General features: G+C 49.1%; 54 protein-coding genes (2 of these 54 cut by a window edge). 17 read left to right on the top strand and 37 right to left on the bottom strand.

Features of this window, described 5'->3' with window-relative positions; all coding sequences use genetic code 11:
* From shyA to AC6R10_RS13780, 3 genes are all read right to left on the bottom strand, one after another.
* A protein-coding gene (gene shyA / locus AC6R10_RS13770) for a peptidoglycan DD-endopeptidase ShyA (RefSeq protein WP_500672573.1) crosses the window boundary here: on the bottom strand, positions 1-628 show its 5' portion. Its footprint begins 677 nt before the window's first position; only the first 628 of its 1,305 coding nucleotides appear in the window; the start codon lies at positions 626-628; the stop codon falls past the left edge of the window.
* 142 nt (positions 629-770) lie between these two features.
* A complete protein-coding gene (locus AC6R10_RS13775; RefSeq protein WP_334553297.1) occupies positions 771-1,070 on the bottom strand; it encodes an isoamylase early set domain-containing protein in 300 nt (99 codons plus the stop codon).
* Positions 1,071-1,171: 101 nt separating this feature from the next.
* Positions 1,172-1,783 carry a hypothetical protein gene (locus AC6R10_RS13780; RefSeq protein WP_500672574.1) on the bottom strand — a complete coding sequence of 204 codons (612 nt, stop codon included), beginning with the start codon at positions 1,781-1,783 and terminating at the stop codon, positions 1,172-1,174.
* Positions 1,784-2,031: 248 nt separating this feature from the next.
* Here AC6R10_RS13780 and AC6R10_RS13785 point away from each other — a divergent pair, with 248 nt between their 5' ends.
* The 5 genes from AC6R10_RS13785 to AC6R10_RS13805 all read left to right on the top strand — a co-directional run bounded on the left by AC6R10_RS13785 (position 2,032) and on the right by AC6R10_RS13805 (position 6,933).
* Entirely contained in the window at positions 2,032-2,691 is a 660-nt protein-coding gene (locus AC6R10_RS13785; protein ID WP_500625480.1) for a YoaK family protein, read from the top strand.
* A 235-nt stretch (positions 2,692-2,926) separates the two neighbouring features.
* Positions 2,927-4,297 (top strand): YjiH family protein, encoded by a 1,371-nt coding sequence (locus tag AC6R10_RS13790; protein ID WP_500672575.1) that lies wholly within the window; start codon positions 2,927-2,929, stop codon positions 4,295-4,297.
* Positions 4,298-4,491: 194 nt separating this feature from the next.
* A complete protein-coding gene (locus tag AC6R10_RS13795) occupies positions 4,492-4,974 on the top strand; it encodes a putative pterin-binding protein (protein WP_500672576.1) in 483 nt (160 codons plus the stop codon).
* The gene (locus tag AC6R10_RS13800; RefSeq protein WP_500672577.1) at positions 4,955-6,052 is read left to right on the top strand and encodes a GGDEF domain-containing protein; all 1,098 of its coding nucleotides are present in this window, start codon (positions 4,955-4,957) and stop codon (positions 6,050-6,052) included. Before AC6R10_RS13795 ends, AC6R10_RS13800 begins: the two co-directional genes overlap by 20 nt.
* A 65-nt stretch (positions 6,053-6,117) precedes the next feature.
* A complete protein-coding gene (locus AC6R10_RS13805; protein ID WP_500672578.1) occupies positions 6,118-6,933 on the top strand; it encodes a Cof-type HAD-IIB family hydrolase in 816 nt (271 codons plus the stop codon).
* 316 nt (positions 6,934-7,249) lie between these two features.
* Here the strand turns inward: AC6R10_RS13805 and gatY are convergent, their stop codons facing one another.
* From gatY to gatA, 5 genes are all read right to left on the bottom strand, one after another.
* Positions 7,250-8,107: a tagatose-bisphosphate aldolase subunit GatY gene (gatY, locus tag AC6R10_RS13810; RefSeq protein WP_500672579.1), complete on the bottom strand. Its 858-nt coding sequence runs from the start codon at positions 8,105-8,107 to the stop codon at positions 7,250-7,252.
* Positions 8,100-9,173 carry an alcohol dehydrogenase catalytic domain-containing protein gene (locus AC6R10_RS13815; RefSeq protein WP_500672580.1) on the bottom strand — a complete coding sequence of 358 codons (1,074 nt, stop codon included), beginning with the start codon at positions 9,171-9,173 and terminating at the stop codon, positions 8,100-8,102. The genes gatY and AC6R10_RS13815 overlap by 8 nt, the downstream gene beginning before the upstream one ends.
* Before the next feature lie 81 nt (positions 9,174-9,254).
* Positions 9,255-10,619 (bottom strand): PTS galactitol transporter subunit IIC, encoded by a 1,365-nt coding sequence (locus AC6R10_RS13820; protein ID WP_500672581.1) that lies wholly within the window; start codon positions 10,617-10,619, stop codon positions 9,255-9,257.
* Between the two features lie 60 nt (positions 10,620-10,679).
* Positions 10,680-10,961, bottom strand: coding sequence for a PTS galactitol transporter subunit IIB (gatB, locus tag AC6R10_RS13825; protein ID WP_500672582.1), 282 nt, complete (start codon positions 10,959-10,961; stop codon positions 10,680-10,682).
* Entirely contained in the window at positions 10,958-11,428 is a 471-nt protein-coding gene (gene gatA, locus AC6R10_RS13830; protein WP_500672583.1) for a PTS galactitol transporter subunit IIA, read from the bottom strand. Before gatA ends, gatB begins: the two co-directional genes overlap by 4 nt.
* A 198-nt stretch (positions 11,429-11,626) precedes the next feature.
* Between gatA and gatZ the strand changes: the two genes are divergently transcribed.
* Genes gatZ through AC6R10_RS13845 form a run of 3 tightly spaced genes read left to right on the top strand, consistent with a single transcriptional unit; the run spans position 11,627 to position 14,393 of the window.
* A complete protein-coding gene (gene gatZ, locus AC6R10_RS13835; RefSeq protein ID WP_500672584.1) occupies positions 11,627-12,886 on the top strand; it encodes a tagatose-bisphosphate aldolase subunit GatZ in 1,260 nt (419 codons plus the stop codon).
* 53 nt (positions 12,887-12,939) lie between these two features.
* Positions 12,940-13,743: a DeoR/GlpR family DNA-binding transcription regulator gene (locus tag AC6R10_RS13840; protein ID WP_500672585.1), complete on the top strand. Its 804-nt coding sequence runs from the start codon at positions 12,940-12,942 to the stop codon at positions 13,741-13,743.
* Positions 13,734-14,393 (top strand): HAD-IA family hydrolase, encoded by a 660-nt coding sequence (locus AC6R10_RS13845; protein ID WP_500672586.1) that lies wholly within the window; start codon positions 13,734-13,736, stop codon positions 14,391-14,393. Before AC6R10_RS13840 ends, AC6R10_RS13845 begins: the two co-directional genes overlap by 10 nt.
* Here the strand turns inward: AC6R10_RS13845 and AC6R10_RS13850 are convergent.
* A complete protein-coding gene (locus AC6R10_RS13850; RefSeq protein WP_500672587.1) occupies positions 14,390-15,163 on the bottom strand; it encodes a DeoR/GlpR family DNA-binding transcription regulator in 774 nt (257 codons plus the stop codon). The two genes, AC6R10_RS13845 and AC6R10_RS13850, sit on opposite strands and share 4 nt — an antisense overlap.
* 158 nt (positions 15,164-15,321) lie before the next feature.
* Between AC6R10_RS13850 and xylB the strand changes: the two genes are divergently transcribed.
* Together xylB and AC6R10_RS13860 are read left to right on the top strand one after the other, a co-directional pair.
* Positions 15,322-16,794 carry a xylulokinase gene (gene xylB, locus AC6R10_RS13855; RefSeq protein WP_500672588.1) on the top strand — a complete coding sequence of 491 codons (1,473 nt, stop codon included), beginning with the start codon at positions 15,322-15,324 and terminating at the stop codon, positions 16,792-16,794.
* Between the two features lie 83 nt (positions 16,795-16,877).
* The gene (locus tag AC6R10_RS13860) at positions 16,878-18,212 is read left to right on the top strand and encodes a ferredoxin reductase family protein (RefSeq protein ID WP_500672589.1); all 1,335 of its coding nucleotides are present in this window, start codon (positions 16,878-16,880) and stop codon (positions 18,210-18,212) included.
* Here AC6R10_RS13860 and AC6R10_RS13865 read toward each other — a convergent pair.
* From AC6R10_RS13865 to ectA, 9 genes are all read right to left on the bottom strand, one after another.
* Entirely contained in the window at positions 18,209-19,468 is a 1,260-nt protein-coding gene (locus AC6R10_RS13865; RefSeq protein WP_500672590.1) for a sensor histidine kinase, read from the bottom strand. The two genes, AC6R10_RS13860 and AC6R10_RS13865, sit on opposite strands and share 4 nt — an antisense overlap.
* Complete coding sequence (locus tag AC6R10_RS13870; RefSeq protein ID WP_500672591.1) at positions 19,459-20,154, bottom strand: response regulator transcription factor; 696 nt, start codon at positions 20,152-20,154, stop codon at positions 19,459-19,461. Before AC6R10_RS13870 ends, AC6R10_RS13865 begins: the two co-directional genes overlap by 10 nt.
* A gap of 64 nt (positions 20,155-20,218) precedes the next feature.
* Positions 20,219-23,368, bottom strand: a complete 3,150-nt coding sequence (locus AC6R10_RS13875) for an efflux RND transporter permease subunit (protein ID WP_500672592.1) — start codon at positions 23,366-23,368, stop codon at positions 20,219-20,221.
* Positions 23,365-24,561: an efflux RND transporter periplasmic adaptor subunit gene (locus AC6R10_RS13880; RefSeq protein ID WP_500672593.1), complete on the bottom strand. Its 1,197-nt coding sequence runs from the start codon at positions 24,559-24,561 to the stop codon at positions 23,365-23,367. The genes AC6R10_RS13875 and AC6R10_RS13880 overlap by 4 nt, the downstream gene beginning before the upstream one ends.
* Positions 24,561-25,934 carry a TolC family protein gene (locus AC6R10_RS13885; protein WP_500672594.1) on the bottom strand — a complete coding sequence of 458 codons (1,374 nt, stop codon included), beginning with the start codon at positions 25,932-25,934 and terminating at the stop codon, positions 24,561-24,563. Before AC6R10_RS13885 ends, AC6R10_RS13880 begins: the two co-directional genes overlap by 1 nt.
* Positions 25,935-26,048: 114 nt before the next feature.
* On the bottom strand, positions 26,049-27,485 hold the full coding sequence (locus tag AC6R10_RS13890) for an aspartate kinase (RefSeq protein WP_334553273.1): 1,437 nt from the start codon (positions 27,483-27,485) through the stop codon (positions 26,049-26,051).
* Between the two features lie 61 nt (positions 27,486-27,546).
* The gene (locus AC6R10_RS13895) at positions 27,547-27,933 is read right to left on the bottom strand and encodes an ectoine synthase (protein ID WP_334553271.1); all 387 of its coding nucleotides are present in this window, start codon (positions 27,931-27,933) and stop codon (positions 27,547-27,549) included.
* Positions 27,934-27,998: 65 nt separating this feature from the next.
* Entirely contained in the window at positions 27,999-29,264 is a 1,266-nt protein-coding gene (ectB, locus tag AC6R10_RS13900) for a diaminobutyrate--2-oxoglutarate transaminase (protein WP_500672595.1), read from the bottom strand.
* Positions 29,265-29,292: 28 nt separating this feature from the next.
* Entirely contained in the window at positions 29,293-29,850 is a 558-nt protein-coding gene (gene ectA / locus AC6R10_RS13905) for a diaminobutyrate acetyltransferase (RefSeq protein ID WP_487902758.1), read from the bottom strand.
* 272 nt (positions 29,851-30,122) lie between these two features.
* On the opposite strand from ectA, the gene AC6R10_RS13910 reads away from it, so the two are divergent.
* Complete coding sequence (locus AC6R10_RS13910; protein WP_420378219.1) at positions 30,123-30,944, top strand: tetratricopeptide repeat protein; 822 nt, start codon at positions 30,123-30,125, stop codon at positions 30,942-30,944.
* Here AC6R10_RS13910 and gloA2 read toward each other — a convergent pair.
* Positions 30,941-31,327 carry an SMU1112c/YaeR family gloxylase I-like metalloprotein gene (gloA2, locus tag AC6R10_RS13915; protein ID WP_487902759.1) on the bottom strand — a complete coding sequence of 129 codons (387 nt, stop codon included), beginning with the start codon at positions 31,325-31,327 and terminating at the stop codon, positions 30,941-30,943. The genes AC6R10_RS13910 and gloA2 overlap by 4 nt on opposite strands.
* Positions 31,328-31,560: 233 nt before the next feature.
* Here gloA2 and AC6R10_RS13920 point away from each other — a divergent pair, with 233 nt between their 5' ends.
* Together AC6R10_RS13920 and AC6R10_RS13925 are read left to right on the top strand one after the other, a co-directional pair.
* Positions 31,561-32,217, top strand: coding sequence for a nitroreductase family protein (locus AC6R10_RS13920; protein ID WP_500628203.1), 657 nt, complete (start codon positions 31,561-31,563; stop codon positions 32,215-32,217).
* A 9-nt stretch (positions 32,218-32,226) separates the two neighbouring features.
* On the top strand, positions 32,227-32,523 hold the full coding sequence (locus AC6R10_RS13925) for a putative quinol monooxygenase (protein WP_487902761.1): 297 nt from the start codon (positions 32,227-32,229) through the stop codon (positions 32,521-32,523).
* A 97-nt stretch (positions 32,524-32,620) separates the two neighbouring features.
* On the opposite strand, the gene AC6R10_RS13930 is transcribed toward AC6R10_RS13925, so the two are convergent.
* Positions 32,621-34,327 (bottom strand): solute:sodium symporter family transporter, encoded by a 1,707-nt coding sequence (locus tag AC6R10_RS13930; protein ID WP_500672596.1) that lies wholly within the window; start codon positions 34,325-34,327, stop codon positions 32,621-32,623.
* A gap of 142 nt (positions 34,328-34,469) precedes the next feature.
* A complete protein-coding gene (locus tag AC6R10_RS13935; protein ID WP_500672597.1) occupies positions 34,470-36,575 on the bottom strand; it encodes an alpha-galactosidase in 2,106 nt (701 codons plus the stop codon).
* 200 nt (positions 36,576-36,775) lie between these two features.
* Here AC6R10_RS13935 and AC6R10_RS13940 point away from each other — a divergent pair, with 200 nt between their 5' ends.
* Positions 36,776-37,837, top strand: a complete 1,062-nt coding sequence (locus AC6R10_RS13940) for a LacI family DNA-binding transcriptional regulator (RefSeq protein ID WP_500672598.1) — start codon at positions 36,776-36,778, stop codon at positions 37,835-37,837.
* Positions 37,838-38,004: 167 nt separating this feature from the next.
* On the opposite strand, the gene manA is transcribed toward AC6R10_RS13940, so the two are convergent.
* From manA to mngA, 3 genes are all read right to left on the bottom strand, one after another.
* On the bottom strand, positions 38,005-39,192 hold the full coding sequence (gene manA, locus AC6R10_RS13945) for a mannose-6-phosphate isomerase, class I (protein ID WP_500672599.1): 1,188 nt from the start codon (positions 39,190-39,192) through the stop codon (positions 38,005-38,007).
* A 65-nt stretch (positions 39,193-39,257) separates the two neighbouring features.
* Positions 39,258-41,903 carry a mannosylglycerate hydrolase gene (mngB, locus tag AC6R10_RS13950; protein ID WP_500672600.1) on the bottom strand — a complete coding sequence of 882 codons (2,646 nt, stop codon included), beginning with the start codon at positions 41,901-41,903 and terminating at the stop codon, positions 39,258-39,260.
* Positions 41,904-42,028: 125 nt separating this feature from the next.
* Entirely contained in the window at positions 42,029-43,957 is a 1,929-nt protein-coding gene (mngA, locus tag AC6R10_RS13955) for a PTS 2-O-a-mannosyl-D-glycerate transporter subunit IIABC (protein WP_500672601.1), read from the bottom strand.
* Positions 43,958-44,220: 263 nt separating this feature from the next.
* On the opposite strand from mngA, the gene AC6R10_RS13960 reads away from it, so the two are divergent.
* Both AC6R10_RS13960 and AC6R10_RS13965 read left to right on the top strand, forming a co-directional pair.
* Positions 44,221-44,940, top strand: a complete 720-nt coding sequence (locus AC6R10_RS13960; protein ID WP_487902768.1) for a GntR family transcriptional regulator — start codon at positions 44,221-44,223, stop codon at positions 44,938-44,940.
* 75 nt (positions 44,941-45,015) lie between these two features.
* On the top strand, positions 45,016-45,267 hold the full coding sequence (locus AC6R10_RS13965) for a TIGR03643 family protein (protein WP_334553244.1): 252 nt from the start codon (positions 45,016-45,018) through the stop codon (positions 45,265-45,267).
* 103 nt (positions 45,268-45,370) lie between these two features.
* Here the strand turns inward: AC6R10_RS13965 and AC6R10_RS13970 are convergent, their stop codons facing one another.
* The 4 genes from AC6R10_RS13970 to AC6R10_RS13985 form a co-directional block, all read right to left on the bottom strand.
* Positions 45,371-45,862, bottom strand: coding sequence for a VOC family protein (locus tag AC6R10_RS13970; RefSeq protein ID WP_500628194.1), 492 nt, complete (start codon positions 45,860-45,862; stop codon positions 45,371-45,373).
* A gap of 391 nt (positions 45,863-46,253) precedes the next feature.
* The gene (locus AC6R10_RS13975) at positions 46,254-46,523 is read right to left on the bottom strand and encodes a Txe/YoeB family addiction module toxin (protein ID WP_130271370.1); all 270 of its coding nucleotides are present in this window, start codon (positions 46,521-46,523) and stop codon (positions 46,254-46,256) included.
* A complete protein-coding gene (locus tag AC6R10_RS13980; RefSeq protein WP_500672602.1) occupies positions 46,516-46,770 on the bottom strand; it encodes a type II toxin-antitoxin system Phd/YefM family antitoxin in 255 nt (84 codons plus the stop codon). Before AC6R10_RS13980 ends, AC6R10_RS13975 begins: the two co-directional genes overlap by 8 nt.
* A 295-nt stretch (positions 46,771-47,065) precedes the next feature.
* Positions 47,066-47,404, bottom strand: coding sequence for a cytosolic protein (locus tag AC6R10_RS13985; protein ID WP_500672603.1), 339 nt, complete (start codon positions 47,402-47,404; stop codon positions 47,066-47,068).
* 402 nt (positions 47,405-47,806) lie between these two features.
* Here AC6R10_RS13985 and AC6R10_RS13990 point away from each other — a divergent pair, with 402 nt between their 5' ends.
* Positions 47,807-48,799, top strand: a complete 993-nt coding sequence (locus tag AC6R10_RS13990; protein WP_500672604.1) for a hypothetical protein — start codon at positions 47,807-47,809, stop codon at positions 48,797-48,799.
* Between the two features lie 263 nt (positions 48,800-49,062).
* On the opposite strand, the gene AC6R10_RS13995 is transcribed toward AC6R10_RS13990, so the two are convergent.
* The 9 genes from AC6R10_RS13995 to araG form a co-directional block, all read right to left on the bottom strand.
* The gene (locus AC6R10_RS13995) at positions 49,063-49,917 is read right to left on the bottom strand and encodes a DMT family transporter (protein WP_500672605.1); all 855 of its coding nucleotides are present in this window, start codon (positions 49,915-49,917) and stop codon (positions 49,063-49,065) included.
* A 120-nt stretch (positions 49,918-50,037) separates the two neighbouring features.
* The gene (locus AC6R10_RS14000) at positions 50,038-51,795 is read right to left on the bottom strand and encodes a bifunctional lysophospholipid acyltransferase family protein/GNAT family N-acetyltransferase (RefSeq protein ID WP_500672606.1); all 1,758 of its coding nucleotides are present in this window, start codon (positions 51,793-51,795) and stop codon (positions 50,038-50,040) included.
* A gap of 49 nt (positions 51,796-51,844) precedes the next feature.
* Positions 51,845-52,285 (bottom strand): YHS domain-containing (seleno)protein, encoded by a 441-nt coding sequence (locus AC6R10_RS14005; RefSeq protein WP_500672607.1) that lies wholly within the window; start codon positions 52,283-52,285, stop codon positions 51,845-51,847.
* Position 52,286: 1 nt separating this feature from the next.
* Positions 52,287-53,045 (bottom strand): NRDE family protein, encoded by a 759-nt coding sequence (locus AC6R10_RS14010; protein WP_500672608.1) that lies wholly within the window; start codon positions 53,043-53,045, stop codon positions 52,287-52,289.
* A 1-nt stretch (position 53,046) separates the two neighbouring features.
* Positions 53,047-53,655 carry a hypothetical protein gene (locus AC6R10_RS14015; RefSeq protein WP_500672689.1) on the bottom strand — a complete coding sequence of 203 codons (609 nt, stop codon included), beginning with the start codon at positions 53,653-53,655 and terminating at the stop codon, positions 53,047-53,049.
* A gap of 14 nt (positions 53,656-53,669) precedes the next feature.
* Positions 53,670-54,797: a D-alanine--D-alanine ligase gene (locus AC6R10_RS14020; RefSeq protein WP_500672609.1), complete on the bottom strand. Its 1,128-nt coding sequence runs from the start codon at positions 54,795-54,797 to the stop codon at positions 53,670-53,672.
* Positions 54,784-55,380 carry a DedA family protein gene (locus AC6R10_RS14025; RefSeq protein ID WP_500672610.1) on the bottom strand — a complete coding sequence of 199 codons (597 nt, stop codon included), beginning with the start codon at positions 55,378-55,380 and terminating at the stop codon, positions 54,784-54,786. The genes AC6R10_RS14020 and AC6R10_RS14025 overlap by 14 nt, the downstream gene beginning before the upstream one ends.
* A gap of 243 nt (positions 55,381-55,623) precedes the next feature.
* Positions 55,624-56,613: an L-arabinose ABC transporter permease AraH gene (gene araH / locus AC6R10_RS14030; RefSeq protein WP_500672611.1), complete on the bottom strand. Its 990-nt coding sequence runs from the start codon at positions 56,611-56,613 to the stop codon at positions 55,624-55,626.
* Between the two features lie 15 nt (positions 56,614-56,628).
* Positions 56,629-57,671 carry the 3' portion of an L-arabinose ABC transporter ATP-binding protein AraG gene (gene araG / locus AC6R10_RS14035; RefSeq protein WP_500672612.1) on the bottom strand. It continues 472 nt past the right edge of the window, so only the last 1,043 of its 1,515 coding nucleotides appear in the window; its start codon lies beyond the right edge, outside the window; the stop codon is at positions 56,629-56,631.

Genomic DNA, 57,671 nt, shown 5'->3' on the forward strand with positions numbered 1-57,671 from the left:
GATCGCCCGCTCGCAAGTCACGAGCAAAATTGATCTTATCTTTCAGTAAGCTGACAATCTGGTCGACTTCGCTGCTGCCAAGGCCAAGCGCGTAGCCAGATTGCGAGAAGGTGCCGTTGATTTCGCCCACCATTGGAAAGGCTTTCCATTCTCCTGGAATTTTGACGTCGCTGTACTCATAGTTGCCATCATCCAACCGCGTGTAAACTGCACGCTCGACCAAGCTAAACTCAAGCTCCATCTTCGCCAGTTTACGGTTTTCATCACGCCAAAAACGCAAGGTATTACCGGGGCGCAGTGTATCTAGAGCGAGATAGTTTAAATCCGTCTCCATGATCTGCATCAGCTCGCTATAACCAAAGCCCAATTGATTAAAAATGGTGCTTAGGTTATCGCCTGATTGGATCACGTATTCGTAATCTGGGATGTCCACCGTCTCGTCGTGTTCAGCGAGCCAGTCATTCATCAGCGTGGATTCTGGGAGAGAAAGCTCAATAGTGCGATGATAGCGGCCTGAATTCGGCGCAGACGACAAAGCCACAGCGATAAAAATCGGTAAACTTAATACGGCCATCTTTTTACGCTTAGAGAGCTCTTTAAAGCGTAATGTCAGACTTTTCGCTTGCACAATGCTACCTATAGAGAGAAATAACGAAGCCGTAAGATTACGAATTTATCCACTAAAAGTCATCTTTTCTAATGTAAAGATTGGATCGAAAAAGGCGCTTACGCGCCTTTTTGCAGTCGATGTCGCTAAAACCCTAAAAGTTCTATTGATAGGTCGATAGTAGGCCGTTGTCATCACCAAAGCCATTCGGCTTGTATTGGTCTGCATTGGCATCATTGACCCACTTGTTGTTGTCGACCAAATAACGAAATTCGAAGTGTTGGTCTTTGGGTAGTCGGGTTTTGAATTTGAAGCTTTTCGACTTCGCCACTTTCTTCATTTCGACCGGTTGCCAATCAAGAAAATCCGCGACGAGTGCCACCGATTGGTCAGCGTTTGCTGCATCCAACTCGAAGGTGACTTCGACTTCATCTTTGGTTTTGAAAAAACGTTTGTTGATCATAGTTTACTCCGTTAACGACGTTAAAATGTCCATCTCATCCTTGTTAGCTTACAAATATGCGCAACAGTTTGCATCAAAAACAATGTAAAACCCTATTAATATTATGGTCGAATTGCCCAACTATTTTGTTCGGTCACAGTCATCATTATAGTGCGCGTTACTTTGGGTTCCTCACTCATAGGTTGATCTTCCTCACGAGTTCGCAGTGTAACGGCGATCACATCCTGATTGCGCTCTACCGCTTCCACCACGATTCGATCACCCAGCAGCACTGCATCACGCGAGATCATTCTCTGGCGGGTGGAATCATATTCAAACAGGGCTAGATAGTAAAAAAGACCACTACCTTGATTGGATACGATGAGCGGCGCGGCGTAGCGGCCCTCTCCTAGTTCGATCAATTGATGCGTGTCGACCCAAATATCACCGCGTACTTCACCGTCTTGATATTGGCCTATTGCTCTTGAGTCTTGACGTCGGGTAAGCAAGCTGTAGGCGGTGGTTTCTGGAACTTTAATCGTCCAGGGATTGGGCGTCGCAATGCCAAAGACCTGTTGCATGAGAGCATCTTGCGTCGGTGTAGGCTGAGGAAACTTCGCTCGAATCTCCTCATCAGACAAACTGAAGCGGTAAAGACCGGCTGCGGCAACGACCACCAGCAGGACAATCGGAATCAATAAAATAAGGGGAATGGGAAGTCGGCGCTTTTTCATGATGATCACTTCACAACAGAGTTCTTCAAAGAGGGTGATTTTCAAACACATAGTATTTTCAAACATATAGTAACAGGCGGGTCAGTGAGGCAAAACGCCTATCCACGATTAATTTCGCCTACGGCTCTGTGCCACCACGAAATCACCATGCGCGTTCTGCTAAGAAGACAGATAAGGAGGCCACATAAGTCAGCTGCAACTTTTGGGCTGACGCGTATAATGTCCTGCGTAACAAAAGGGGGATCACGGTGATTTCAAAACTACCACGCTGGGTGGAGCACGGCGCATTTTTATTGGCACTACTGGCCGGAACCGTCAATGCGATTGGCTTGTTGGGTTTCCAGCACCAGTCCGTGTCTCATATCTCAGGTACCGTGACACTACTGGGCACCAGCCTCTACCTCTTCGATCAACAGACGCTGCACCTCTTATGGGTGGTACTCAGCTTTCTGCTCGGCGCGATACTCAGTGGCGTCTTTATCGAAAGCACCGCGCTGAAATTGGGCCGCCGCTACGGGGTGGCACTCTGCTTTGAAAGTGGGCTACTTTTGCTCGCTTACCTGCTGCTTAAGGAGGGACACACCAGTGGTCAATATCTCGCGTCTGCTGCTTGTGGGCTGCAAAACGCCATGTTAACCACCTTCAGCGGCGCGGTTGTGCGCACCACCCACATGACGGGTATCGTCACTGATTTGGGCATTATGATCGGTGCACGCTTGCGCGGGGAAAAGTTCGATTATCGTAAAGCCAAACTCTTCTCCTTTATCTTCGCCGGATTCTTGCTCGGCGGCACTGCCGGAGCGGGTTTATATGCACAGCTAAGCATTGCAGCACTGCTTGCGCCCGTTACCCTTGCCTTGTGTCTCGCGCTCAGCTATTGGCTCTACCTCTATATTTCACCCAAATAAACCCGCTTAGTTGCAACACAATCCCAAACAATTTAACATTTACAATACAAATTACTGCATTGCCAAGCTAATATCGAGTTTATGTCTGAATATTTAGGGATAATTATTGAATAGTATTGCACGGCATGACAAAAGGCAGTAATCTTGCGCCCCATGACTAAATAGGGATGTTTAGTGAATATGTATGCCAAGGGATACGGCAATACTATTGACCAGATGTAACACGAGATTTGTAATGCAAGAAAACGCTCAATCTATCAATCAGCCAAAAGGGAAGAAGAACTTCTGGATGTTCTTTATTCCGTCTTTGTTGGGTCTGCTTGTCTTTATGGCGCCGATCACGTTTGACGGCGACATCACTATCCCTGTGGCCGTATTGGCGAAATCGATTCAGGCACTGTTCGGTGATGCTCTGGTCGGCATGGTGACGTCCATCATTAGCTTCATGGCGGTTGCCTCGCTACTTTGTCGTATTAAAACGCCGGCTTTTATTGCCAACAGCGACTTCTTAAACGGCCTGTTTAACCCATCACCACTTTGGCTTGCTGTGCGTGTGATCGGTGGTCTTGCGGTTGCGATGACCTACTTCCAACTGGGCCCTGAGGCAATTTGGGAAGAAAACACTGGTGGCCTAGTGCTGGAAGGTTTGTTACCAACTCTTTTCTCTGTGTTCATTTTCGCTGGCTTGCTGCTTCCTTTACTGCTCAACTTTGGCTTGCTGGAACTGTTTGGTACCTTACTCAGCAAAGTCATGCGCCCCGTATTCAATCTTCCTGGACGCAGTGCGATTGACTGTATGGCTTCTTGGCTAGGCGATGGTTCCGTCGGTATCCTGCTGACCAGTAAGCAGTACGAAAACAAGTTCTACACGCAGCGCGAAGCGGCGGTCGTCGGTACGACCTTCTCTGCCGTCTCCATTACGTTTAGTTTGGTGGTATTGGCCCAAGTCGAACTTGAGCACCTATTCCTACCTTTTTACGGCGCTATCTGTTTAGCCGGTGTGGTTGCCGCGATCATCATTCCAAGACTGCCACCCCTAAGCTACAAGAAAGACACCTTCATCGACGGTACTAAACCGGATGCCGAAGCGGACGCTCTGCCAGCTGGACATAACAGCTTCACTTGGGGTCTAGAGTTGGCCTTGAAGAAAGCCTCACAAGTGACGTCATTAAAAGGCGTGTTTGGTGAAGGTGTGCGTAACGCTGTCGACATGGTGTTTGGCGTACTGCCAGTGGTTATGGGTCTGGGTACGATTGCACTTGTGATTGCTGAGTACACCTCGGTGTTTGCCTTCTTAGGCCAGCCGTTTATCCCATTCCTAGAGCTGCTACAAATCCCAGAAGCCGCAGCGGCGTCGCAAACCATGGTGGTCGGTTTTGCGGACATGTTTATCCCTGCCATCCTTGCAGCTTCTATCGACAACGAAATGACGCGCTTTGTCATCGCTGCGATGTCTGTGACCCAGCTAATCTACATGTCTGAAGTTGGTGCACTGCTGCTTGGGAGCCGCATTCCGGTCAATATTTTTGAGCTGTTCGCCATCTTTATCTTGCGTACGCTCATCACCTTACCTGTGATTGCGGGTGTCGCGCATCTGATCTTCTAATGCGCGCCTCTGGTGACGATTGACGCAAAGCCCCGCTATGGATTTCATAGCGGGGCTTTGCGGTTTCTGTGCGTTGTCTATACTCAATAAATAAGAATCAATATTGATAAAAGGTTTTGCTCACCTGCAAAACAATCATATAATCAATAATTATATTAAAAAGACGTTATTGTCCGGACCTTTGGGGAGAGATCATGAGAAGAGTGCTTGTGCTGTTCGCTGCGTTGTATGTTTTTAGTGCTTCAGCCTCTAGCTTAGTGATTCGCATCACCGATCGCGATCCTATCACCCTCTCTCATGAAGACATCGTAGCGAATTTCGAACCCACTACCTTCTCTACGACCCTACCTTGGTTCGACGGCAAAAAAACCTTCACCGGCTTCAAAGTCTCATCGTTAGTTGATTACTACCGCGCGAACAATACCTTCTCCGTCTCTTTTGTCGCCCTAAATGATTACGCGGCGAGCTCAAGAATCGAAGATATTCTTAAGTACGATCCTATCGTGGCGTACGAAATGGATGGAGAAAAAATGAAAGTGCGAAATAAAGGCCCCTATTGGCTGGTCTTTAACTTAAGTCAGTTCCCTGAAATAGATAATGCTGCATTTCGTTCACAAATGGTGTGGCAGATCGATGAGATATTAGTGCATACCGCCGATGATGAGTCCAAAGAGTAAAGACGACCACTTACACGCCATTCTTGCCAAAGCGAAAGTACTGTTAATCGTGCTTTCGGCAACCCTGTTCATCATTAATCTCTATTTTCTTACCTCAACACGCCAGTTAGCGGCCTCCTACAATGAACAGCAAAACCAAGCCACATGGTTTTTGTTTCAGTTGAACAAAGAGTTTTCTGAACTCAGAGCGATTACACCGTTCGCAGCGGACAGTGAAGAGTACTACGATCGCACCCTACTCAAATATGAGTTGACCTGGAGCCGTTTCGACATACTTCTCAGTAGCAAAGAGGCGGACAACCTGATTACCCTTCCCGGTGCCGCCTCATTCTTTAGTGACTTGTTCAGTCAGTTTAAGCAGCTAGAACCCGAGATCATAGCGCTCAACTCACCGGATCAGGCCAAAGCGCTGTGCGATGATATTGACGCGCTCTACATGTCGATGATTCAGTACGTCAACACCAATTTTAGAATTAAAAGTCCGCTCTACCTGTCACAAATGAGCCAAGCGCAAAGTTTAACTCAGGCGCAATTTGTCTTGATGGTATTGCTGTTTGTCTGCGCGTGTTTAGTCGGCTACATCATTCACAAAGAGGCCATTTACCACAAGCAATTGGCGCTCACCGATTCTCTCACCGGAGTGTCCAATCGGTTGGCCATGTTCAACGATATGGCCGAGTGGGTGGAACAAGGCCAGTCATTCAACCTCTACCTTTTAGACTTAAACGGCTTTAAGGAAGTGAATGATCGTCATGGTCACCAAGCGGGCGATGAAGTGCTCGCCACGGTTGCCCATCGCCTTAATAGACTGGAAGCCTACTGCTATCGAATCGGCGGCGACGAGTTTGCTTTAGTCTACCTTGGGGATACGCATCCACAGCATCACTGGAAGCAGATTGAAAGCTGCTTTAGAAAGACTATTGCTATCCGCGCGGGTACCCAAGTCTCCCTATCGACCAGTATTGGTACTGCGCACTACCCGCATGATGGTGCATCACTGAGCCGACTCATCTCTATTGCCGATGCCAATATGTACGAAATGAAGTTTGCCAAGCTTGAACAGAAATCCATTGGCTAACGCCTGTTTTGACGATCAATCAATGTTATCATGGCCGAAAATCCACTTCGTCAATGATTAACCTTATGCCTCAACACCCGATCAAATTCATTGCTGCCGACATGGACGGTACGCTGCTCGATGAAAACAGCCAGCTGAATCCGGAATTTTTCGAACTCTATCCACAACTCGAAGCGAAAGAGATCATTTTCGCGGCGGCCTCAGGCAGACAGTACTACAGCCTGATGGATACCTTCTCCCCAATAAAAGATCGTATGATGTTCATTGCCGAAAACGGCACGCTGGTGATGCATCAAGGTCAAGAGCTCTACCGCTGTGAAATCGACAAGCAAGATATTGCCGATATTATTCGAGAGGCGAGACGCATAGACGGCGCCTACATCGTTCTGTGTGGTACTCAATCGGCATACATCGAAACCCAAGCAGAAGAAGCGCTCAACGAGTTCAAAAAGTATTATCATCGCTGTCAGTATGTCGAGGATCTTCTCGACGTCGACGATGACTTTATCAAAGTCGCCATTTTGCATTTCGGTGGCAGCGAAGCGCTGGTTTACCCAAGTGTGTCCTCGCAGTTTGGCGATTCTCACCAAGTGGTGGTGAGCGCAAAAATCTGGCTCGACATTATGAACAAACACGCCTCCAAAGGCGCGGCGATCGAGCATCTACAATCCACACTGGGTTTCTCTTTCGAACAGACGATGAGCTTTGGCGACTACCTCAATGACCTAGAAATGCTCAAAGTGAGCTACCACTCCTACGCGATGGATAACGCGCATCCTAAAGTGAAAGAGGTCGCCCGTTTTCTTGCGCCGAGCAATAAAGAGGCAGGGGTGTTTAAGGTGATAAGAGAGACATTTAACCTTCAATTGCCCCGTACTTAAGGTAATACTGCAAGCCAGAATCAGTGAGAGAGATGTACTCTCCAACCCATTGAATATAATCATTCTGGCTGCAATACATCATCAACTTACGTATATCGTTGGATATATCTAAACACAATGCTTTTCTTACCTCTCGGATATGCATAGTGCCTGCGGGTCGGTACATCAATTCATGCAGCAATGCATAGCTGTCCTCAAGCAAACAAGAGGGGGACGACAGTCTGAGTCTAAAGGGCATATCATACCTCGCACAATAAAAAAATGAGGCTACCACGTAGCCTCATGCTTCAGGAGTCAACCGCGGGGGACGGTTTAACTAAATTCGGCCTTCACTTCGGCACATTAGAATCTTTTCTTTAACGACATTAGCCATCGCCTCTTTCGGTGCTTGGTTATACACTCTGGGATCATTCGCATTGGGTTGCTGTGCAAAGGCTTCTTTCAGGGCATCTGAATACGCAATCTTGAGCTCTGTGGCCACATTGACTTTGGTAATGCCTAAATCGATACAACGCTGCACATCTTGAGTGGGAACACCTGAAGCGCCGTGTAAAACCAAAGGCACGTCGACGATATCAGCGATCTTTTCCAATCGCTCAAAGTCTAGCTTAGGCTCTTCTTTATACATACCATGAGCCGTACCAATGGCGATCGCCAATGAGTCTACATTGGTAGACTCAACCAACCGCCTCGCTTCTTCGGGATGGGTGTAAGGGTCATTGACTGACTCCACAATGAGGTCGTCTTCTTGACCAACAAGTTGACCGATTTCAGCCTCTACTGAACAACCATAAGCATGACAAATTTGTACAGCCTCTCGTGTAAGGGCAATGTTCTCTTCAAGAGGTAACGCACTACCATCAATCATTGCTGAACGAATACCTAGCTGCACCTTTTGACGAATATCATTAAGGTCATGGTGATGATCAAGATGCACGACAACCTGCATGTTACGTTCTTTCGCCGCTGCATTGACCATATGAAGTAATTCTCGTGAACCGCCGTATCCATATGTCCCCGGAGTGCCAGCTAGAATGACGGGGGACTGGAGTTCTTTTGCTGTATCCAGAATCACTTGAACGGTTTCTAGATTATGGAAATTGAATGCAGGGATGGCATAACCGCCAAGGCGTGCGGACTTTAGCCAATAATTGCTGTTAATAATATTATTCATTGTCTTGCCCCCAAGTTAAAAGCACTTTTCCAGACATAGGTTTATTCGGTAAGTCCAACACTCGTTCGATATACTGTTCGGGTGGGTAAACACCATCTAATAATGCTTGGGTGTTAATTTTATTTTCGGAAAATAGTCGGCACGCAATATCCCATTCCTCACCTGGGTAGGGATAGGAATAATTCATCCAACTACCAACCACTGATAGTTCTTTTCTTAGTATTTTTTCGTATTCTTTGTACTCAAGAGAAAAATTCTTATGAATAGTGCCCACTAAATAGATGGCGCTTCGTGGGCCAGCTATATCTAGGCTCAGCTTAAACGTTTCAGGCACACCGGCAATTTCAATGATGACTTGATTTAACATCGTTTCAGACAATTGTTTAAACGCGTCGACTTGCTCTTTGTCCAGTGAGTTGATCGTGCGATCCGCCCCAAGTGATTCTGCCAATATCAGTTTTTCATCACTGATATCGATGACTGAAACCGATGCCGCACCCAACGCTTTGGCCACTTGCAGAGTGAGAAGACCAATTGTACCAGCACCAATGATCGTAACGTGCTTGTCTTGACACCCACCATTCATCACAATCGGGTGTAGACCAACGGTCACAGGTTCGAAGAATGCCCCTTCAACCAAGGAGACCGTCTCAGGGAGTTTGAAGCAGGAGACTTCAGGTACAGCAACATACTGAGCATTTCCACCTTGGCGTCGAGAACCAACGAAGGAGTAATTCTTGCACAGTGAATAGAGGCCTTTTTCGCAGACTTCACATTCTTGACACGGTACCAAGGGTGCGCAGCAAACACGATCTCCGGCTGAAAAGCGGTCAGTATTTTTTCCGACTGATACTACTTTTCCTGAAAATTCATGACCAAGAGTCACCGGATAAAAATGTGCACCATTATCAAAAACACGCGGAATATCTGAACCACAGAGTCCTGAGTAATACACCTCTACCAGAACTTCATTTTCTTTTATTTCAATATTTTCATAAGACGTCAGTTGCAACTTATTATTACTGACTACTTCAATGTGATTATTAACAATCATAATTTCACTCACCACGACACCCACATAACGATGTGTAACAATAAAAAATAACAGGCAATGGGATAGAAATGGCAGCCTACGCTGCCATCCGTTTTACGCTTCTGCTAGCGTTTTCTCTTCTGCTACGCTCTTTTCGTAACGTCTCGCTCGAGCCCATGTCATGTAAACAGCGACCGAATACACGCCACCAATCACTAACAGTCCGCCTAGGTTTTCCATACTGAACAACTCAATCAGAATATAAGTGATAGGAGCACCGCCTTGGTCCATTGAACCGATCAGGTTGCTGCCAGTAACGTGTCCCGTCATTTGACCAAGCTTGGTCAAGAATGGGATCGTTTGTGTTGCAATCCAAAGGGTGCCTGCCATGACGATTGAACCTGAAATGATGGTTCTAAATAAGTTGCCTCCGTGGACCGCCACGCCCATCGCAACGAAGAAGCCGATTGTCGCGAGATCCCCAAATGGTAGGATTGCATTTCCTGGTAAGAGCACAGCGATAAAAATGGTAAGAGGGATGAACAACAGGCTTGCTGAGACAACATTTGTTTGACCAAGAAGCAGTGCGGGATCAAGGCCAATGAGATAATCTTCACCGCCAAACTTACTTTGTAGACGTTTTCTGGCGTGTTTTGCAATTGGATTCAATCCGTCCATGATAGGTTTGATGACACGAGGCATCAACAGCATAACCGCTGCGGTTTTTACCGCTAACTGGAGCACATCTTTGAGTTCATATCCAGCCAGTAGACCAATACCGATACCCATTAGAAAGCCAACCACAACCGGCTCACCAAAAGCGCCAAACTTCTTCTGAATACCGTCTGTCGAAAAATGAATGTTGCGTAGACCCGGGATTTTATCAATGACAGCATCGACCAAAACAGCAATGGGACCACAGTAGGCAGAGGTACCGTGTGGAACTGCAATACCATCTAAGCCAAAGTATTGTTTGGTATCTTTCGCAAACCAGTCACCCAGTTTGTAGGCAAAGGCAGCATGCACGATAACGCCAACAATACCTAACATATAACTGTCTGTCGCCATATGAACCATGGCACCAGTAAACGTCATATGCCAAATATTCCATATATCCACATTCACCACACGCGTCATCTTCGCTACTAGCATAAGAATATTGACAGCAATTGCGATAGGGATGGCAATAAGTGCCATTTCACTGGCCCAGGTAATGGGTGCCGTTCCCGGCCAACCTAAGTCCACTACGCCCAACTCAATGCCAAAGTTGGCCGTCATTTCTTGCGCGGCAGGACCAATCGAATCCAGCATCAATCCGATCACTAAACCAATGCCAACAAAGCCAATACCAATGTGTAGACCAGCTTTGAATGCATCGCCTAGTTTCATTCCAAATGCCATAGAGAACAGCATAATGACAATGGGGAGCATAACGGTGGGTCCTAGATCTAGGACATATCTAATTATTTCATTCAACATAGTAGGGTATTCCTTGTTTCGTCATGCCACGCTCAGGAAGAACGTGGCGATTTCCTCGAATTACGCCATGACTGCAAGCATTTTTTCTTTTAGTTCGTCTGCGCCTACTCCCGAGATAAATGGCATACCGTGAAACAGCGGAATGTCGCCGAATTCACGGTCCACTTTCGCTGTGGTACATACAAATGAGATGTCATCAGACAGATAGGTATCTATCTCGTTCACTCGGCATTGAACAATCTCAATCTCAATGTTGTTTTCCTCACACAGTTCTTTGATTTCTTCTGCTGCCATGGTTGAAGTGGCAACGGCACCACCACAAGCTACGATTACTTTTTTCATGCTGCTTCCTCAGATGTACTTAAAATTCTTGAGCTAAAAACGTCTCTCAATTGGTTTGTTGTTTCCGCGTTTCTCAAAGCGTTAAAAAAGCCTTCATCTTGCAAAGCGCTGAATAAAGCTCTTAGCAATTGCATCTGTTCAGCAGGATCGGTGACGACCAATGCAATGATGAGTGCAACATCGCTATTCCCTTCTCCATCCGCTCTTTCAAATGTCACTGGCGAAGAAGGTTTAATGAGGTAAACGCAAGGTTTGTTTGCATGTGTGGCGTCGCAATGGGGGATCGCAACCGCTGAAAAGCCTAGGTCAATACCCGTTGGAAATTCTGCTTCACGTGCATGAATCGCTTGGTGGTAGCTTTCTTTTACGTATCCACCCGCCGTCAACACGCCGCTGATATGATCCAGCGTTTGTTTTGAATCACTGAACGCTAAGTCCATATCAATTAGAAGTTGAGTTTCGATCATTTGTTTCACCTATCAATCAATTTCGAAAGAAATCATAAATGAAAGAATAAAAAACAAAAGAGATCTACCGCACAAAAACAAAACAAACGAAAATAAACAAAATTAATCGAAGACAAGACTCTTAAAAATTGATAGTTTTTCTTCATGGACTTTCGAAGTCGTAAGTATTGATACTCACTTTATGTCATGAGGAAACACATGAAGAACTTTATCCAACAACACAAAAGAGACCATAATAAAGGCTTATATTCTGTGTGCTCTGCGCATCCCCTTGTTATTGAAGCGACTCTTAAATACGAACTTGAGACTGAACAGCTCGTGGTGATCGAGGCCACCTCTAATCAAGTCAATCAGTTTGGCGGTTATACAGGAATGAAACCGAAAGATTTCGTAAGTTACGTTTACGAGATAGCAGCAAAAGTGGGGTTCCCAGTCGAGCGAATCGTTCTTGGTGGCGATCACTTGGGTCCAAACTGCTGGCAAAATGAACCTGCCGATAGCGCCATGGAGAAGTCAAAAACGTTGATCCAGCAATACGTCCAAGCGGGCTTCACTAAAATCCACCTCGATGCATCTATGTCATGTTCAGACGATGAAATACCGCTTGATCCTTGTGTCGTCGCTAAGCGCGCTGCCATTCTTTGTCAGGTCGCAGAACAGACAGCGACCCCAGAACAACGCCAAAAGCTCACCTACATCATCGGAACAGAAGTCCCCGTTCCGGGCGGCGAGGCATCAGAAATTGAGACGGTACATGTCACCAAACTTTCTGATGTACGTAATACCATCGACACTCACGTCACCGCGTTTGAAGCGTTAGGTGTCGGTGAAGCACTGGATCGCGTGGTCGGGGTGGTTGTTCAGCCTGGGGTCGAATTCGATCATAGTAATGTCATTCGTTACAACCCAAGCGATGCGGCGGAAATCTCACGCTATATCGAAGACACTCCATGGGTTTATGAAGCGCACTCAACCGATTATCAAACTGCAGCGCATCTTAAAGCCTTGGTTGAAACACACTTCTCGATTTTAAAAGTAGGCCCTGCGCTGACTTTTGCTCTTCGTGAAGCACTGTTCGCTCTCGCAGAGATCGAAGGTCAATTGGTCAAGCCTGAATCAAGTAGCCACTTCAAAACCGTGGTGGATAACGTATTGCTCGATACACCGAAATACTGGAAATCGTATTATGGTGATAAGCATTCTGACATTGTCAACAATTTGCATTTCAGTTTCTCTGACCGAATTCGCTACTACTGGACAGACGAGCGCATTCAAAACGCCTTCGACAAGTTACTTGCGAATTTAAACCAAGCACCGATCCCTCTGACCATGCTCAGCCAGTATTTACCTAACCAGTACCTAAAAGTCAGTAACGGATCACTGAGTTCCGATCCAGAATCACTGATCATCGACAAAATTCAGGAAGTCGTCGCTCAGTACTCCTCAGCCTGCCAATAATGAGAAAAAGGCGAAGCCAGTGTGCTTCGTCTTTCTGACCGCAAGGAATGAGAATGAGAGCATCACTAAGAAGACAACAAATACTCAAAGAGTTACTTCGCTCTGGGAACGTTCATGTCAATACATTAGCGGAGCAGTTTGAGATTTCCCCAGTGACGATTCGAAGTGACCTCAAGAGGTTAGAGAAAGAAGGCAAAGTCGAGCGTTTTTTCGGTGGCGCTATGTTAACTGAATCAGAAAGTATCCGACGCCAACCCAATGAAGAACTGGCCGTCAACAAGCGTTATCACCTCAATGATGCAGCGAAATCTTCTATCGCTTTGGCCGCTGCTCGACTTGTCGAAGATCACTCGACCATTATTATCGACAGCGGTAGCAGCACCCATTTGCTCGCGAAAGCTCTGGTGTCTAAAAAACAGTTAACGGTGATTACCAACAACCTAGCTGCTGCGTCCACTTTGGCCAATGTCAATTCGGTCACTCTCGCAATATGCGGGGGGTTGTACAGGCCAGTTTCACAATCTATTCATGGTCAAAAGGCAGAAGCCTTTTTCAATGGCGTTTGTGCAGATATTGCCTTTATTGGTGCAGATGGACTCGACCCCGAAAAAGGGATCACTACCTTTAATGAGGGCTACCACGTCAGTCAAGTCATGGCTAAGAGTGCCAAAAAAGTCGTCATACTCGCGGATTCATCAAAATTAACCCGTTCAGGCTTTAATCAAGTGCTACTTCCAACGGATATCGACTGCCTAATTACGGACAAGGGGATGTCAAATAGTGATGTCCTACGTTTTCAAGAACTCGGCATTGACGTCACACTCGCTGACGCAAAAGGACACCCATTATGCACATAGAATTCCAAGCTTGCCTGTTTGACCTCGATGGCACGCTCATCAACTCTATCGCAGCCGTCAATCGTGCTTGGACAACCCTAGCCCAGCGACATCAGTTGCCTGTTGACCTCGTTTTAAGCCAAATCCACGGCCGACCAGCGAACGAATGCGTTCGCCAGTTCCTCGCACACTTTCCCAAGGCTTATCAAGACGAACAAATTGAATGGTTAAAACAGCTAGAGGCCACAGACACACAAGGGATCATCGCTGTCGAAGGTGCACGCCACTTCCTTCGTCAACTTGACGATACAGGTATTCCGTGGGGAATTGTGACTTCATGTAATCGACCTGTTGCGTCTGCTAGGATGGCTGAAGTTGGTCTATCAAGGCCCGCTATGATGGTCACAATTGAAGAGGTGTTACGTGGTAAACCGGCTCCTGAGCCCTATCAGCTCGGCGCAGCTAGAATCGGGGTGGGCATTGAACACTGCGTCGTATTCGAAGATGCTATCGCGGGGGTGACATCAGCAAAAGAGGCGGGAGCACAAGTAGTAGGTGTATTGAGCCATAATCACGGCTCAGCCTTACCCGTTGTCGGTTCAATACACAACTTTCATCAGTTGGGCATCACGGCTTCAGCGTTCGGAAGATGGTCACTCACTATTGACTAGACAACGATAACCTCTATCCCTTGCGACTCAAATTGTTCTCTCTGCGGTGGAGAAATGGCGTTGTCGATGATGAGTGTATCGATACGAGAGATATCCAGCACCTTATTAAAACCCACTCGCCCTAGCTTGGTCGAATCTACCACTGCGACCACTTTCTTTGCACTTTTTGCCATCAAGTCAGTGATGGCATACCCCTCGTTAAATGTGGTGATGCCTTTGATAGGGTCTAGACCGTCCGCACCGACGAACAACACATCAGCTTGTATGCCTTCTAAACATTGCTCTGCCCGATGACCGTGCAAGGATTTCGTTTTGTTTCGATAAGTACCACCGACAATAACAAGTGTGGTGTCGTCCGCATTCATTAACGCAATGCAGGCAGCGAGGTTGTTTGTAATGATGGTGTGGCCGCCCGTCATTGCTAGTCGTTCTGCCACTAAATGTGTCGTACTGCCACTATCAAGAATAATAGTACTCGGGTTTTTCATCATCCCTGCCGCCGCTATAGCAATACGGTGCTTGGACTCAGAGTTAATCTCATAACGTTTTTCTATTTGGAGTTCATCATCTTCTTGAAGCAACGATAACCCCCGAATGGATTGAGCACCGCCAAAAAAACGCTTTAACTTCCCTTCCTTCTCAAGTGCTTTAAGATCAGCACGCAAAGTCACTTCTGACGTTGCGAGGGCATTTGACATGTCTTTGACCAACACTTGGCCTTGACTCTCTAACGTTTGCAGTATGTATTCACGTCGAGCAAGTTGATTCATCGAAGCGCCTCTTGAAATGGATGTCATGTACTTTCGTATGGTTTCAATTTCGATAGTATAACGAAGGTAACACTTTTGTATAGCTTCTATTGTTTTCTCTTGCCAAACCTCTATGACTCTTTTAGTAATACGCTGCCAAACGCAACTGAGTGGTCAACATGTTCATAGGTATCGATAGCGGGACACAATCAACCAAAGCCGTACTGTGGCACGAAGGACAAGTCCTCGCACAAAGCCAAGTCCCCTACCCAATGATTCAAGGTCCAAACGGGCAGCGAGAGCAAGATCCAGAGATTTGGTTCAACGCAATGCAAGAGGCGATAGACTCGCTGTTTTCGCAACGGCCACCATTGAAAAGGTGCGTCCAAGGCATTGGAATTGGTGCACAACAGCACGGACTAGTGCTGCTCGATGAGAAAGACCACATTATTCGTCCTGCGATGCTGTGGTGCGATACTCGCCCTGAAGCCGTGCTGGAGCAATTTACACAAACTCATGGCATCAATTGGCATCAGAGCCTCGGAATGCATGTCCCCGTCGCTTTTTCCATTGCAAAACTACTTTGGATTCGGCGCTACGATCCATGCTCATTTAGTCAAATACATAAAATCATGTTGCCGCACGACTTTCTGAACTATCGATTGACGGGACGCTACACCACTGAACCGGGAGATGCTTCTGGAACAGGATGGTTCAATGGTCAAACACGGCAATTTAACGACGAGTTACTCAACCTCATTGACCTGCCCGACGGTTATCACTACCCAACCTTACTCGACTCTCACCAAACCGTTGGGCAATTACTTCCCAACGTTGCGCGCCAATTGGGACTGCCTAGCAACACTTTCGTCTCCAGTGGTGGAGGTGACAATATGATGGCCGCCATTGGGTCTGGAAATATCACCAAAAACAATCTTACCGTGAGCCTTGGCACCTCTGGTACAGCCTTTAGTTATCAGCCTCATCCACTTGCAGTTGGCCACCACAGCGACATCAACGCTTTTTGTTCATCAACCAATGGTTACTTGCCGCTAGTGAGTACCATGAATGTCACGCTCGCTATCAAACAAGTGTTGACGCTCATCGGCCATACATTTGATCAGTTTGACTCGCTATTATCGAACGCGAACATCGGTGCCGATGGGTTACTGACACTTCCCATGTTGTATGGCTCTCGACTTCCTAATTATCCTTCGCTAACGGGGGCGATATTGAACATGTCCTCAGAGAATCTCATGCCGCAAAACCTGTTGCGTTCAACGGTCGAAAGTATCACTTACAACTTAACGCTCGCAATTGAAAGATTGCAGCAAGAAACTAAAAGCTCGTTTACTGAAATGACTTTGCTCGGTGGCGGTGCACGTAGCCACACTTGGCGGCAGTTAATCGCTGATATCAGTGGTTTAAAAGTAACCATGTTCGAACATCAAGAAGCTGCCGCGGTTGGCGCTGCTATCCAAGCCCATTGGTCAACGCAACCCCGAGAGTCACTCAACGATATATGTGACACTTCATTACATGTGGATGAACAGCGCACTTGCCATCCACAGACCAGCACTCAGCAGAGATATCAAGAACTATTTTCAATGTATCGCTCGCGTTTAGATGACCATATCCAACGTCATGGCTAGGTTTACCCACATTTACACTGCTTGACCTTACTTGACACCCGGCTTGCTACGCTTTAATTAGCCAAATAGAGGGAGGATGTGTCATGAAACGGGTTCTCGTCGGCATCGCAATGATGACTGCTCTCGTGACGGGGCTATGGCTATTCGCTGAGCCGTCACTATTGGGTTCATCGCTTATATTTCAATGGCGCTCGGCACTGATTCAGTACTCCGGCATTGTGGCTATCATGTTGATGTCTCTTACCATGGTATTGGCACTGCGCCTAGATTGGGTTGAACAGGTCACGCAAGGGTTAGACAAATCCTACCGACTTCACAAGTGGACGGGGATCGCGGGTGGCGTACTGGCTATCATCCATTGGCTCTTCTATCACCTTCCTATTCAATTGGTCAGTGCAGGGATTCTCACTGCGCCGCAACGCTTTTCTGGCCGCGGGCCTGCGCACCTTGGTAACGACCTACTCTCAAGCTGGATTCTTGAACTTCGTTCAACCGGTCTCGCTTTAGGTGAGTGGGGGTTTTATCTGTTGATTGCATTGATTGCGCTCTCGCTCTGGACCGCCCTCCGCTATCGCCCGTTTCGCGTCTCACATAAATTGATGGCTGTGGCCTATTTGATGGTCGCCGCACACTCTGCACTGCTGCTCAAACACAGCTATTGGGGCACGCCAATTTACTTTCTCACCATGGCATTCATCGTGATTGGCGTCTTGGCAGCGTTATACAGTTTGCTGGGGTTGATTGGCCGTTACCATCAATATGATGCGCGGATTAGCCGCGTTCAATATCACCCACTGAGCCGCATTTTAGATCTTGAACTGCATATGCCCACCTCTTGGCCCGGCCATCGCTGTGGACAGTACGCTTATCTTCAATTTGGCCATGAAGATCCCCATCCGTTTACGCTAGTGTCTGGCTGCAAAGGGGATAAAGTGCGATTTCTTATCAAAGAGTTAGGCGATTTCACTACTGGGCTAAATAAGCGGGTCAACCTAGGAGATTCGGTTCGCGTCGAAGGGCCATATGGGCATTTTTCACTCCATCAATCCAGCCCACAAATTTGGATCGCAGGCGGTGTCGGCGTGGCACCCTTTGTGGCGGCTTTACACGGTTATGCCGAGCAGCCACCACGCTATCCGGTCTTCTTTTTCTTCAGTTGTCGCGGAGTGGATACGGCCATTCTCCAAGAATTGCATCAACTTGCGACACGCAGTGGGGTGACGTTGGAGATTGTCGATACGCGATACCAACCGCGCCTCACCATCGAAGGATTGGCGCAGCGCTTTGTGCATTTAGACCACTACGATGTCTATTTCTGCGGGCCAGAGTCGATGTCTGCTCAGCTTAAAAATGATCTTAAACGCCATCGTTTCGATACCGCGCATCACTATCACGAAGAGATGTATGCGATGCGTTAGCCACCAAATCGTACCGTCACCACTCGCCCGTTCGCGGTGACGGTATTACAATAAGACCAACCTTGCTGCTTAACCAGCCTATCGGTGAGTTCCAGCCCTAGCCCAAAGCCTAGATCGCTGTCTCTCTCCTGGTCAGTGTCATTGTGGTTTTCAATCACCAATGTGTCACCCGTTTGCGAGATGACCACTTGGCCTTTCTGCGTGTGTTGGAAGGCATTACGCACTAAGTTCGTGATGACGATACGCGTCAGGCCACTGGGCAGTGTCACCTGAGTATCGTCGGTCGACTCAACAACGGTGACCGCTTTGCCATGCAATAAATAGTTGAGCTCCTGACGGATCTGAATCACTAACTGGCCGATGGCGAACGAGGTGCTGGGCAAGGCTTTCTCCTCACGACGATTGAGCCACAGTAGGGTTTCGGTGAGATCGGTCATGGTCAGCGAAGCACGCTCAATGCGCGCCAATACTTCACGCTGCTTGGCGGGCTCAACCTGACGCTCGATCATTTTGCCCAGCAGCTCGGTATTGGTTCGCGTAACCGCAATCGGCGTGCGTAGCTCATGGCTGGCATAGCCAAGAAAACGCTTTTCACGCTCGACACTGGCTTGTACCGAGCGCAAGCTCGACTGAATCATCTCGGCGAGCGTATTAAGCTCTCGGTAGTGAAAATTGGGTATCGCCGCATCCAGCTTATCTTCATCCAACGATTTCGCCCATGCGCCCAACTGTTCAACAGGTGCCGACACATTACGAATAATCATCAGCAACACCACGGAAAAAAGCGCTATCGCACCGATCGCGGTAAAAACGATATAGAAAAATGGCGGCAGCTCATCACGGCTCATCGGCGTGCTGTGATCACGCTCGCCTATCTCTATAGCGGCAAAACGGCGCTCACCATCTTGCTCAAGCTGCATGACAAAATAGCCTTTCTTCGGTGGACTGAGCAAGGGAATGCCTTCGATGTGTTTGAGTAGACGGCCATCGGCCGAATCCTCTTGATCAAAGTGCTGCGTGATACGGGTGGGTAAGTCTTGCCATCGCTTCGCAACCAAGAGGTCATCTTGCTGTGTGACCTGACCCGGCGCAACGTCGAGATGAAACGCTTGAGAATGGACAAAGCCGCGCATGGCCTCATCCATCCCTGAGAAAAAGTAGCTCACCGCAACGCCTGACATCCCGACAATCGCGCTACTGCCCATCGCCACCATCGCCAACACAAAATAGAGCCGTAGACTGCGCCTTAATCGCATACTCGCTCCTCACGTTTAAGCGCAAAGCCTCGCCCCACAAGAGTCTGTATCCGTTTGATTCCACTTTGGCCATCCACGGCCTTGCGAAGGTGGTACATGTGCACTTTCAAGCTGTTGCTGTCGGGCTGTTCATCCCCCCAAACGCTCTGCACCAGTTTGTCTCTCGAGACACTGTTTGGACTGGCGCGCAGTAACGTTTCCAGCAGTTTGTAGCCTATCGGTGTCAGTTTCATCTCCTGCCCATCGCAGGTCGCGGTTTGTGTGGTGAGATCGAGTTCGACTCCTTCCGCACTCAGTAGCGTCACTTGCCCACTGCGCCGACGCGAAAGCACTTGCGCGCGAACGATCAACTCTTCCATCGCAAAGGGTTTAATGAGGTAGTCGTCTGCCCCGGCGGAAAAGCCACCCAGTTTGTCGTCCAAGGTATCGCGTGCCGTCAGCATGAGAACCGGCACATCAAGGCCACTGGCGCGCATTTTCGCGCACACTTCTAGGCCATCCATTTTGGGCAAATTTAAATCGAGGATCACCACATCATAGCGCTGATTTTGTATCAGGCTGAGCCCCGCCACACCATTCGCCGCGTGGTCACACTCAATGCCCTCTAGCGCGAGGTAGTCGATAACCGCAGTGGCCAAATCGAGATCGTCTTCCACCAGTAAACACTGTAAATGGTCGCTTTTCATGCTCTCCTCCACACCCACCATCGATGTTCATTCTTTACATAATAAGGGCTTAGACAATCATAGCCTAGTTCACTTGTTGAGTAACTCGACGTCCCGCTCCACTGATGCGCTGCTTGAGTGCCAACAAGAGCGATCTGACATCCTGATCAATCATCAACAGCGATGGCGTTAAGATCAAAGTGATCAAAGTAGCAAACAAGATGCCGTAACCCAGCGCCGCAGCGGCAGGGATCAAAAATTGCGCTTGCATCGATGTCTCACTCAACAGCGGCGCAAGGCCCGCAAACGTGGTCACGGATGTGAGCAGCACCGCTCTCAGTCGACCTGAACATGCCTGTTCAATCGCTTCTGATACCGACAGTTTGGCCTCTTTGACCAGCTCATTGTAACGAGAAACGAGGAGCAAGCTGTCGTTAACCACGACGCCACTCAGTGCCAACACCCCATTCAGTGACAAGATGCTGATGGTCAAATCGTTCCACCAGTGACCCAAGATAGCGCCAACAATCCCAAACGGAATGGCGACCATGATGATCAAGGGCTGAACGTACGACTTGAGTGGAATCGCAAGCAGCGCAAAAATGACGATCAGAGCCAGCACGAACGTCGACTCCATTGAGTCGGTGGACTCCTTTTGCTGCTCAGCTTCACCGGTAAAGTCGATTTTGAGCGTCGGATAATCCGCTTTCAGTGTCTTCACCAAGGTGTTTTCAAGTTGTGCGACTAACTCATTCGAGGCGAGGATATCTTTGTCCACCGAGGCACTGACATACACCGCACGTAAGTTGTCGATACGGGTGATCTCTGACGGCTGATAATCCGAGTACACCTTCGCCACCGCCGACAAGGGCACCACCGTACCATCGCTGGTTCGCACGCTTGATTGCGCGATGTCCGCTAACGTTTGACGCTCACCCTCAGGGTAACGGACCCGGACTTTGACTTCGTCTTTACCCCGCTGAAAACGCTGTACAATGTCGCCACCAAACGATTGTAAGACTTGCTGAGACAGGCTTGCGGTATCCATGCCCATTGCACGGCCTTGCTCTGTCAGTTCGAATCGATACTGCGGCTCACCTAAATCGAGGTTGTCATCAATACCACTCACCCCGCCAATCGATTGAAGTGCCGCTTTCATTCGGTTCCCGGCATCGGTCACAATCTCGTCGCTACTCGCTTTGAGTTCGACTTTAAAGTTGTCCACCATCTCCTGATGAGAGCGAATACTGAGCTTTTTAACCCCTTCCATGTTACCCGACATCGCCAGCCATGCATCAGCAAACTCATCAATGTTATACGGCGCCTCTGGCGCTAGTTCCACTTGGATAGAGCCTGAGCGGTCGGCCGTGGCCGACACCTGTAGACTGGCAATCGCCGACGTATCGCTCTCGCCTCGCAATTGGGCATCCACCGTAAGCGCATGGCGCTCGAGGGTCAGTAAATTGGTTTCGGTTTGACCAAAGCTGACATCGTTGTACATCGACATTTCAGCCGAGACGGTGTCGCCGGCGATGTCTGGAAAAAACGCAACGCGCACGGCGCCGGTGAGCGGCATACCAATCACTAAAATGAATAACGCCAAAAAGCTGAGTACGACGGCATAGCGAAATTGCAGTGCGATTTTAATCAGCGGCTTATACACGCGTTGGTTGAAGCCATTTAACCCTCGCTCCGCGCCGCTTTGAATGCGGTTCCAAATCCCTTTGTTGTCTTTCCGGTGAGTGTCAATATGCGCAAGGTGCGCCGGTAGAATGAACTTAGACTCCACCAATGAGAGCAATAAACAGATGGTCACCACGGTGGCAAATTGCGCATAAATTTTGCCCATGTTGCCATCAATGGCGGCAATCGACAAAAAGGCAGCCACAGTGGTCAGAACCCCAAAGACGGTCGGCGCCGCCACTTTGAGTGTGCCTTTAATAGTGCTCTCTATGGTGTCCCCCTCAGCTCGGCGGGTCGCGTAAATGCTCTCGCCCACGACAACCGCATCATCCACAACGATGCCGAGCGCCATGATGAAACCAAAGGTGGTCATCTCGTTGATGGTCAGCCCAACGAACGAGTCGGTCATAAAAAACAAGGTGCCAAAGAAGACAAAGGGCAAACAAGCTGCGACCCAAAATGCCACGCGCAGGTTAAGAAACAGCGCCAACACAATAAACACCATCGCAATACCGGTGAGCGCGTTGGTGGCAAGCAGTGATAGACGCTCTTTGATCATGGTACTTTTGTCATACCAAGTTTCCATGTCGACATTGTCAGGCAATACGTTACTTGCTCGCCACTGCTCAACCACCTGTTTGGCCTGCTCAACAATGTTGACCACATCACTGCTGTCATCCATCAAAATCTGGATGCCGATAGCATTTTGCTGGTTATAACGGGACAACGAGTAGCTATCTTCTTCGAACGTGTCGCTGACCGTGGCAATATCGCCTAGTAGAATCTGTGCGCCTGACTGAGTTGTAATGATGGGAATTTGGCGAAAATCTTCCACTTGATACGCTTGCTCTGACGCTTTAAGTCGCACGGTTTTTTCGCTGTTGCGTAGGCTGGTCGAAATGGCCGTCGCGCTTTCTGCGTTGATGGCATCCGAGACATCCGTGAGTGATAAGCCATAGGCCTGCAAACCCTGCTCATCCACCTCCACCGAAATCATCCGCTCTAGCTCTGCGTTGATAGAGAGATCGCTGATCGCACTCTCACTCAACAAATCGGATTTCAGATCTTGAGCCAAGGTCTGCAATGTCGATCGGTCCGCATCGCCATACAGTTGCACCCAAATCGCATGATCCTGACGACGTGCTTTTTCGATGACCGGATTGTCCGCTTCCGCTGGCCAATTGTTGATGGCATCCACTTCGTTTTTGACATCCGTCAGCAAGGTATCCAGATCGTAACTGCTCTCTTTTTCAATCGACACATAGCTGCCAGTCGAATCCGACGTCGAGGTAATGCGTTTGATGCCCGGTACGGTTTCCAGCGCTTCTTCAATTTTTATCGCGATCCCTTCTTCCGCCTGAACCGGATCGCCACTGTCATAGCTGACAGCAACACTGACCACATCAGGTTCAAGAGTAGGAAATGCCTCTTTACGCAACGAACTGACGGAAAACAACCCCACGATGATGACACCCATCATCAATAAGTTGGCCGCCACTGGGTTGCGAGCAAACCACGCAATCACACCCGTAGAGTGATTCGACTGACTCATGATTTGCCCTCCTCATTAGCCAACACTTTCATGCCGACTTGAAAACTGCTCAAGGGACGCATCACCACTTGAGCCGCTTCTTCGCTCAGCGGATCAATATAGACGAAATTGTTTCGCTCAAATCGCTTGGTTGCGGCAGCTTTGACCAGGCTGCCTTGTTGGTTGACCATCCAGACTTCCCCCTGCTGCGAATACGCAGATGCTGGAATTTGCCAAAGGTTATCGACCTCAGGCCCAGTTAAAGTTGCTTTGACAAATGTACCCGGGTACAGCGGAGACGCCTGATCAAGAGGACGTTCCACCACCGCAATCACTGAACGCTGGCGCGTGGTCTCTGTGATATGTTGGTTAGCGCGATCGACGCGCGCTTGCCATTGGTGTTGGCTTTGACTGTCCGTCAACGTAACTTGCCACTGCGTGACATCACTCTGGCCGTCTGCTTGTAAGGTCAACCACTGTTGCTCCGACAAGGCTAACTCGACTTCAACACGATCCACGCTGTAGAGCGTCGCAATGCTATCGCCAGTCGAGACGTAGCTGCCCGGCTGAATAGAGCGGGCCACAATCAGCGCATCAAATGGGGCACGAATGCGGGTGTCCTCGAGATCTTTTTTCGCGGCCGTGAGGGTTTTTTCTGCGTTATCCAATGCCGCTTTAGCACTCTCGAGTTGGGGTTCACGTAGCACCAAGGTGGAACTTGGTTCACCGGATAATCCAGAGCGTTGCCACTCTGACTTGGCTTGTTCACCTTCACGCTGCTCTTCTAGGTAGGCAAGCTTTGCCGCCGCGACGTCCGCTTCTGCGCTCGCGACCGCTTGCTGGTATTGCGTATTATCCAGCGTGGCAAGGACCTGACCTTTTTTCACCACTTTCCCCGTTTCAAAATCATCAGCCAAGCTCACCACGCGGCCATTGACCTCACTGGTGAAACTGAGGTTGTATCTCGGCTGCGCCTCTGCGTAGCTGGTGATTTGCGCCTGATAGCGGTGGGCTTGAGTGGTCTGTATCGCAACTTGTGACAGCACGCGACTGGCCGATGCGCTTTGCTCTGGTTGTACCCTTTGCGCTTCCTGCGCGGGGGGCTCTCCAGGGCCTTTGGGCGGCGCCAGTTGGCTGCCATTGTAGGCAACAGCGGCAAAAATCGAACCCGCGGCAACCAACGTCACGGCTAGGGTCAGTGCATTTTTTTTCATCAAGATACTCCTAGGCCTAGCGCGAGGCCCAAATCAATTCGGTTTAACAATCGCTGGTAAGTGGCGCTCGTGAGTTGCGCTTCGATGTCGTAGGCTTGCTGCTGAACAGTGAGAAGGTCAAAAATATCCACCAGCCCCTCTCGATACTTTTGTTCATAACTTTCGACGCTGCGGCGCGCGCTCTGTAACGCGCTCTCGAGATGTTGCTGCTGCTTCTCCAAAGCATGTTCTTGGCCGACAGCGGTTTCTACTTCACTTACGGCATCAAGGAGTGTCTGCTGGTAAACCCAGTAGGTTTGCTCGGTGGTCAGCTCGGCCAACTCCGCTTGAGATTTCAACTTACCACCTTGAAAAATCGGCGCTGATATCTGACCCAACACGCTCCACACAGGGTTGGTGAGTAGCGCCTCACTCGGGGTTTGCGCTAGGTCGGTCAAACTGGCTGAAAGACTAAATGAGGGCAACATCGCTTTGTAAGCGGCATCGGTGCGCAGTGCTTCCGCTTCAATGTTGTAAAAGGCTTGCTGTAAATCAGGTCGACCAGCCATGTTTTGTACACCCAGACTGTCGAGCGGATTGAGCACCGTCGCAAATACCGCCGGCACTTCGTCCCCACTCAATTGAGGGGCACGCAGCCCAGTGAGCAGTGCTAAGTTGCGCTGACTTTGGGCTAGGTTCTCTCGATATTCCGCCACGGTCGCGCGCGTGGAAGATGAGTTGGTTTTTGCACTGTCGAGCTCTTCTAGACTGCCTAGCCCAACTTTGTAGCGCTCTAGCACCAGCACTTCGTTGTTTTCGAGAATGTCCAAGCGTCGCTGCTCTATATCCAACAGTTGTTTATTGACGCTGATTTCAAGCCAGCCCCGCATCACGTTGGCCGCAAGCAGATCTTTTGCCGCCTGCAAGCTCGCCTGTGTGGCGGCGATGTCTTTCTGCGCGGCGGCGCTGCTATCCGCCAACTGACGCCAGATATCCAGCTCCCAACTGACATTAAGCTCACCCGTGTAGCTCTCATCACTGCCTTCTGTTTGCTCAGCAGACAACCCAGCACTCAGTGTCGGCCATTGGTCCGCCGCGGTGATACCGTGCTGCGCATACGCCATTTTCAGGGCAACAATACTTTGTTGAAGGCTGGGATTATTCTCCATCGCCGCCGCTAAATAGGGCGCTAGCGCTGGAATGTTCACCAAATCGGTGATCGCCTGCAAAGGCTCATCACTTGGTGACTGTTCATCCACCAACTTGCTGACGAGCTGTTCGATGGCCTGCTCATTGCTGGTTTGCGCTTGGTCTACGTAATCGGTGCGATTGCCTGAGCTGCATCCCAGAAGGCTCGCCACGACAAGGCTGATTAAGGTTGTTCGAAAGGTCATGCTTACATCTCTCCCATCTGATAACGGTAAGAGTAAACAAGGCGGGGTTAAGAGAGGGTTAAGATACAAAAAGAGCAGGCGATGCCTGCTCGATAGGGGAAGGTGAGACTTAGATTACGCCACTTTCGTGTCGCGGGGAGCCATACCTTGTAGCTGGTTGTCGAAAAACTCTTCGTGCAAGGCACAAATCGCCGCTTTGTACTCCTTATCACTGACGACAAACTGCACGTTGACGTTACGCATCGACGAGTGCAAAGCGTAAGGCGTAATGTCAGCGTTCATGAGAGCGCTCACTCCTTTCGCTAACGCTTTGTTGGTATCGATTTGCGAACCAATCACCGAAATCAGCGCCACCATTCGGCCTTTGATTTCTGAATTCGGATAGCGTTTTTCCGCTTTGTACAACACCTTGTTCAGGCTATCGCTGTTACCGCCCAAATAATAGGTAATAGAGTTGGCGTTCATCTCTTTACCAATCAAGCTGACATGGGCATCCGAGATGATCTCCATCAGCTCGTAGCTGAAGTTGTCCGCTTCGCCGACCATGGATTGGTCAAAGAGATGCAGCGCAAAGACCTTCTGCTTACCGGCTATAATTTCCACTTTGTCCGCCGTTGGCTGGAACTGGTTAGAAATCAGAGTGCCACGATGCTCGGGCTCAAACGTGTTCTTTATTTGCAGCTCGATACCACTTTCACGCAGCCCAGCCGCTGCATTCGGGTGAATGGCTTCCATCCCGAGACTTGCCAACTGATCCGCCACGTCATAGTTAGTGTGGCCAATTGGCAACACTTTCTCAGGACCAACGACGCGAGGGTCCGCCGAGCTAAGGTGATACTCTTTGTGGATAATGGCGAGATCCGCATTGGTCAGTGTGGCGATGCGGCTAAACGTCATCTCGCTGTAGCCACGATCAAAGGTCGACATCAGGCCGTCTTTACATGACGCATAACCCGTGACGATGGGGAGCTCTTGGCTGACATCAATCTCTTTAAAGGCGTTGAGGATATTCTCATCTAAGCTCTCGACTTTGTCAGAGCTCCAGCCTGAGAGGTCAACAAAACGCGCTTCAATGCCCATATTTTTCAGTTTTAACGCCGTGTTAAATGCACTGTGCGCTTCACCTATTGACGCCAAAAATTCACGTACTTGAGGCAAGTAGTGGCGCAAAGTGAACTGGCCGTATTGGCACGTTTCCAGAATATTTGAGATGCAGTTGCGCGCCTCAGAAATACGCGAGCGAATGAACTTGTCCGCGCGCATCCGGTTCATGGGGTCGGCAAACATGTGCTCGTTGGTCAGCAGCATGCGCTGCTCAACCTCTGCCAGTGCATCGCTCCAGCTGTCATCGCGTTTCGCGATCAGCTGATACACCCCAGGTTTGCTGGTCTTTTTACACTCCAGCAGCGCATCCGTGATGCCGCCATACGCGGACACCACAAACACTCGATTATAGAGGTTGTCCCTATTGGGACGCAGGATAATGTTTTCTAGCACGGCATCAAATGCCGTCATTGAGGTACCGCCGATTTTCTCTACGGTATAAGTCATAATATCGCCTTTCGTTCGATTTAATGGTTAGGATTAGGTGCGTTGTTCCTGCTCATTGCCCCTAATCTGCGATGGGATAGACCCCTTTTTCATCGTGCACTTCTGCGCCTGTCAGTGGCGGGTTGAAGACACAGGCCATCACCATGTCGGCCCCTTTGTAGGCGCGCAGGTAATGCTCATCGTGCTTATCGAGGATGTACAATGTACCCGGCTCAATGTGGTATGTCTTACCACCGACGACTTCAATTTCACCTTTACCGCTCATGCAGTAGACAGACTCTAGATGATTTTTGTAGTGGATGTGCGTTTCGCTGTCTTCGTAAATCGTCGTGATGTGGAAAGAAAAGCCCATGTTGTCGTCTTTGAGCAACATACGCACGCTTTCCCAATTATCCGTCGCGATTCGACGTTCACTATCACGACATTCATCTAAGGTTCTGACTATCATTCTCTGTTCCTTTTCGCTTTCTTTTTCTGCCAACCGAATGGGGTCGGTACGACGTTGTTTTGAGCTTAAGATGCTTGCTTGAACTGCTTAACCGCGACCCGTTGAACTGCCTCTTCAAAGATGCGCAGACCTTGTTCTAGTTCTTCTTCTGTGATGGTCAGCGGGCAGAAAAACTTCACCACTTCATCGTCAGGCCCTGCTGTCTCGATCACCATGCCGAGCTCAAAACAGTGCTTCGCAATGTCGCTGGCAATGTCGCCGTTGACACACTCGATACCCTGCATCATGCCGCGACCTTTCACTTGCTCAAACAAGTTAGGGTGACGCTTCAAGCTGCGAGTAGTCAATTGCGTCACTTTGTCGGCGCAGTTTTTCACGTGGGCTTCAAACTGTGGATCGGCCCAGTAGGTCTCAAGCGCTTTCGCTGCGGTGACGAAGGCATGGTTGTTACCTCTAAACGTACCGTTGTGCTCACCAGGCTTCCAAATATCCAGTTCCGGACGCAGCAACACGACGGCCATCGGTAAGCCGTAACCACCAATCGACTTCGAGAGCGTCACGATATCTGGGGTGATCCCCGCAGGTTCGAAACTAAAGAAGGTGCCCGTACGGCCACAGCCCGCTTGAATATCATCAACAATCAGTAGAATGCCGTTGGCTTTACACAGTGCGTCGAGTTTTTGTAGCCAAGCGTTAGAGGCCACATTCAACCCCCCTTCACCCTGTACGGTTTCAAGCAGTACAGCGGCAGGTTTATCCATACCGCTTGAGTTATCTTGCAGCATGGTTTCAAACAGTTTTAAGCCATCAATATCGGCATAACCATCAAATGGAATACGCGTCACTTGGCTCTGCATTTGGCCCATTTCTTGTCGATGATGCTGGTTACCCGTTGCAGCCAGTGCCCCAGCAGTACAGCCGTGGAAACCGTTGGTAAAGGCGACAATCGAACTACGTCCTGTCACTTTACGCGCCAATTTGAGCGCGGCTTCTACCGCGTTTGTGCCCGTTGGGCCAGTAAACTGCAGTTTGTAGTTGAGTTCACGCGGCGCAAGGATGATGCGATTAAACGCGTCAAGAAACGCCGCTTTGGCGGTGGAGTGCATGTCTAAACCATGCGTGATGCCATCAGATTCGATGTACTCCAACAAGGCCATTTTTAGTACCGGGTTGTTGTGGCCATAGTTCAATGAGCCCGCACCGGCTAAGAAATCGAGATAGCGCTCGCCCCCTTCAGTTTCTAGCCAGCAACCTTTGGCTTTGGTGAATACCACCGGAAAGTTGTTTGAATATGAACGTACTTTTGATTCTTGCTTATTAAAAATATCCATAATAAGACCGTTTGGGTTCCTCAATTATTTATTGGGACGAGTGTGCGTGAGCACGAGAAAGTGGGATGCGATACAAATACTCAGTATCGTGCTCCCCTTTAAAATGGGTGTTTTGGTCCAAGAAAACCGAAATCTCACCGCGCTTGCCATGACGTTTGTCCAGCTTTTCGAACAACATCCACGACGCCGTATTGTTCTTTGTTATCGTCGTTTCTATCGCGTTGATGTCGGACAAGGTGTCGCGAGCGAGCAGGCGGTCTAACATTTTCGAAGCGATGCCTTTACCTCGGTGATCGCTCGATACCGCCACTTGCCAAACAAACAGCACATCTGGCTGTTGTGGCTTGCGGTAGGCAGAGATAAATCCAGCCACCTCATCATCAATCTCAACCAAAATGCAGGTGTCCGCAAAGTGGGTAGACTGAAGAAAGTTACAGTACGAAGAGTTAACATCCAGTGGCGGACAATCTTTGATGAGTTGGAAAATCTGGTCGCCATCGGTATCACTCGGCTCTCTAAACCGCCACGTTGGGCGTTGGGGTTGTGTAATTTCCGGATACATAACCCAGGGCGCTGACGTAATCATGTGCAGATACATTTCCTTTGAACTCTAATTAAATTCGCCATTATTATGAGCAAAATCGGGCACCAAAAATCAAATTTGGCGCCGAATCAACCGCATTTTTGTGATAAAAATCACATAAATCCAAATTGCACATAAAGTTTAACAATGGTTAGTGCACTAAATTATTTCATTCGGAGTATCATGTCGCGCGCGTCTATGATTAACTATGCTTATATTTATCTTAAGTGACTCGATTGGAACCCCCGATGATTCGAACCCTAATTAGTTTTCTCATGCTCCTCTCACTGAGTTTCCCTACCCTCGCGGAGCAAGAAAAATACTCCGACTCCGAGATGCTCGATCGCCCGCTAATGGAGCGCTATATCCTCGATGAGCTCAAAGCTCTGCGCCAAGATCAACAAGATTTAGAGCGCCGCTTGGTGGTTCAAATTACCGACCGAGAACTCGAAGTGGCCGACAAATCCCTCAACTACGCCAACGTCACCGTGACCTATTTTTTCTACATCATCGCCGGTGTCGCGTCGTTGATTGCCTTTGTTGGTTGGCAATCTCTGCGAGAGTTCAAGCACAACACCAAAGACATGGCCGACAAACGACTCGATGCGATTGCCAAAGAGTACGAGAAGAAATTCAGTGCATTGGAACGCGATCTAAAACGTAAGACGCGCGTGATCAGTGAAAACAACAAAGAGATTGAGAAGATCAATGAAATCCACAATTTATGGCTAAGGGCGCAAAGTATGCCGACCGCCGAGCAGCGAATTGATGTGTATGATGAGATCTTGACCATGCGACCGGGCGATCTTGAAGCGCTGACCTACAAGGCGGATGCAGCGATGGAAATTCGCGAGTACCACTGGGCGTTGAGTCTATGTAATCGTGTCCTTAACCTCGACAACAATAATGGCCCTGCACTCTATCAGCGTGCTTGTGCCTACTCTCGTTTGGGGATTGAAGAGCAGGCGATTCTGGATTTGGAATTGGCGATTGAATCAAGTCCGTCGATTCGAGAGTTGATCAATACGGAGCCGGATCTAGAGGGGCTACATGGCAACCCACGATTTGATGCCCTGCTCCTCGATGAGCACCACTAAGCTTGATAGATTTCCAGCGGTAAACCATCGGGATCTTGAAAGAATGTGAAGGCTCTACCTGTGAACTCATCCACTCGGATGGGTTCCACCTCCACCCCTTGCTCTGTTAAATATTGCCCATACGCCTCAACGTCATCCACGACAAAGGCTAAATGACGCAATCCACGCGCTTCAGGTCGGGTTGGTCTTTCAGGCGGTGATGGAAAGGAAAAGAGCTCAATTTGACCACCACCAGGCAAAGCCAAATCCAGTTTGTAGGAGGCTCTTTCCGCTCGATAGTTTTCCGCGATCACTTCAAATCCTAACACCTGAGTGTAGAACGCTTTCGACGTCGAATAGTCAGAGCAGATAATGGCGACATGGTGGAACCCTTTGATAGACATCAGTCATTTTTCCTTATTTTTTCAGTGTCCTAGAAAGATTATGGACGATTGAGTCCAAAGTGATTGGACAGGATGACACTTTTTCCATTCATAGACCGCGCTTATAGTAACGCCATCGCTTCGCTGCCTCAACGCAGCGCAGACAACCTTTTGATAAGCGGGCCAAGTGATGGTTGACCATTGTGAACATCAGCCCTAGTCATCAGTACAACATAGACAATTTAGGAGCCAACATGACTCACCCAATCATTCAAGATTTGAACTCTCGTTACACCGCGAAAAAATACGACCCGAGCAAACGTATCTCGGCAGAAGATATGGCGGTGATCAAAGAAGCATTGCGTTTATCGGCCTCGTCAATCAACTCTCAACCTTGGAAGTTCATCATTGTTGAGTCTGACGAAGCGAAGCAGCGTTTTCATAATACGTTCGCGAACATGCACCAATTCAACCAACCGCATGCGACCGCGGCCTCACACACCATCTTGTTTGCTTACGATCCTAAGTTCACCAAGGAGAAGTTCGCCAAACGTGTTGACGCTGAAGTTACCTCGGGCCACCTACCTGCTGACATGTACGATGCGTTTATGGGTGCCTATGCGTTTGCTGACATGAACACCGATGAGACCGGCTTCAATGGTCACTGGACCAAAGCCCAAGTCTACCTAGCCCTGGGCAATATTCTTCACACCTTAGCTCGCCTTGGCATTGATTCTACGCCAATGGAAGGAGTGGACCCGGCATTGATTGGTGAAGAGTTTAAACAAGAGCTCGACGGTCACGTGGTCGAAGTCGCACTTGCGATGGGTTACCACCTAGACGGTGAAGACTATAACCACGGCTTGCCTAAAGCGCGCTTGGCGCTAGACGATGTAATCACCACGTTGTAAGGCATCAAAATGACTGAACAACCCGTTACTGTCGTCGCCAATGTGATCGCCAAAGCGAACGATATTGAACAGGTAGAAGGCGCTCTGACCAAGTTAGTGACGCAAACTCGCAAAGAAGTAGGGTGTATTTGCTACGATTTGCACAAAAACAACGACAATCCTGCCCATTTCGTTGTGTATGAAATCTGGCAATCCGAGCAAGCACTGCAAGCGCACGCCGCCAGCGCGCACTTTCAAGCCTACGGCGCCGAAGTTGAGGGCATGGTGGAGCGTTTCTCCGTCGATAAGATGACGAAAATCGCTTAAGTCTCGCCCAACAAGCAGGCAAATTCAGATAATAAAATCCCCCGCCTATCCATTGATAAGCGGGGGATTTTATTATTTGTTAACAGTCACGAGGCGGTTACTCTGTTTGAGTGGTTAGCAACGTCGATTTACGGCGCTTGGCGACTCTCAAAGCGATACCGACCAGCATCACCAAACCACAGACACCGTACACCTGCATTACCGTCGGGTCATTTGAGACAAAACCCACATTCGAGAACATCACATACGCACCCAACACCATGTATAAGATGATCGCTGACGCTTCAAAGCGGAATGCCCACGGTGTCACGTCCATTGACTCGTTGATGGGCATCTCGTAGTCCGTGTCACGAGGAGCAAAACGGCCAATGATGAACATCAACGCCGTACAAACAACAAATAGAATGGCCAGTTGGTGCAGGAAGTGAATCGGCGTATCGAACACCAACTGCATGGCCGCGTAGGATGAAACAAACACCACCAATGCCAATTTCGCCGCCAGTGCAGGCACACGTTTAGAAATGTAACCGACAAACACGATAGTAAAGATCGGCACACTAAAGAAGCCCGCAACCATCTGCAAGTATTGGAACAAACCTTCCGGTGCGTACATGATAAATGGCGCGATGCAAACCGAGACGATAGCAATCAACACACCAAACACACGTCCTTTGCCCACCAGCTCCTCGTCGCTTTTATCTCTGCCAAACAAAGGTTTATAAACGTTAAGTGCAAAAAGCGTGGTTGAGCTGTTGAGTACCCCATTGAAGGTACTCAATATCGCACCAAACATGACCGCAACAAAGAACCCTACCAATGGCTTAGGCAACACTTCATTGACAAGGCGCGTGTACATTGAGTCTGGGTTGCCCGCATCGGCACCAAACATGTGAAACGCAATGATACCGGGGATGATCAAAAACAGCGGCGAAATGACCTTAATCGCACCGGCCAAAATCACACCTTTTTGACCCTCTTTGAGGTTTTTTGCACCCAATGCACGTTGAATGATCGATTGATCCGTTCCCCAGTAGTAAAGGTTCACCAGCAACAAACCCGTAAATAGGGTTGAGAACGGCAGTGGATCGCTTTCGGTACCGACCGATTGCAGCTTCTCTGGCGCCGCCGTTAGTAGAATATCCAACCCTTCGGCAAAGCTGCCACCACCAAGCACCATTAAGCCAAACACTGGGATCATCAATCCCCCAACAATCAGCCCAACACCATTGATAGTATCGGCAATCACCACCGCTTTCAGGCCACCATAAATGGCATAGAAAAACCCGAGTACACCTATGGTCGCGGAGATCAACGCAATCGAACCAAACTCAGAAATACCGAGCAAGCCTTGCACATCAAATATCTCACCCAATACCACTGCGCCAGCGTACAAGGTGGTCGGGAGAATGTTAATCACATATTGGCAGAGGAAGAGTAAGGTAACGAACTTTTTCACCGACATGTCATAGCGGCTTTCGAGAAAATCAGGAATGGTGGTAATACCTTGTTTAAGGTATCGCGGGACCAGCAGTAGCGCGATGATCACCAAGGTGACACCGGACGCGACTTCCCACCCCATCACACTCATGTTGTGGGTATAGGATTGGGCACTCATGCCGACAAAACTGGTGGCGCTGAGGTTAGTTAAAATCAGTGAGCTAGCAATCAACCCACCGGTAAGGCTTCGTCCACCGAGGAAGAAACCTTCTTCAGAATTGTTCTTATCGTTACGCACTTTGTTGTAGGTAAATACCACCACAAAGCCCGTAAACAGCAAAAACGACAGCAGTACGGTTATAGACATCTTGTTTCCTTCATTATTGAAATATTCTAATTAGCGCTTGGGGATCGCTTTTTCGTTATGTAGGGGATCACGCTAAACCGTGCCGGGGGTCTGCTCAGAAGCTCAGCAGTGCAAAGTCTAGCGTGATGGTAAACTTGTGACGTTAATGGGTCTTTTTCAGATGGACAATCAACGCCGATTCCGGATCTAAAATGGGTAAAGTCACACCAATTTCTTTGAGGTTGTCGCCGCTTAATTTCAGCGTCTTATCCAACCATTTCGGTCTTTGTTTCATCAGTTGGAAGCTGGTTTGCGGCATTTCGACGATCGTCACTTCATAACGCGCGTGTTCATCCACACAACTGACACGCAGCGGCGAAGGTAGCGCGTGATTTGGCATCGCCAATTGACACACCGTCAGCAGCATTTCGTCGCCGTTTTCCACGCCATAGATGTGCTGGCGATCATCAGCAGGGTCGATGCGAAATGAGCGGCCGTGATGCAACAAATGGCGATAGCGTTTATGCAACGCGATATAGTGCGCAAAGGCGGCTTTTTCTTCTTTGCTGACCGACACGGGATCAAGTTCAACCCCCATATGTCCTCCCAAAGCAGTCACACCACGCATGTTGATGCTGTGACGACGGTTGGTTGAATGACACTCAGCCGGGCCAATGTGCGCCCCCATCACCTCCGGTGGGAAAAAGTAGCTCATGCCACGCTGAATGGTTTGACGCTCCAACGCATCGTTGCAGTCTGACGCCCAGAAGCGATGGGTTCGTTTTAAGACCTCAAAATCAATTCGTCCACCGCCCGATGAACAGGACTCAATCTCCACCGTTGGATGTGCCTCAATTAACTTATCCACCAAGCGATAAAGCGCCTTGGTTTGGCCATGCACCGCCGGTTTGCCTTGATGGCCAGGTTGAACCAATTCACGGTTCATATCCCACTTAAGATAGGTAATGTTGTAGCGGCTTAATAGATCGTTAAGCCTGTCATAGAGGTACTCAAAACAGCGCGGATTTTGCAGATCTAGCACATACTGCCAGCGACCTGACGGCTGATGATAGCCTTGTAAACCCAGCACCCAATCAGGGTGTGCGCGGTAGAGATTGGAATCTTGGCTCACCATTTCAGGCTCCACCCACAAACCAAACTCCATGCCCTTATCATTAACGTGTGCAATCACTGGCTCGAGCCCATCGGGGTATTTGTTTTCATCCAGATACCAGTCTCCGAGGGCGCTTCGCTCACCGTCGCGGCCCACAAACCAGCCATCATCAATAATGAATCGCTCCACGCCCATTTCTGCCGCTTCGCTGGCCATCTGCATGATGTACTCCGGCTTGTGGTCAAAATAGATGCCCTCCCACGTATTCAGATGCACTGGACGAGGCTTGGTTTGAGGAAAACGCACAATATGAGAGCGCACGAACTGATGGAAGCGCTCAGAAATACCGTTGAGACCGGTTTGACTGTACACGCCATAGAGCCAAGGAGATTGGTAAACGTCGCCGGGCGATAAGCGCATTTCACCAGAGAGCAGCAACTCACCCGCTTGAACAAAACGGCGTCCGTCACTTCGCACATCAGCGCGCATTTGATGGTTGCCACTCCAACCGAGGTGAACACCCCACACCTGACCTTGCTGCTCGCTAAAGCCATTGGTTCCGACAAACAAGCCTGGGAAATTCTCGTGAGAGGTACGTCCACGGCGATTCTCTTGCATAAAACCACCATGTTCAAAACGCTGACGCTGAGTTTGGAATTCATGACACCAACGGCCGTGGAAGGTCATCAGTTCATTCGCGTGATTCGGCAAGGGTAGGGTCGACGAGAGCTTGCCAAGATAATAAGTTGATGCGCCAACATTTTTCACCGCAACACGTTTTTGCAGTACATCGCTGACAGGATCCAGTTGTAACTCGATCGTCAGCGCGAGCCCTGCCACATCATCACTGAGCTCAAAGGTCGCACTGTGATCGTTATGAGAAACTCCAGTCACCTGAAAAACCGGAGCCCAGTCCTCTCCATCACGATGCCCTTCTATACCCGGTGCATTAAAGTGCCCACTACCGAGTTCAGGACACAAGGACAAAGGCACATCGACATCCAGTCGAGCTTGAGATATCGGTCGCTCGGTAGAGAGCAGTAAATCCTCATCGATTTGAGCAATCTTCGCTCCCCAATGAAGAATCTCAGGAACGCGATCCACTTTAATGATCACGCTGTGTTGTTGACTTGATAAATGAATAAATTGGCTCATACACCCTCTTGATGTTTTCGCAAACATAATGAATAGGTTCATTGTGCTAATTTTCACTAGTAAATCGACAAAACCCGCCTATAAATGTGATCAATATAAACCTCGCACTGACAAGACTGTGCACCACTTCAATTTGTTTTCGGAAACAAAAGTGTAGTGTTATGATCACATTAAGTTCATGATATTGGAGTGGTGTTTTTATGTCCGTCACCTTTAAAGATGTCGCAAAATTGGCCGGTGTATCAACGCAGACTGTCTCACGTGTCACCAATGGTGCTGACAGTGTCTCCCCTGCCACACGCGATAAAGTCAACGCAGCGATCAAGGCGTTGGGCTACGTGCCCAACAAGGGCGCACAAATGCTCAGCCGAGCGAAAAGTCATATGGTGGGCGTGGTGTCATTGGATCTCTCGTTGCATGGCGTGGCACTGATTGACAGTGGCATTCGCCAACAGGCGCAACAGTTGGGTTATGGCACCGCACTCTCTGTGGTCAGCCAGACAGACATGGATGCGATGAAAAGCGCCATTCGTGAGCTGATGGCGCAGCAAGTGGACGCCATCATTATCAATGCCCCATTAGATAGTGGCCAAGCGGTGCACTTGGTCGAGAAGTTCTCGCAGCTTCGCTTAGTCTTTATCGACGTTCCGCCCGATACGCCAGTCCACTCGGTGTGCGCCGCTCACTATGAGGGTGCAAGTCTTGCGGCCCAGCATTTGATTCACTGTGGTCGCGAGCGTTTTGTGCTGATCTCAGGGCCACAAGAGTCCACGGCGTCATCCCTACGCTTACAAGGCTGGCAAGAGACCCTCTCAAACCATCAAGCGCAAGTAGTGCTGTGTGAAACTGGGAACTGGCAGGCTGAGAGCGGCTATTTGGCCATCAAAACCGCCCTTGCAAGGCGTCTCTCATTCGATGCGGTCTTAGTGGCCAGTGACCAAATGGCGCTGGGCGTTCTCTGCGCCCTCAATGAACATGGTATTTGTGTACCCGATAACGTTTCGGTGGTGGGCTTTGATGGTCAACAGGACAGCGCCTATTTCACCCCTGCCCTCACCACTATCGAGCAAGACTTTTTCACCATTGGTCAACAAGCGGTCAAGATCGCGATTAAGAGTGACAACAGCGACCCTCACCAGCGTACCCAGATCACCGTACCTGTTACCCTCCTCCAACGAGAGAGTAGCGCGATGAAAGTCGCCCAGCCCTTGGACAAGAGTGCGATTGTTGCCAAGTTGGAAGAGATAAAAGCGCTGCTTTGAACGCGGAGAATGACCGGAATCCAACACGTAAAAAAACCGCCTTGCGGCGGCATGGTCAAACTGCGTTCGACAGAGTTGTGAGCGACCATCAAACCAATACTGAGCCTAAATAGAACCTATCCGTTTAGGCTCTGGTACCTTTATTACTGACAACCGTCCGGGGGGCACTAGTTGTAAGCACGAGCCAAGATACCGTTCCCTTGATATTGGTAAACGTTAGAATTATGGCTGACAAACACCGACTCTCCTGGACGCAGAGTGACGTGTTCATCATTGGCACTGATGACCGCTTCACCCTCAACACAAAATAAGATTTCTGCGCTGCGCAGGTAGATGGATTTCACTTCATCCGTCGCAGACAGAACATCAAAACCGAAATCATCGACAGGAATCGGATAACTCAACTTGCCCTCTTTAAGTACGGGCTCTAGCTTAATGTGGCGAGGATCAATAGGCTCAAAACGCGTGTTATCTATCAGCTCTGCAACATCAATGTATTTCGGCGTCAGCCCCGCGCGTAGAACGTTATCAGAGTTTGCCATGATCTCCAGCCCTGTCCCTTGTACATAGGCGTGAGGTGTTTCCGCATGTAAGAACATCGCCTCTCCAGGCGCCAACTCAACCGTGTTCAACAACAAGGGTGAGAACAAGCCAATGTCATCTTTATAGTGTTGTTTAAAATCCGCAACGTACTGAAATGCTTCACGTGACATAGCGGTTTTTGCAGGGCGCTCAATCGCGGCATACAGCTCTTCAAGCGCGAACTGCTTCGCAGCGCCCTCGAGTGACATAATCGCGCTAAAAAAGCACTTGAGCGAATCGCTATTGGGTTGCTGCTTAAGCTGCGCCAATTCTTGGCTTAGTGACGATATGTTGGCTTCGTTAAACAGCGCGATGATCTCTGCGATAGGACGAAAACCATTCATGGCTTTGTAGAAGGTTAACGCATACACCAACTCCGGCTTGTGATTCGGATCTTTGTAGTTACGGTTTGGCGCATCGAGGGCAATACCCAAGGCGTTTTCTCTCTCAAAGCCCTGTTGTGCTCTCTCTTTGCTCGGGTGGACCTGTATCGACAACGGCGTTTCTGCCGCCAGTACCTTAAACAGATAGGGCAACTCACCAAAACGAGCAGCCGTATAATCTCCAAACATGCCTTTGCTGTCTTTCGCTATCACCTCTGACAGCAACTCTCCCGTGGCGGCAATTTTAGAACAGCCATTTGGGTGCGCACCCATCCAAATTTCCGCTTGCGGCTCATCGTTAGGGTTCTGAATACCAAACAACTTGGAGATGGCATGTTTACTTCCCCAAGCGTAGTTTTGAATGACGTTTTCTAGTTTAAAAATCGACATGATGCTTCTCACAACAGCTTAACAAGAGCCTGCGAGAACGCAGGCTCATTGGGTTCACGACCGAGTTAAAATTTCACTTGGAACGATTTGGCTTGGCAGGCTTGAAGCGTCGCGAATGATTGCATTTCGACTTCGCTCTCTTTCACTTGCTCATCCAAGCCTGTTTCACGCCATGAACGGACTGGACGCGTGAATGACACGCAGTCTTCTATCTCACCGCTCTCTGCTGGGTTATAGACACGCAGAATTAAGGCATCCTCGTCTTCCGCTTTTTTCAACACACTGAGCACCGCACCTTGTTGAGACTTGCTCAGTAGTGAGTAAGTTAACGGCTTGTCTTGCTCACCCACATTCAACTTCATTGCGTTGTAAGGAATCTTGTTGTAGCACTCAATCGGTGTGACGTTATCGCGTGCATGCGCCATGATGTTGGCGTCAATGTGATTGCCCGCAAATCCATACAGCGCGAAATGGCACTCCAACGGTCCACGGGTTTGGGAGTCTGGCGTAGGAATTTTAATGCCTGATGGACGACCAGGACGCAGCAACAGTTCTTCTTTACCCAATACACCCACACCACGAAGCAAGGTGAGCGCGAAAGTGTCACGCTGATCGTCACCTTGGCTTGCGATCACTTCAAACTCGCGCAAACCGTTAGTCATGATGGCCATACCGCCCGCCTGATTTTCCACGGCAGCGAAATTCATCAATTGATAGACAGGAACAGGCGCTTCCTTCCAACCTTCTTGCTCCCACACCGCCATCGCTGGGTCATTCGTTGGACGAGTAATCAAACCAAACTGGTTGTCAGCCACAACGTGCTCTGAAACAAATGGCGTTGGAATCAACACGCGAACTCGATGGTCGTCGGCTTGATTGTCCACCAGCATGCGCACATCAATACGGCGAGAGCCCTGCGCAAGCACCACTTGGCACTGGACATGCACATAGCCATTTTGACCGCTACGAGCCTCTCGTTCTGTCAAATCTGCGGGTACCGCCATGCGAGTTTCGATGGTTGCAACGGACTGGAATCCTTCATGTTTTACCGACGTGTTGGCTTCAAACTCATCAGAATAGAGTAACCACTCTTTGCGCGACGGCGAATAATCGTATTCATCACCATCGTCCGAACCATCTTCAATGCGCAGCACTTGATCAAACGTCATCTGCGTTTCTTTATCAAAAATAGTCAGTGTTCCGTTGCCGTTGACTTGGATGCGGTAAAACTCGTTTTCCATCACCTGCGCCTGATCTGGGGTATCCACACCTTTTTGTGTGCCGGTTTGGTTGGCTTCAATATGCAATGTCGTGTAACCCATTGCAGGAACGGCGTGTTTGATTTGAATGTCATATTCGATGAACGGATCGTAGTTGCCGTAATGAACGATTTGACGGTCAATCTTGCCAGGGTCAATCACACGCTGATCTTGGATGTAGTACTCAACCGGTTTGCCTTGGTCATCAAACAAGTTAAACGCATCGGCACGAATCGTAATCGTGGTGTTGATCACTTCATCGCGCTCATAGGGCGACAAGTTGAATAGCGCAAGCTTGTCACACCCTTCGCGCTCAGGCATGTGATCAACGATTTTGCGCTTGTAGAAGTTGATGAGGTTCGACGCCATATCATCCGCGAGAATATAACGGTTGAGGATTTCCGCATGCACCTTGTCAGAACAACAGCAGCCGATCGAGTCGTGTGCATGGTTTTTCATGCTCTCTTTCCACATCTTTTCAATCAGACCGTGGTGATACTCAAAACCGAGTGTCCATGCGATAGAAGCTAAGGGCTCAAGAATGTTCACAATCTTGTTCTCAACCTGAGCGTGGATCAGTTTGATGTCCATACGCGTCGAAGAAATGGTGCGATGAACACGCATGTACTTTCCATCATTAAACTCGCCTTTGACGGTATCTAGGTTGTCGCGTTCCTCACGAATGCGGTCAAACACCTCCTCAAAGCGGCTCATCATAAATTCGCGCTCAGGGTAGATCTCACGCAGCTTGTCCATCACATCAAAGATGTCTTTTTGGATCGGCATCTGGTCATGGCCATTGGGTAACAAAATATCTTTGGTAACTGATGGCTTTTCCAATACCGGGAAGTATTTATCAAGACGCGCACGCAAACCTGCTTCATCTTGAGGTAAGTATTTACCAATCGCGTAACCTAATGGCAGCACTTGTGCCAGAACTTCAGAACCGTCGTTAGACTGCCATACAAACTCAGTCTTGTTGGTCCCATGACGCTCAGAACAACCACGCCAGAACATGGCGGTGTCAATTCCGAAGCCGTTGTAAATCATAGGCAGTTGTGAGCTCATGGAGAATGAGTCGGGCAAGTAGCCAATCTTCATTGGCTCCCCTAACGCCAGACAATCACGCATGCCATACAGCATGTTACGAACGATCGATTCACCCGATACTTGCATCGTGTCGGTTTGCGAATACCAAGGACCAATAATCAGTTTGCCCGCTTCAACAAGAGATTGAACGCGCTGTTTGTTTTCCGGCTTGATCGCGAAGTAGTCTTCCAGTACGGCGGTCTGGCCATCCAGTACGTAATACTTGTACTCGGGATCGCTCTCCAGACGTTGCATGATTTCTTCCATATTGTTGATCAGAAGAATGCGTGACTCTTCGGTGGTGAAATACCACTCGCGATCCCAGTGCATGTGAGGAGTAATATGAACGCGTGATGTAGTCATTTTGTGTACCTTTCGAACTGCATTGCAGTGTTGAATTCGTTGTATACCAAGGGAATAGGTGTGCTAAATGAGGGCACAGTTATCCTGTGCCCTGAGTTATTATTTTTATTTAGAGAGAGTGCGGCTTACTGAGCGACCTGGGCTTCAAATTTGCCCTTTTTTACCGCATGTGCTCGCCACATAAGTAGAGTGATAGTCGAGATGGCTGTACCAATGAGCGCTGCGCCCAACCAGATAGCCGCGGCGGTAAAGCCACCTAATCCCGAATCATGAAGTAAGAAGAGAGAGAAGATACCCGCTCCTGGGGTGGAGAGGCCGATCCCCGCCGCGCCAATCATCGCGCCTGTCACCACTGAACCCAGTAAGAAGGAGCCAATCACTCGGATAGGATCTTCGATCGCCATAGGAATGGCGCCTTCCGTGATGCCAGCAAGGCCAAGCAGCCAAGTGGATTTGCCCGTTTCTATTTCAAAGTCCTTAAATAGACGAGGAGCAAGAAGCGTAGACGCTGTAACAGTGAACGCCGATACCATTTTGACCGAGCCAAAGATAGCGTATGGGCCATAAACACCATTTGCCATCGCGCCTAGACAGAATGCATAAGCGGCTTTGTTGACCGGCCCACCCAAGTCAAAGGAGACAAAGCAACCAATGACCGCGCCAAGCAGCAACGCATTAGTACCAGATAAACCGTTCAACCAATCTGTGAGCCCTTGGTTTAACCATGCGACTGGCTTACCAATCACAAACAACATCAAAGAACCCGCAACGAGCGTACCGATGACAGGGTAGAGATAAAAGGTCAAAAAGCCGTTAAATGAAGGGCTGAGACGAATGTTCTCTTTCACCCAGCGCATCACGTAACCTGCAATCAAACCGCCAACGACACCGCCCAGAAAGCCGGAGCCAATCAAGTTCGCGGCAATACCCGCTGCAAAACCGGGACCGAGAGCGGGTTTATCCGCCAATGAGTAAGCCGTATACGCCGCTAACACAGGCACCATAAGTGTCCCTAGTAGGCCACCGCCCAACTTGCGGTACATCCAAAGCCAAGAATCTTGGGTGGCGTATAAGTCTTGCAAGTCAAAAATTTGCGCGATAAGAACAGCGACAGCAAGGACCGTACCGCCAGCCACAATCAAAGGCACCGCGTAAGAGATACCAGAGAGCAGCGCTTGTTTAAGCTCGGTTTTCAGTGGTAGTTTTTTTGGTTTATCGTCGGTCGCGATAGTGCGCTCAGCCCCGATACCTTTTTTACCTGCTTCGACAGCCTGTTGCAAAATACGCTCAGAATGCTTGATAGGCTCTGCCACGGGCACTTCAACACGCGGAATACCGTTGAAACGCTCGATTTCTTTAATGGCGACTTCAGCAGCAAACACGACAGCCGTGGCTTTGTTGAGTTGCTCTGCGGTGAGCCTATCTTCAATGCCATTTGCGCCTTGCTTCTCGACATGTACGTGATAGCCCAACTTCTTACCCGTTTTCTCAAGGTATTCTGCTGCCATGTACGTGTGCGCGATGCCCGCAGGACAGGCAGTGACGCAGACAATTGTCGGCGCATTTGTATCCAAGTTGTCTTGTTTTTTGGGTGTCTCTTGCTCGTTACTGAGTAGCGTGAGAATTTGTTCTACTGTTGTCGCATTAAGGACCGCTTCACGTGTGTCATCATCGACCAATGTGGTCGTCAGCTCAGTGAGCAAATGCATGTGCGTCGACCCAGCTTCTGCATTTGGAATCGCGATAAGGAAGATCAGATTCACCTCTTCTTCTTCATCTAATCCTTGCCACTTGAGATCCTGTTTTAAGGTCGCGACGGCAAACGCCGCCTCTTTGACCGCATCCGTCTTGCCATGAGGCACAGCTAAGCCTTCGCCAAGCGCCGTTGGGCCTTGTTCCTCGCGTGCAAACACCGCTTTGAGAAACTCGTCTTTATCATGCAGCTTGCCTTGTTGGTTTAGTTGTTCAGCAAGCGCTTTTATCGCGTCATCACGACTGTTAAACGTCGTTTGTAGGTTGATCAGCGATGGGTTGGTAAGAGATGTCAAATTCATAACTTTTGTCCCATTGTCTCATTCGTGTATTGTTGTCTGTTCAACAATGAGCCAAATAATACATCTTAAATACAAATTATCCATGATCGAGATCTCATTTGCGCCAATATATGCATTAATGTTGTATTATCAGTAAAGGAATAACTTACAAACAACCACTTGTCATATTGCACTAAATTCGTATGATACCTCTAAAATATAGCGTATTTGGGACTCAGTACAGCAGGTGTTGTCTCAAAGGGTGAGTAGCAAACGAGGTCCACATGGCAAGACTGCCAATGTATCGACAAATCGCAGATGCGATACGAGAAAAGATCCGCTCGGGAGAGTACAAAGTCGGTCAAGCTCTTCCAACTGAAGCACAGCTGAGAGAAGCCTTTTCCGTCAGCCGCGTGACGGTTCGACAAGCGTTAAAACTGCTGGTCGAAAATGAAGAGCTGGAGAGCATTCAAGGCAGTGGCACCTACGTCAAAGAGAACAAAGTTAACTACGACATCTACCAACAGAGTAGCTTTGCAGAGAAGTGGGCGCATTTAGATGGGGTCACTCACAGTGATGTGTTGTCTTTTGAAATTCAAGCCGCATCGCTGACGATGGCTGAACACCTCGACATCAAAGAAGGAGAGCGTATTTTTTATATCAAGCGCGTTCGCTTTCTTGACAACAACCCCATCACCGTCGAAGAGACCTGGATGCCTACCGCCATGTTCCCTGATCTGACCTACCAAGTGATGCAAGGGTCAAAATACGACTATATTGAAAAGCAGAAAGGATTGGTCATTGATCGCAGCGAACAAGAGATCATTCCCGTTTTACCTCCGCAAGATATTGCCGAACTACTAGGCATAAACCCAGCCGACCCCATCATAGAAAAGCGCACACGAGGCTACCTGCTTGGTGATGTCGTGTTTGAGTACAGCCGAAACTACTTTAAGTCGAGTGACTACAAATTTACCTTAGTCGCCAAACGCCATAAAGGTTAAAGCGTTTCACTCGCCAGACTTGAACCAAGGTCGATCTCAACGCGTAGAAGGTCAAAAACCCTCTGCGAGTGATTAATGAATCTATCTCAAGAAATGCAATCCCGAGTCATCGAAATGGCTTGGGAAGACCGAACCCCGTTTGAGGCCATTGAGTGGCAATTTGGTCTCAATGAATCCGCTGTTATTCAGTTGATGCGTCTCCACCTCAAACCACGCAGTTTTAAGCTTTGGAGAGCAAGAGTTAGTGGACGGGCGACCAAACACCTCCAACGCCGAGATCCACGCGTTTCACGGGCCTATTGTCCCACGCAATACAAACTGCGCTAGCCCTAGCGACACAGCCAAGCACCAAACTCATATAGATAAAAAAATACCCACTAGAGCAAATCTCTAGTGGGTACGAATATCATCGCTTTAGCAAGTCAACGCATTACTCGTAATCAGACGCGTAAGTGTCTTCATAAGAGTGCGAGTAGAACTCAAATAAGTTACCAAACGGGTCTTCTAGGTACACCATTTGCGCTTGCTTAGAATCATCTTCTGGGTGGTAACGGTGAATATCCATGCGCACTTTACCGCCAAACTCTTCTACGCGCTTGATCGCTGGATCAAATTGCTCTTTAGGGAGTTGAAGACAGAAGTGGAAGATACCTAGACGAGAGAAATCAACCTTGTGGCGCTCTTCACGGTCAACCATTTCAAACAGCTCAACACCGATCCCATCGGTTGTCACTAAGTGAGCAATGTTAAACCCTTTGAAGCCTTCACCAAAGACAGCAATACACATACGACCGATCGCAGATTCGCGCTCTTCAATCACTTTGGTGTTGTTCATCACAATGCGAAGACCGAGTGCTTTCGTGTAGAACTCGACCGCTTTGTCCATATCGCCCACCATGATACCAACGTGGTTCATTTTCATAACTTTCTCCAAAAACTGATTTATTTGTTGCGTGTTTTGTTTCGATAGAGAGAAGTATAAGGACGACCAAATAAAATGAAAAATTATCGATAATTATAAAAATAATAACGAAAATTTATAACAAGTCGACAAGGATTGGTATAGGTAACGTGCCGAATGATAGAGGCTTTGTTTCAGCAAGACTAGGCAATCTATTCCGGCTCTATCAAGGGGTGTACTGAAGCCGATCACGGCAAACCGAAAAAAGTGGCAATCGTCGCCTGCATGAGAAAGAGATGGTGAGACTAAATTCAATGCTGAGGGACGGTGTTATGTTGGATAAAAATAGCACCAAAAAATTAACTATTGACGCCATAGGTCTCTTGTTAGATGTAAGATCGCTGAACCTGATTTAGTAGTGGTAACGACATGAAATTATCGTTATCGCTTGTTCATCGACTGCGTAAACAAGCCTATTAGTATCATCAATACGACGAGACCAAAAACCAGATAAGTTCTCTTTTAACGGCTCTGGTTTACCGATACCCTCGAATGGAGAGCGCTTAACATCATTGATGAGTTTATTGATGCGCTTGAGTGTTTTCTTGTCTTGAGTCTGCCAATACAGGTAGTCATCCCAAGCATCATCAGTCCACGACAATAAGCATTGACTACTACTCATCAATTAACTCTCGTGCTGTCATTTTACCAGCACGGTACTGTGCTATCGAACGGTTTAGGTGTTCAGCGTTTTGAGGAGAGCGTAGTAAATGAACTGTCTCCATAAGGCTATTGTAGTAGTCTAAAGACATAACCACTGCATCCTCAGAATCACGGCGTGTAATAATTGTTGTATCAGCATCATTAACTACACCGTCTAAAACAGCTTTGAGACCATTTCTAGCTTCAGTAAAAGATACGATTCTCATAAGAACCTCCACATGTACATTTAATGGAACAAGTATAGTCTTCACCACTCCACTTGTACAGTAAGTTGAACATGCGATATTAATAAGGCAACTAACGCTGTATTCTTACGAATCTCCTCATAATTTCTATATAAAACGGTGAGTAGACGAGCATCGCTCATTCTAATCTAATGAATTTTGCCAAAAACACAGCTAATTAAATGGATTTAATAGGGAGCCCTAACGATGCGCGACATTCAATCCAAAACAACGCTACTGTGGTTTGATAAGTTCATACTTCTCTCCTTGCGTGTAGTTAGCAGATCCGAGTAATAAACGTCTGCTCGTCATCCACAAACGCGACAAAGCCGCCGTGATAGATAAACACTCGGCCACGTCCCTCTACGAGACAAGCGAGCTGTGGGTTCAGATCTTCTTGGTTGTCTTGGCTTTGAAAAGTCCCGGTGTCAGTAATGACGCCGCAGAGCCTAGGCAAATAACCGTAGGTGCGCCTAGCTTGATCAATCAAACTCAATTCGCTGGCGGTAGAAAAGCAACGGGGTATCTCACCTGCATCTTCAATGAATAACGTTTTAAATTCTTCAAAAGCAGTAATCACCAGCCAGTCGATACCGTTTACATGATGGATGAACATAGTGTTTCTCGTTGATTTTGATGCGGGGATCTTATCACTATCAAGGGCTGAACGTAGGAGGAATTTCGGAATGATGAGACAAATTATATGTCATTTACTCGGATAGCAGGGAGAACCATTTACTAATAAAGCGTTGGCAATGAAACACTACAACGATATTGTTCTTCAGTACCCACATAGTTAGTAAAAATCAATAAAACAGAGTATTAATGCATTAAATAAATTGTTATTTTATCATATATATCAGTACATTGAAGTAGCTATCAGTCTCTATGAGATGATAGAAAAACCTAAGTACGCACCTTACTCCACGATCACAATGATGAGTTAAATGCACATAGATCATGAGTTTTTAGAGCTGTCGTACTTGTATGTAAAAATAGAACTAAAAAGGAATTAGTAATGATGAACAAGTTGGCTTTTGGGCTCATGACGGCTTTAGTAATGGCAGGGTGTTCAAATGAGCCCTACAACCAGGCATGGAGACAAAAACCAAGCACAGAAACAGTAGAGCAATCTGATTGGGAAATGCTCTCAGCAAGTTATTTAGGTATCGAGCTCTTTGCCTCAAAAAAGCGCCATCGAATAGCTAAAGCGGTGGCAGAGTCAAACAATTACCAAGAGTGGAATTCTGCCCAATACAGTCTTGCTGCTCAAGCTGCAACAGATGCTGCTGTCGGGCAGTTTGGCTCTGCACTAGGAATGAACATAGGGACTGGTGTGTTTTTTGCGGGAACACTACTTGACATGATAGATGATGGAAGTGTTACATACCTGTCAAAATACTTCATTCCAGCGTCCGCTAATGTAGAAAGCCAAGAGCAAGCAGAACAATATCTCTACGACAGTCATTTTCAGCGTATCGACATGATCGTTGAAAAATTAGGTGCAGTTGGATATGAGTGCCTTTTTGAATGCAGTCCGGGAAACATGATTGTCAAGTTAGTTGGCGTGGACCCTACTAAGTTACCACCAGAATATGTATACCTTCCGAGTAACATATATTTACAGGTTGGTTTTGGGGAGTTAGTTCCGGTTACTCCTGATTCACCATTGCACGCAATTATTGGGGAGCCGATAGCATGGCGGACAAAAGGAGTTAACGGCTACTTCGCTTGGTTCTATGAACCTGTCGAATTTGATGAGGAAGGCCTCGCTACTACACTCATAGCAGAAGATGGTAAACGTTACTTGGCGAAAGCAATACCTATGGTGAGAACGAGACTTGGCCGAGATTTAATGGCAGCATACTTCAATCACCCGAACATGGTGATTGGAACTAGCTACACTCACCCTAACTATTTATTTTACAAGGGTAAAACATACTCTTTCAGTCAAACCAATGACTTCGCCGATGATTTGGTGACGGATCCCAACTTGTTGATAGATAAATAGTATTGATATATGACAGAGTGCAAGGATTTAATATCGTATAAGCAACAAGTTCCTGCTTTAAAAGGTATCATCAGACAAAATTTTTTATATCCAATACAACAAAGTCTGATGTTTAGACACTAGTTCAGTATTATTGGGCCAGCTGACGAAATCACTTCGGCCCTAATCATTGTCAACAAAAAAACAAACTAACCCTTTAAAAGTGATCAACACCACGTTTAATTCTCACTGTAAGTTGAGCATCAATTCAGTTGACGTAACTTTCACTCCGCCTTCGCCACAAAAATCACCGCAATCCCGCCAAGCACCAAAGCCGAAGCCAATACAGCGCTAAAGGTGATGGTCTCACCAAGCCCAATAGAACCGGCGAGAAAGGCGATCACCGGAACGGCGAGTTGTGCGATGGAGGCCTTGAGCACGGTGATCTGTTTGAGCACTTGATACCAAAGGATGTAACCCAATCCTGAAGCGGCGATACCCGAGGCAAGCGCCCACATCACGCCCGCAGATGTTAGGGTGACATCCATAAGCAACACCGGGCTCGCGAGCAGTGCGAGGAGACTGGCGAGAATAAAGCCGTGGGTAATCGCAACGGATGCGACTCCGCTTTTTTTGCCAAGCACGGTAAACATCGCCCATGCAACGCCAGACGCCAACATCAAACTCGCTGCGCCAAGGCTTGGTGATTGCGCGGATGGCAGCATTAGAACCACAAAACCCGTCACCGAGGCCAAAATACCGACTTTCTCCAACCTACTCAGCGCATTGCCTGACGCCACGTGATAGGCAATTAACGTCATTTGCACCATACCAAACAGCAGTAGCGCGCCCGTCCCTGTGCTGAGTTCGGTATAGGCGTACGAGAAACACACCGCATACACAAACAGAGCGATAGCAGACCACCAACTGATCGGCGATCGGAGAAAACCGAGCGACGCCTTACCGTGAAAGTGGCCGCGCATAAACAGCAAAAGGGCCAAAGTGACCGCACCAGAGAAGAGACGCAGCAAGGTGAAGCTGCCCGGGTCAATCGCGCCGCTTGCCAATGCAAGACGACAAAAAAAGGAGTTGGCGGCAAAGGCGATAAGCGCCAAGCACAAGGTCATCATGTGGGGCATAATGCGAGAAAATCCAATCTAAGAGGGTATGAGCGTCCGTTACGAGAAGCGCCAGTATACCCCAGCACTTAGCGTGCGCGAGCCAATAAGCCCGCGCGGTTTAGTCGAATCGTTTATGACTCATGCCTTTCGGTTATGGTGGCTTAAATACGCCTGCGCGCACTCTCTGCCCATGTACTTGCCCAAAGTTCTTGCGGGTAATGACGTCAGTTCAACCACAATCAAACCATCTAAAGCAAAATGAAAAGCAGGGTCAACATTGAAGCACACCAATTTGCCATTTAGACCCAGATATTGCCGCAACAGGACCGGCACCCCTACCCCACGCTCTAAGCGCTGCAACACTTTCGACAGTAACGGCAGTTCAGCCAATGAGCTGAGCATGTCGGGTCGCCAGAAGGTGTTGCCGCTCTCTTTCAGTGGCGTGGTGGGTCGAACCAGTTTCGCCTTATCTTGGTCGTAATGATGCACCGTCATCACCGATGCGATGAGCTGGCGCGCCACTGGGCTGTAATCGTTGCTAATGCTGACAGGCCCAAACAAATGGGTATAGCGGGGGTGGCGCGCCACAAACGCCGCAATCCCTTTCCAAAGAAGCAGCAAGGAGTACAGATTTTTTTGGTATTGCTCGGCGACCACTGAGCGGCCAAGTTCGATGGATTGCCCCAACTGGCTAACAAACGCGTGATCGTACTCGAACAGGCTGCGAGAATAGAGCGCCTCAATGCCGCCTTGCGCGGTGAGCTCATCCACCAAACCGAGTCGATACGCGCCCACCAACGCGCGATCGCCGCGATGCCACACAAAGAGTTGATGATATTTTGGGTCGAAATCGTCGACATCACAGCCGCGTCCTGAGCCTTCACCGACGGCGCGAAAACTCTCCTCTCGCACTCGCCCGATCTCTTGCATCATGCGCGGCATCCTTGCGGTGGGCACGCAGTAGACCACAAACTCGCCTTGTTCGAGCAGTTGAAAGTCGCTGAGCGTCGCCATCTCTTGCTCGAGTTCTGCCACGGCAATGGGCGCGATGATCGGCTGCTGGGCACTTTCAGGAGGTCGCCGAGTTGCCGTATTCTCCTCTCGACTGCCCATCAAATAGGTATTCAGCCGCAGATAGTGGGTCAGTTGCTGATCATCATCGAAATGTTGCAGTTCAGAAAACGGGATCGCCGCTCCGACTGAAACAGAAATCGTCTGCCCGGATTTATTGAGCAGCTCACGCCCAAGCATGGCCGTTCTCAATAGCGGATGCACACGACCCGCTTGATAGAACCATTTGCTGTTCATGCCTTGAATAAAAATAGGTACGGTTGTCGCCTCGGCATGGCGGACAAACTTCGCCACCGACTGGCTCCACGCTTTATCGGTGATTTGCTGCGCATCGGCTTGCCATGCCGACACTTCTCCCGCAGGAAAGAGAATCAGCACTCCGCCCTCTTTTAAGTGCTGATTGGCCTCAGCAATCGCGCGCCGATTAGTGGTTCTTGCCCGCTCACCGCCGAACACATCCACACCGATGAACAGTGAATCGAGCTCTGGTATCCGCTTAAGCAACTCATTTGCCAACACTTTGACATCTTTGCGCACTTGCGCCACCAGCGAGGCTAAAATAATGCCCTCAATACCGCCAAATGGATGATTCGCGACAATCACCACAGGGCCTTCCTGTGGAATGGACGACACACTGCCGTGATCAACTGAATACTGAGTGCCGATTCTCGCCAGCGCTTCATGCATGAACTCAAAACTGTCTTGTGGCAGCGCCGCTTGTTGATACAAGGCATCCAACTGCGACAAACCGGTCGCCCATTCAAGCGCTCTTTCGCCAACACCGAACGGGGTTTTACGTGGTAAACGAAATGGACTGGCGTACATAATCACATCCTCTTGATTAACAAACGTGGCGCGTCAACTCGCCGCTGGCCTATTGAGCAATCAAACCTGGCCAGTTTTGGTCAGCTTGTTGAATGTGCAGAGTGCGCGCGCTGTCCCAGCGCCCTTTGATGTCCGCGTTGTAATTGAGGTACAACTTGCCGTCGACAATCGCCCACTGCTCAGGATCGGAAGGGGCAAAATCGCTCTTCTCAGACACCGCCCAAGCACAATAGCCACCATACTGCGGAGCGTACTTTTCCGGCTCTGCTTCAAACATCGCTAAGTGCTCAGCGGATGAGAACAGCCATTGCGCGCCTTGGTATTCAGCTGTCCATTGGCTGTCACCTTTGACCGCTTGGCCATGAGTGAAATACGCCACGGTATCGTAACCGCTGACCGCCTTATTACTAAAAAACGAGGTGGAGATAAGATCCGCCGCATTGGCGGAGACACTGACCAAAAGCAGCGCAAATAAACGTAGTAGTTTCATGTCATGACTCCTTGATACTGGTGGGTAGGTCAATACTGGTTGGCACGCGGTAGTGGCGTGCATTTGGGGATAAATCGGCCAAAGGGCCTGCGTCGATCGCTTGATAGCCCATGATTTTGTCGGTAGGACTGACATGGACGGTCGTAATACTGACGGTGCGCGCGTCTTCTCTGGCCATCAATGGCGAGAGATGAGGCCGCTGGGTATCGTGTCGGGTATGAAAACGCTCACCGAGCGTGTCATCATTCGACTGAGAGGCCAAGTCAGCAAACAGGCTAGTGCGATAGTCGAGCGCGTCATAAAAGAACCGACCGGACGAGACAATCGGCGCCACCGCACGATGATGGCTGAGCGCTTGGCCATCCCATGTCCACATCACGGTTTCATTCGCGTTGCGACGGGTATCGAACGACACCACAGTAAACGGGGCATAGTGACTCAAGTTCAGCGCCAACATTCTTCTGTCCACTTCTTGACTCGATACACTGCTGGCAAGCTGCTTAACGATTTGCCCGCGACTTGTCAGTGCTCCTTGGGGCATCTGCCCTTGGTAGAAGTTGAGCAGACACACAGTCACGCCATACTCATTGGTCGCGATCCAACTGCCACCGCCTTCTGGATCAAGTGGCATTAGGCAGTTAACCTCCTCCAACTGCATGGCTTGTGGCTCAGTGGCGGGCTGCCGAGTTCGCTGCTCATCGCGGTTGAAGTAGACGCGGTAGTGACTCACGCCGTGATAGGTCCAAGATAAGGTGCACATGTTATTGAGCCCTCTGATAAGTCGCGGTCGCCGGAGCCACGCCAAAACCCGATTCCACTTCGATGCCGCGCAGTGACGCCACCACTTTCGCCATCGCAAAGTGATGAGTGGCGTGCAACGCGGCAAAGGTAATCTCGCGGGCCAAGGTGGATTCCACCTCTTCGACTTGACGCTGAGACATCATCACTTCCGATTCCACACTCACTCGTGCTTCGAGTGCATCTGGCGGCAGTTGGCATATCCAATCCACCAGCTGCGCTATCTCTCGCTCGGCCACGCGGCAATCTCGCTCGACGGGATGGCCGCGCCGACGCACGTTGTAATCGATTTTGCTCATTTCGCCATGTGGAATCGCTTGGTCTTGCCCCTGTGCATGGCGAATGGCATGAAACAGATCCAACCAATGGCGAAAATGCTCACCAATCGAGCTCGATACATGCGGCGTGGCTAACGCAACGTAGTCGTCATTGCCAAGCACACTGAGAAACCGTTGACCTTGGTACAAGGTTTCAATGCCGCCTAGCACCGCGCCAGAGAGGGTCGCCCTATGTTTATCGCTGAGCGTCGCTCTCGCGGTGAGAGTGGCGGGAGAAGTCATCGCTTTTTTCATCATCATTCCTTTGATCAATCCGTCATGGGGTAGCGCTGCGTTAAAGCTTTTTCCTCTCGCCAAGCGTTGAATAACGCCGCCAGAGAAGGTGTGTTCACCCCGCGTTGCTTATGCTGAGAGCCAATTCGGTACAACAAGCGGTACTGTGTCAGTAAGGTGCTGAAGATGTGCAGCAATGGGGTATCGCTATCCCAGATGTGCGCGGCTTCACTGCTCGCACCATTGATTTCTAAGATGTCAAAGCGCTCGCCCTGCATCAGCGCGGTGATGGTGTCGAACTTGACGTCAAGACGGCCGTAGTGAAACCCTTCAAACTCACCCAGCACGTCATCGAGCGTCGCTTCCAACTCCGGTGTGATAAAGGCGTTGCCGTTGCGAAAAATTGCGCCGCGAGAATGACTGCCCGCAAACGCCAACGGATACTCTTCGCCCTTTTCCACAACGCTCTCTAACTTGGACTCATGACGCGGTAAATAGAGGTGTTGCAGTCGCCCAGCCCGCGGGCAGCGAGCGATCAGTTCTCTAAGCGTCGAAACGCCATCACCTTCCACAAAGGGCGAGTATTTGAGTGTCATCGAGATGACTCTGCCGCGCTTCTCCCCTGGCTGGCGAACATAAAAGAGACCTGCTTCTGCGCGGTAGCGGGATTTTTGTTGCAAAAGAAAACGGCCACCGGCAGGAAAATGCGCTAAGTAACACGCCAAATCGTCCGAGTCATTGACGAGTTTGACCCCAGCGCCGCGACAACCCAAATCAGGCTTGGCCACCAGAGGGAAATCTAACCCGGCATCATGCAGCGTTGCCATCGCGTTATTGAGAGCTTCGGAGTTTGACGAGTCGCCCACCTCGACAGTAATGTAGGGCAAAACCCACTGGCGGGTTTTCCCTCCGGCACTGGCGAAAATGTCGCTTTTTGATTCGCCCACCATACCGCTTAACTTGATGGCAGGGTTAGCGATAAGTGGCAATGCCCAATCCAGGTGCCTTGCGCTGAGGAGCGCGCTTTGCACCACAACCGGCGCATAAAAAAACCACGCTGGCAGAAACTCAAACGGCGAAATCACTCTTTTTGGCTTGCTCAGTACGGGCATCCCTGCATTGACCTTCCCTTGCGGGATCACTTCCACATCACGATTGTGCATTCTGTTCACTTCTCCAATACTGTTGCGCTGCGCGGTTTAATGCCCACAGCGCGAGCAATCCTACAGGTATCATCAACCAGCGAGTCCAGGCATCCTCACTGCCTATCCAACCGCCCACTTGATAGAAAGAGGCAAAGATCAGTGCCGTCCACATGGCAGTGGCGATAAAAACGGCCAAAAGAAACACCGGCAACGCTATGCCTAAAAAACCACTGACGGTGTAACTCACGCTGCGCATTCCCGGTACAAAGCGGACGATAAATAAGGTCACAAAAGCATTGGCATTGAGCTTTTTACACAGCCGACGGGCCTTATGGTGTCTAAAACAGCGCACCTTCAACCAACCGATGCGCTGTGCTAATCGCCCGAGGCCATAGAGCGCCAAATCGCCGCTGGCAATACCAATAAAGATCGCCAGCAGCGCCCACTCCACCGCCATCACTTGATTAACCGACAAGGTCGCTGCCGTCACCAAAGCGAGATCTTCAAGCAAGTAGGAAAGGAGGATCAGCGCGATCATCATCCACCCCAATGAATGGGGATGAGACAAAATCCAAGCGTTGAGTGTGTGTGCCATGTCCATCTGCCTTCTCCGCTCCCTGATAACCACCGCCACTAACGGGGGAGAATCACAGTGAAAAGGACTGTAAACCCCGCGATGCAGCGATGCCTTATTGAACAAGATAGGGAATAGACGGAGAAAATTTCATGACAGGGTAGATTTGTGTGGCGTGCGTGAAAGCAAAGGCGCCAAAATGCGGGTGTGACAATGACAAAGAGCAGCGTCTATGAGCTGCTCTTTGTTTGAGTAGCGCGAGAGAGAGAACTAGGCGCGACTGGTTTGTTTGTAGCGGTCAAAAATAACGGCGGCTAACAATATCGCACCGCGAACCACGTATTGAGCAAAGGGCGACATATTGAGTAAGTTCATCGCGTTTTCGACGGTGCCGAGAATCAGCACACCGGCAATCACATAAGAGACTTTACCTATACCGCCTTTCAGTGACACGCCGCCCAATACACACGCTGAGATCACCACCAGCTCAAACCCGACCGAGGTCATCGGCTGGCCACTGGTCATACGCGCAGCGAGGATGACGCCGGCCAACGCCGAGATAAAACCGGAAACCGTAAAGATGATCATCTTAGTCTTGACCACATTGACGCCAGCTAAGCGTGCCGCCTCTTCATTACCGCCAATGGCGAGCGTGTTGCGCCCATAGACAGTGCGATTGAGGAGGAAACCAAACACCGCAAACGTCACTATTGTTAGCCAAATCGGGGTAGGAATACCCAGTAAAGACGAGTTACCGAGGGCAAAAAAGCTCTCTTCAGTGATCCCGACCGCTTTACCGTCGGAGATGATGTAGCCTAAACCTCGGGCAATTTGCATCGTCGCCAATGTAGTAATGAGCGCGTTGATTTGCAGTTTGGCAATGACAAAGCCATTCAGTAATCCAAACGCCACCCCAGAGAGCAACCCCGCACCAATCCCGAGCACCACGCTGCTTGTCGCGTTGATCGCCACAGCGGTCACCACGCCAGAGCAGGCAATCACTGAGGCCACTGAGAGATCCAAATCCCCACAGGCTAGGCAAAACAGCATCGCGCACGCCACCATGCCACTCATCGAAATGGCGAGTCCCAATCCTTTCATATTGATAAAGGTGGCAAAATAGGGAACAAAAAACGCGCACAACAGGAACAATCCGGCAAACACCATCAACATGCCGAACCTGTCCCAGATTCCAGCAAAATTCCATGTGCGTTTGGCCTCATCCGACGCCAACACTTTAGTAGAGCTTGATACAGACATAGCAGGTTCCTTTCATTATGCAGCCGCTTGATTGTGGCCAAGCATGGCAAGGCTCAACGCGGTTTGTTCTTTGAATTCATGACGTTGTAGTTCACCTGTCACAGCGCCTTCTTTCATCACCATCACTCGATCGGAGATGCCCAACACTTCCGGCAAATCGCTCGAAATCACCAACACGGTCACGCCACGTTCGGCTAGATTAAAGATGAGTTCGTAAATCTCCGACTTCGCCCCAACATCAATACCGCGTGTCGGTTCGTCGAGCAAAATGACGCTCATGTCAGTGGAGAGCCAACGGCCAAGAATCACCTTTTGTTGATTGCCACCCGATAGCTGACCAATCGCTTGTTGCAGCGAGGCCGTTTTGACGTTTAGGGCTTGACGCTGGTCTTCGGCGTTTTTTCGCTCCCAGCTGAAGTCGATCAGACTGCCGAGCTTTAGGTGCCACGGACGTGCACTGATATTGGTGTTGTCCTCGACCGATTGAATCGGCACGATACCATCCGCCTTACGGTTTTCAGGGCAAAGCGTGATGCCAAGTTTGATCGCATCTTGCGGTGAGTTGACAGTGATCGGCACACCGTGAATCGAAAGTTGACCGCTTTGGGCACGTTCTGCGCCAAAAATAAGCCGCGCGAGTTCGGTTCTCCCTGCGCCAACTAAGCCAAACAATCCGAGAATTTCACCTTGGCGAATATCGAGTGACACCGGCTGTGTTAAGCCCTTGCCCATCAAGTTGTCCACTTTGAGGCCGCTCTCCCCTAACGGGCGTGAACGGTAGTTGTAGATGTCATTGATCTCACGCCCGACCATCAACTCAACGAGTTTGTCGTGGGTTAATGCGCTCATATCATCAAAGGTCTGCACATGAGTGCCGTCCTTGAAAATTGTGATGGCGTCGCACAAATCAAAAATCTCTTCCATGCGATGAGAGACATAGAGGATGATTTTTCCATCATCACGCAGCTCTCGAATCACCTTAAATAAGTTCTCTATCTCACGTTGCGACAAGCTACTGGTTGGCTCATCAAACGCGATAATTTGCGCATTGCGGCTTA

The organism is Vibrio sp. R12-SG2-ISO1 (assembly GCF_059834045.1).

Coding starts and splice junctions, on each gene's coding strand:
- AC6R10_RS13775 (WP_334553297.1), bottom strand. CDS start 1,070: ATGATCAACAAACGTTTTTTCAAAACCAAAGATGAAGTCGAAGTCACC.
- AC6R10_RS13780 (WP_500672574.1), bottom strand. CDS start 1,783: ATGAAAAAGCGCCGACTTCCCATTCCCCTTATTTTATTGATTCCGATT.
- AC6R10_RS13790 (WP_500672575.1), top strand. CDS start 2,927: ATGCAAGAAAACGCTCAATCTATCAATCAGCCAAAAGGGAAGAAGAAC.
- AC6R10_RS13795 (WP_500672576.1), top strand. CDS start 4,492: ATGAGAAGAGTGCTTGTGCTGTTCGCTGCGTTGTATGTTTTTAGTGCT.
- AC6R10_RS13800 (WP_500672577.1), top strand. CDS start 4,955: ATGATGAGTCCAAAGAGTAAAGACGACCACTTACACGCCATTCTTGCC.
- AC6R10_RS13805 (WP_500672578.1), top strand. CDS start 6,118: ATGCCTCAACACCCGATCAAATTCATTGCTGCCGACATGGACGGTACG.
- gatY (WP_500672579.1), bottom strand. CDS start 8,107: ATGAATAATATTATTAACAGCAATTATTGGCTAAAGTCCGCACGCCTT.
- AC6R10_RS13820 (WP_500672581.1), bottom strand. CDS start 10,619: ATGTTGAATGAAATAATTAGATATGTCCTAGATCTAGGACCCACCGTT.
- gatB (WP_500672582.1), bottom strand. CDS start 10,961: ATGAAAAAAGTAATCGTAGCTTGTGGTGGTGCCGTTGCCACTTCAACC.
- gatA (WP_500672583.1), bottom strand. CDS start 11,428: ATGATCGAAACTCAACTTCTAATTGATATGGACTTAGCGTTCAGTGAT.
- gatZ (WP_500672584.1), top strand. CDS start 11,627: ATGAAGAACTTTATCCAACAACACAAAAGAGACCATAATAAAGGCTTA.
- AC6R10_RS13840 (WP_500672585.1), top strand. CDS start 12,940: ATGAGAGCATCACTAAGAAGACAACAAATACTCAAAGAGTTACTTCGC.
- AC6R10_RS13845 (WP_500672586.1), top strand. CDS start 13,734: ATGCACATAGAATTCCAAGCTTGCCTGTTTGACCTCGATGGCACGCTC.
- AC6R10_RS13850 (WP_500672587.1), bottom strand. CDS start 15,163: ATGAATCAACTTGCTCGACGTGAATACATACTGCAAACGTTAGAGAGT.
- xylB (WP_500672588.1), top strand. CDS start 15,322: ATGTTCATAGGTATCGATAGCGGGACACAATCAACCAAAGCCGTACTG.
- AC6R10_RS13860 (WP_500672589.1), top strand. CDS start 16,878: ATGAAACGGGTTCTCGTCGGCATCGCAATGATGACTGCTCTCGTGACG.
- AC6R10_RS13865 (WP_500672590.1), bottom strand. CDS start 19,468: ATGCGATTAAGGCGCAGTCTACGGCTCTATTTTGTGTTGGCGATGGTG.
- AC6R10_RS13870 (WP_500672591.1), bottom strand. CDS start 20,154: ATGAAAAGCGACCATTTACAGTGTTTACTGGTGGAAGACGATCTCGAT.
- AC6R10_RS13875 (WP_500672592.1), bottom strand. CDS start 23,368: ATGAGTCAGTCGAATCACTCTACGGGTGTGATTGCGTGGTTTGCTCGC.
- AC6R10_RS13880 (WP_500672593.1), bottom strand. CDS start 24,561: ATGAAAAAAAATGCACTGACCCTAGCCGTGACGTTGGTTGCCGCGGGT.
- AC6R10_RS13885 (WP_500672594.1), bottom strand. CDS start 25,934: ATGACCTTTCGAACAACCTTAATCAGCCTTGTCGTGGCGAGCCTTCTG.
- AC6R10_RS13890 (WP_334553273.1), bottom strand. CDS start 27,485: ATGACTTATACCGTAGAGAAAATCGGCGGTACCTCAATGACGGCATTT.
- AC6R10_RS13895 (WP_334553271.1), bottom strand. CDS start 27,933: ATGATAGTCAGAACCTTAGATGAATGTCGTGATAGTGAACGTCGAATC.
- ectB (WP_500672595.1), bottom strand. CDS start 29,264: ATGGATATTTTTAATAAGCAAGAATCAAAAGTACGTTCATATTCAAAC.
- ectA (WP_487902758.1), bottom strand. CDS start 29,850: ATGATTACGTCAGCGCCCTGGGTTATGTATCCGGAAATTACACAACCC.
- AC6R10_RS13910 (WP_420378219.1), top strand. CDS start 30,123: ATGCTCCTCTCACTGAGTTTCCCTACCCTCGCGGAGCAAGAAAAATAC.
- gloA2 (WP_487902759.1), bottom strand. CDS start 31,327: ATGTCTATCAAAGGGTTCCACCATGTCGCCATTATCTGCTCTGACTAT.
- AC6R10_RS13920 (WP_500628203.1), top strand. CDS start 31,561: ATGACTCACCCAATCATTCAAGATTTGAACTCTCGTTACACCGCGAAA.
- AC6R10_RS13925 (WP_487902761.1), top strand. CDS start 32,227: ATGACTGAACAACCCGTTACTGTCGTCGCCAATGTGATCGCCAAAGCG.
- AC6R10_RS13930 (WP_500672596.1), bottom strand. CDS start 34,327: ATGTCTATAACCGTACTGCTGTCGTTTTTGCTGTTTACGGGCTTTGTG.
- AC6R10_RS13935 (WP_500672597.1), bottom strand. CDS start 36,575: ATGAGCCAATTTATTCATTTATCAAGTCAACAACACAGCGTGATCATT.
- AC6R10_RS13940 (WP_500672598.1), top strand. CDS start 36,776: ATGTCCGTCACCTTTAAAGATGTCGCAAAATTGGCCGGTGTATCAACG.
- manA (WP_500672599.1), bottom strand. CDS start 39,192: ATGTCGATTTTTAAACTAGAAAACGTCATTCAAAACTACGCTTGGGGA.
- mngB (WP_500672600.1), bottom strand. CDS start 41,903: ATGACTACATCACGCGTTCATATTACTCCTCACATGCACTGGGATCGC.
- mngA (WP_500672601.1), bottom strand. CDS start 43,957: ATGAATTTGACATCTCTTACCAACCCATCGCTGATCAACCTACAAACG.
- AC6R10_RS13960 (WP_487902768.1), top strand. CDS start 44,221: ATGGCAAGACTGCCAATGTATCGACAAATCGCAGATGCGATACGAGAA.
- AC6R10_RS13965 (WP_334553244.1), top strand. CDS start 45,016: ATGAATCTATCTCAAGAAATGCAATCCCGAGTCATCGAAATGGCTTGG.
- AC6R10_RS13970 (WP_500628194.1), bottom strand. CDS start 45,862: ATGAAAATGAACCACGTTGGTATCATGGTGGGCGATATGGACAAAGCG.
- AC6R10_RS13975 (WP_130271370.1), bottom strand. CDS start 46,523: ATGAGTAGTAGTCAATGCTTATTGTCGTGGACTGATGATGCTTGGGAT.
- AC6R10_RS13980 (WP_500672602.1), bottom strand. CDS start 46,770: ATGAGAATCGTATCTTTTACTGAAGCTAGAAATGGTCTCAAAGCTGTT.
- AC6R10_RS13985 (WP_500672603.1), bottom strand. CDS start 47,404: ATGTTCATCCATCATGTAAACGGTATCGACTGGCTGGTGATTACTGCT.
- AC6R10_RS13990 (WP_500672604.1), top strand. CDS start 47,807: ATGATGAACAAGTTGGCTTTTGGGCTCATGACGGCTTTAGTAATGGCA.
- AC6R10_RS13995 (WP_500672605.1), bottom strand. CDS start 49,917: ATGCCCCACATGATGACCTTGTGCTTGGCGCTTATCGCCTTTGCCGCC.
- AC6R10_RS14000 (WP_500672606.1), bottom strand. CDS start 51,795: ATGTACGCCAGTCCATTTCGTTTACCACGTAAAACCCCGTTCGGTGTT.
- AC6R10_RS14005 (WP_500672607.1), bottom strand. CDS start 52,285: ATGAAACTACTACGTTTATTTGCGCTGCTTTTGGTCAGTGTCTCCGCC.
- AC6R10_RS14010 (WP_500672608.1), bottom strand. CDS start 53,045: ATGTGCACCTTATCTTGGACCTATCACGGCGTGAGTCACTACCGCGTC.
- AC6R10_RS14015 (WP_500672689.1), bottom strand. CDS start 53,655: ATGAAAAAAGCGATGACTTCTCCCGCCACTCTCACCGCGAGAGCGACG.
- AC6R10_RS14020 (WP_500672609.1), bottom strand. CDS start 54,797: ATGCACAATCGTGATGTGGAAGTGATCCCGCAAGGGAAGGTCAATGCA.
- AC6R10_RS14025 (WP_500672610.1), bottom strand. CDS start 55,380: ATGGACATGGCACACACACTCAACGCTTGGATTTTGTCTCATCCCCAT.
- araH (WP_500672611.1), bottom strand. CDS start 56,613: ATGTCTGTATCAAGCTCTACTAAAGTGTTGGCGTCGGATGAGGCCAAA.